General features: G+C 66.6%; 60 protein-coding genes, 1 pseudogene and 1 riboswitch. Of the genes and pseudogenes, 27 read left to right on the top strand and 34 right to left on the bottom strand.

What is annotated here, in order from left to right; translation table 11 throughout:
* Positions 1–298: 298 nt before the first annotated feature.
* From msrB to RI03_RS12320, 6 genes are all read right to left on the bottom strand, one after another.
* Positions 299–811, bottom strand: coding sequence for a peptide-methionine (R)-S-oxide reductase MsrB (gene msrB / locus RI03_RS12345; protein WP_010217745.1), 513 nt, complete (start codon positions 809–811; stop codon positions 299–301).
* A gap of 142 nt (positions 812–953) precedes the next feature.
* Positions 954–1,661, bottom strand: coding sequence for a glutathione S-transferase family protein (locus tag RI03_RS12340; RefSeq protein WP_238542354.1), 708 nt, complete (start codon positions 1,659–1,661; stop codon positions 954–956).
* A gap of 38 nt (positions 1,662–1,699) precedes the next feature.
* Positions 1,700–2,494: an HvfC/BufC N-terminal domain-containing protein gene (locus tag RI03_RS12335; protein ID WP_010217740.1), complete on the bottom strand. Its 795-nt coding sequence runs from the start codon at positions 2,492–2,494 to the stop codon at positions 1,700–1,702.
* A complete protein-coding gene (gene bufB, locus RI03_RS12330; protein WP_010217738.1) occupies positions 2,491–3,333 on the bottom strand; it encodes an MNIO family bufferin maturase in 843 nt (280 codons plus the stop codon). Before bufB (RI03_RS12330) ends, RI03_RS12335 begins: the two co-directional genes overlap by 4 nt.
* Positions 3,334–3,482: 149 nt before the next feature.
* The gene (locus RI03_RS12325) at positions 3,483–4,130 is read right to left on the bottom strand and encodes an NrsF family protein (protein ID WP_010217735.1); all 648 of its coding nucleotides are present in this window, start codon (positions 4,128–4,130) and stop codon (positions 3,483–3,485) included.
* 140 nt (positions 4,131–4,270) lie between these two features.
* Complete coding sequence (locus RI03_RS12320; protein WP_010217732.1) at positions 4,271–5,245, bottom strand: alpha/beta fold hydrolase; 975 nt, start codon at positions 5,243–5,245, stop codon at positions 4,271–4,273.
* A 131-nt stretch (positions 5,246–5,376) separates the two neighbouring features.
* Here RI03_RS12320 and RI03_RS12315 point away from each other — a divergent pair, with 131 nt between their 5' ends.
* The 4 genes from RI03_RS12315 to RI03_RS12305 all read left to right on the top strand — a co-directional run bounded on the left by RI03_RS12315 (position 5,377) and on the right by RI03_RS12305 (position 8,582).
* Entirely contained in the window at positions 5,377–6,279 is a 903-nt protein-coding gene (locus tag RI03_RS12315) for a LysR family transcriptional regulator (RefSeq protein ID WP_010217726.1), read from the top strand.
* Positions 6,280–6,477: 198 nt separating this feature from the next.
* Positions 6,478–6,615: a hypothetical protein gene (locus RI03_RS24085; RefSeq protein ID WP_170318375.1), complete on the top strand. Its 138-nt coding sequence runs from the start codon at positions 6,478–6,480 to the stop codon at positions 6,613–6,615.
* Between the two features lie 11 nt (positions 6,616–6,626).
* Positions 6,627–7,352: a DUF1223 domain-containing protein gene (locus RI03_RS12310; RefSeq protein ID WP_010217724.1), complete on the top strand. Its 726-nt coding sequence runs from the start codon at positions 6,627–6,629 to the stop codon at positions 7,350–7,352.
* Between the two features lie 234 nt (positions 7,353–7,586).
* A complete protein-coding gene (locus RI03_RS12305) occupies positions 7,587–8,582 on the top strand; it encodes a hypothetical protein (protein ID WP_010217722.1) in 996 nt (331 codons plus the stop codon).
* On the opposite strand, the gene RI03_RS12300 is transcribed toward RI03_RS12305, so the two are convergent.
* From RI03_RS12300 to RI03_RS12285, 4 genes are read right to left on the bottom strand one after another with little or no spacing between them, the layout of a single operon-like run.
* Positions 8,567–9,031, bottom strand: coding sequence for a DoxX family protein (locus RI03_RS12300; RefSeq protein ID WP_010217720.1), 465 nt, complete (start codon positions 9,029–9,031; stop codon positions 8,567–8,569). The two genes, RI03_RS12305 and RI03_RS12300, sit on opposite strands and share 16 nt — an antisense overlap.
* Before the next feature lies 1 nt (position 9,032).
* Positions 9,033–9,761, bottom strand: coding sequence for an HvfC/BufC N-terminal domain-containing protein (locus RI03_RS12295; protein WP_010217718.1), 729 nt, complete (start codon positions 9,759–9,761; stop codon positions 9,033–9,035).
* On the bottom strand, positions 9,754–10,593 hold the full coding sequence (gene bufB / locus RI03_RS12290) for an MNIO family bufferin maturase (protein ID WP_010217717.1): 840 nt from the start codon (positions 10,591–10,593) through the stop codon (positions 9,754–9,756). Before bufB (RI03_RS12290) ends, RI03_RS12295 begins: the two co-directional genes overlap by 8 nt.
* 11 nt (positions 10,594–10,604) lie before the next feature.
* Positions 10,605–10,883 (bottom strand): BufA1 family periplasmic bufferin-type metallophore, encoded by a 279-nt coding sequence (locus RI03_RS12285; RefSeq protein ID WP_010164508.1) that lies wholly within the window; start codon positions 10,881–10,883, stop codon positions 10,605–10,607.
* A gap of 229 nt (positions 10,884–11,112) precedes the next feature.
* On the opposite strand from RI03_RS12285, the gene bufA2 reads away from it, so the two are divergent.
* Positions 11,113–11,391 carry a BufA2 family periplasmic bufferin-type metallophore gene (gene bufA2, locus RI03_RS12280; protein WP_026046686.1) on the top strand — a complete coding sequence of 93 codons (279 nt, stop codon included), beginning with the start codon at positions 11,113–11,115 and terminating at the stop codon, positions 11,389–11,391.
* Between the two features lie 246 nt (positions 11,392–11,637).
* Here bufA2 and RI03_RS12275 read toward each other — a convergent pair whose 3' ends face one another.
* The 4 genes from RI03_RS12275 to RI03_RS12260 all read right to left on the bottom strand — a co-directional run bounded on the left by RI03_RS12275 (position 11,638) and on the right by RI03_RS12260 (position 15,553).
* Positions 11,638–12,996 carry a voltage-gated chloride channel family protein gene (locus tag RI03_RS12275; protein ID WP_026046685.1) on the bottom strand — a complete coding sequence of 453 codons (1,359 nt, stop codon included), beginning with the start codon at positions 12,994–12,996 and terminating at the stop codon, positions 11,638–11,640.
* 23 nt (positions 12,997–13,019) lie between these two features.
* Positions 13,020–13,096: riboswitch (Fluoride riboswitch) on the bottom strand.
* A 155-nt stretch (positions 13,097–13,251) separates the two neighbouring features.
* Positions 13,252–13,893, bottom strand: coding sequence for an NrsF family protein (locus tag RI03_RS12270; protein WP_010217706.1), 642 nt, complete (start codon positions 13,891–13,893; stop codon positions 13,252–13,254).
* The gene (locus RI03_RS12265; RefSeq protein WP_010217705.1) at positions 13,883–14,419 is read right to left on the bottom strand and encodes a sigma-70 family RNA polymerase sigma factor; all 537 of its coding nucleotides are present in this window, start codon (positions 14,417–14,419) and stop codon (positions 13,883–13,885) included. The genes RI03_RS12270 and RI03_RS12265 overlap by 11 nt, the downstream gene beginning before the upstream one ends.
* Before the next feature lie 189 nt (positions 14,420–14,608).
* Entirely contained in the window at positions 14,609–15,553 is a 945-nt protein-coding gene (locus RI03_RS12260) for a helix-turn-helix domain-containing protein (RefSeq protein ID WP_010217703.1), read from the bottom strand.
* 348 nt (positions 15,554–15,901) lie between these two features.
* Between RI03_RS12260 and RI03_RS25090 the strand changes: the two genes are divergently transcribed.
* The 4 genes from RI03_RS25090 (at position 15,902) to yghU (ending at position 17,926) form a co-directional block, all read left to right on the top strand.
* Positions 15,902–16,027 carry a hypothetical protein gene (locus RI03_RS25090; protein WP_274517558.1) on the top strand — a complete coding sequence of 42 codons (126 nt, stop codon included), beginning with the start codon at positions 15,902–15,904 and terminating at the stop codon, positions 16,025–16,027.
* A gap of 28 nt (positions 16,028–16,055) precedes the next feature.
* Positions 16,056–16,718 carry a peroxiredoxin-like family protein gene (locus RI03_RS12255; RefSeq protein WP_010217700.1) on the top strand — a complete coding sequence of 221 codons (663 nt, stop codon included), beginning with the start codon at positions 16,056–16,058 and terminating at the stop codon, positions 16,716–16,718.
* Positions 16,719–16,725: 7 nt separating this feature from the next.
* On the top strand, positions 16,726–16,983 hold the full coding sequence (locus RI03_RS12250; RefSeq protein ID WP_010217698.1) for a hypothetical protein: 258 nt from the start codon (positions 16,726–16,728) through the stop codon (positions 16,981–16,983).
* A 67-nt stretch (positions 16,984–17,050) separates the two neighbouring features.
* Positions 17,051–17,926: a glutathione-dependent disulfide-bond oxidoreductase gene (gene yghU / locus RI03_RS12245; protein WP_010217697.1), complete on the top strand. Its 876-nt coding sequence runs from the start codon at positions 17,051–17,053 to the stop codon at positions 17,924–17,926.
* Positions 17,927–18,058: 132 nt separating this feature from the next.
* On the opposite strand, the gene RI03_RS12240 is transcribed toward yghU, so the two are convergent.
* Genes RI03_RS12240 through cysD form a run of 3 tightly spaced genes read right to left on the bottom strand, consistent with a single transcriptional unit; the run spans position 18,059 to position 21,680 of the window.
* Complete coding sequence (locus tag RI03_RS12240) at positions 18,059–18,820, bottom strand: 3'(2'),5'-bisphosphate nucleotidase CysQ (RefSeq protein WP_010164496.1); 762 nt, start codon at positions 18,818–18,820, stop codon at positions 18,059–18,061.
* On the bottom strand, positions 18,817–20,736 hold the full coding sequence (gene cysN, locus RI03_RS12235; RefSeq protein WP_010217695.1) for a sulfate adenylyltransferase subunit CysN: 1,920 nt from the start codon (positions 20,734–20,736) through the stop codon (positions 18,817–18,819). The genes RI03_RS12240 and cysN overlap by 4 nt, the downstream gene beginning before the upstream one ends.
* Positions 20,736–21,680 carry a sulfate adenylyltransferase subunit CysD gene (cysD, locus tag RI03_RS12230; protein WP_081504220.1) on the bottom strand — a complete coding sequence of 315 codons (945 nt, stop codon included), beginning with the start codon at positions 21,678–21,680 and terminating at the stop codon, positions 20,736–20,738. The genes cysN and cysD overlap by 1 nt, the downstream gene beginning before the upstream one ends.
* A gap of 190 nt (positions 21,681–21,870) precedes the next feature.
* On the opposite strand from cysD, the gene RI03_RS12225 reads away from it, so the two are divergent.
* Positions 21,871–23,811, top strand: a complete 1,941-nt coding sequence (locus RI03_RS12225; RefSeq protein WP_010217692.1) for a glycoside hydrolase family 127 protein — start codon at positions 21,871–21,873, stop codon at positions 23,809–23,811.
* A gap of 100 nt (positions 23,812–23,911) precedes the next feature.
* Here RI03_RS12225 and RI03_RS12220 read toward each other — a convergent pair whose 3' ends face one another.
* From RI03_RS12220 to RI03_RS12210, 3 genes are all read right to left on the bottom strand, one after another.
* Positions 23,912–24,934, bottom strand: a complete 1,023-nt coding sequence (locus RI03_RS12220; protein WP_086011727.1) for an alpha/beta fold hydrolase — start codon at positions 24,932–24,934, stop codon at positions 23,912–23,914.
* A gap of 178 nt (positions 24,935–25,112) precedes the next feature.
* Complete coding sequence (locus RI03_RS12215) at positions 25,113–26,807, bottom strand: M28 family metallopeptidase (protein WP_010217690.1); 1,695 nt, start codon at positions 26,805–26,807, stop codon at positions 25,113–25,115.
* Positions 26,808–27,001: 194 nt separating this feature from the next.
* A complete protein-coding gene (locus RI03_RS12210) occupies positions 27,002–28,792 on the bottom strand; it encodes a sensor domain-containing diguanylate cyclase (RefSeq protein ID WP_010217688.1) in 1,791 nt (596 codons plus the stop codon).
* Positions 28,793–28,984: 192 nt separating this feature from the next.
* Between RI03_RS12210 and RI03_RS24080 the strand changes: the two genes are divergently transcribed.
* Entirely contained in the window at positions 28,985–29,152 is a 168-nt protein-coding gene (locus RI03_RS24080; RefSeq protein ID WP_010164482.1) for a hypothetical protein, read from the top strand.
* A 27-nt stretch (positions 29,153–29,179) separates the two neighbouring features.
* Here RI03_RS24080 and RI03_RS12205 read toward each other — a convergent pair whose 3' ends face one another.
* Positions 29,180–30,469 carry an MFS transporter gene (locus RI03_RS12205; protein WP_010164481.1) on the bottom strand — a complete coding sequence of 430 codons (1,290 nt, stop codon included), beginning with the start codon at positions 30,467–30,469 and terminating at the stop codon, positions 29,180–29,182.
* A 151-nt stretch (positions 30,470–30,620) separates the two neighbouring features.
* Between RI03_RS12205 and pgsA the strand changes: the two genes are divergently transcribed.
* From pgsA to RI03_RS12190, 3 genes are read left to right on the top strand one after another with little or no spacing between them, the layout of a single operon-like run.
* A complete protein-coding gene (gene pgsA, locus RI03_RS12200) occupies positions 30,621–31,187 on the top strand; it encodes a CDP-diacylglycerol--glycerol-3-phosphate 3-phosphatidyltransferase (RefSeq protein ID WP_010164479.1) in 567 nt (188 codons plus the stop codon).
* A 2-nt stretch (positions 31,188–31,189) separates the two neighbouring features.
* Entirely contained in the window at positions 31,190–31,447 is a 258-nt protein-coding gene (gene moaD, locus RI03_RS12195) for a molybdopterin converting factor subunit 1 (RefSeq protein ID WP_010217687.1), read from the top strand.
* Positions 31,444–31,884, top strand: coding sequence for a molybdenum cofactor biosynthesis protein MoaE (locus tag RI03_RS12190; protein ID WP_010217684.1), 441 nt, complete (start codon positions 31,444–31,446; stop codon positions 31,882–31,884). The genes moaD and RI03_RS12190 overlap by 4 nt, the downstream gene beginning before the upstream one ends.
* Here RI03_RS12190 and RI03_RS12185 read toward each other — a convergent pair.
* Entirely contained in the window at positions 31,881–32,543 is a 663-nt protein-coding gene (locus RI03_RS12185) for a fasciclin domain-containing protein (RefSeq protein ID WP_010217681.1), read from the bottom strand. The genes RI03_RS12190 and RI03_RS12185 overlap by 4 nt on opposite strands.
* Positions 32,544–32,619: 76 nt before the next feature.
* Entirely contained in the window at positions 32,620–33,519 is a 900-nt protein-coding gene (locus RI03_RS12180) for a hydrogen peroxide-inducible genes activator (protein ID WP_010164472.1), read from the bottom strand.
* 145 nt (positions 33,520–33,664) lie between these two features.
* On the opposite strand from RI03_RS12180, the gene RI03_RS12175 reads away from it, so the two are divergent.
* Together RI03_RS12175 and RI03_RS12170 are read left to right on the top strand one after the other, a co-directional pair.
* Positions 33,665–34,207 (top strand): peroxiredoxin, encoded by a 543-nt coding sequence (locus RI03_RS12175; protein WP_010164470.1) that lies wholly within the window; start codon positions 33,665–33,667, stop codon positions 34,205–34,207.
* Positions 34,208–34,415: 208 nt separating this feature from the next.
* Positions 34,416–34,937 carry a carboxymuconolactone decarboxylase family protein gene (locus RI03_RS12170; RefSeq protein WP_010164468.1) on the top strand — a complete coding sequence of 174 codons (522 nt, stop codon included), beginning with the start codon at positions 34,416–34,418 and terminating at the stop codon, positions 34,935–34,937.
* Positions 34,938–35,120: 183 nt separating this feature from the next.
* Here RI03_RS12170 and RI03_RS12165 read toward each other — a convergent pair whose 3' ends face one another.
* The gene (locus RI03_RS12165; RefSeq protein ID WP_010217679.1) at positions 35,121–35,900 is read right to left on the bottom strand and encodes a sulfite exporter TauE/SafE family protein; all 780 of its coding nucleotides are present in this window, start codon (positions 35,898–35,900) and stop codon (positions 35,121–35,123) included.
* 159 nt (positions 35,901–36,059) lie between these two features.
* Here RI03_RS12165 and epsC point away from each other — a divergent pair, with 159 nt between their 5' ends.
* The gene (epsC, locus tag RI03_RS12160; RefSeq protein WP_010164464.1) at positions 36,060–36,737 is read left to right on the top strand and encodes a serine O-acetyltransferase EpsC; all 678 of its coding nucleotides are present in this window, start codon (positions 36,060–36,062) and stop codon (positions 36,735–36,737) included.
* Positions 36,737–37,081 carry a DUF2794 domain-containing protein gene (locus RI03_RS12155; RefSeq protein ID WP_010164462.1) on the top strand — a complete coding sequence of 115 codons (345 nt, stop codon included), beginning with the start codon at positions 36,737–36,739 and terminating at the stop codon, positions 37,079–37,081. Before epsC ends, RI03_RS12155 begins: the two co-directional genes overlap by 1 nt.
* Positions 37,082–37,212: 131 nt before the next feature.
* On the opposite strand, the gene RI03_RS12150 is transcribed toward RI03_RS12155, so the two are convergent.
* From RI03_RS12150 to RI03_RS12110, 9 genes and pseudogenes are all read right to left on the bottom strand, one after another.
* On the bottom strand, positions 37,213–38,112 hold the full coding sequence (locus RI03_RS12150; protein ID WP_010217678.1) for an SDR family NAD(P)-dependent oxidoreductase: 900 nt from the start codon (positions 38,110–38,112) through the stop codon (positions 37,213–37,215).
* Positions 38,113–38,288: 176 nt separating this feature from the next.
* Positions 38,289–38,657, bottom strand: coding sequence for a hypothetical protein (locus RI03_RS12145; RefSeq protein ID WP_010217677.1), 369 nt, complete (start codon positions 38,655–38,657; stop codon positions 38,289–38,291).
* 82 nt (positions 38,658–38,739) lie between these two features.
* Positions 38,740–39,431 (bottom strand): annotated as a pseudogene (gene phoB, locus RI03_RS12140) (phosphate regulon transcriptional regulator PhoB).
* A 13-nt stretch (positions 39,432–39,444) separates the two neighbouring features.
* Positions 39,445–40,149 carry a phosphate signaling complex protein PhoU gene (gene phoU, locus RI03_RS12135; protein ID WP_010164455.1) on the bottom strand — a complete coding sequence of 235 codons (705 nt, stop codon included), beginning with the start codon at positions 40,147–40,149 and terminating at the stop codon, positions 39,445–39,447.
* Positions 40,150–40,160: 11 nt separating this feature from the next.
* Positions 40,161–40,931: a phosphate ABC transporter ATP-binding protein PstB gene (pstB, locus tag RI03_RS12130; protein ID WP_010217674.1), complete on the bottom strand. Its 771-nt coding sequence runs from the start codon at positions 40,929–40,931 to the stop codon at positions 40,161–40,163.
* Positions 40,928–42,226: a phosphate ABC transporter permease PstA gene (gene pstA / locus RI03_RS12125; RefSeq protein WP_010217672.1), complete on the bottom strand. Its 1,299-nt coding sequence runs from the start codon at positions 42,224–42,226 to the stop codon at positions 40,928–40,930. The genes pstB and pstA overlap by 4 nt, the downstream gene beginning before the upstream one ends.
* Positions 42,219–43,595: a phosphate ABC transporter permease subunit PstC gene (gene pstC / locus RI03_RS12120; RefSeq protein ID WP_010217671.1), complete on the bottom strand. Its 1,377-nt coding sequence runs from the start codon at positions 43,593–43,595 to the stop codon at positions 42,219–42,221. Before pstC ends, pstA begins: the two co-directional genes overlap by 8 nt.
* A 34-nt stretch (positions 43,596–43,629) precedes the next feature.
* Complete coding sequence (locus RI03_RS12115; protein ID WP_010217670.1) at positions 43,630–44,706, bottom strand: substrate-binding domain-containing protein; 1,077 nt, start codon at positions 44,704–44,706, stop codon at positions 43,630–43,632.
* 128 nt (positions 44,707–44,834) lie between these two features.
* Positions 44,835–46,076 carry an ATP-binding protein gene (locus RI03_RS12110; RefSeq protein ID WP_010217669.1) on the bottom strand — a complete coding sequence of 414 codons (1,242 nt, stop codon included), beginning with the start codon at positions 46,074–46,076 and terminating at the stop codon, positions 44,835–44,837.
* Between the two features lie 126 nt (positions 46,077–46,202).
* Here RI03_RS12110 and RI03_RS12105 point away from each other — a divergent pair, with 126 nt between their 5' ends.
* The 4 genes from RI03_RS12105 to RI03_RS12090 are packed head-to-tail and all read left to right on the top strand — an operon-like array spanning position 46,203 to position 48,755.
* Positions 46,203–46,595 (top strand): hypothetical protein, encoded by a 393-nt coding sequence (locus RI03_RS12105; RefSeq protein WP_010217667.1) that lies wholly within the window; start codon positions 46,203–46,205, stop codon positions 46,593–46,595.
* A 5-nt stretch (positions 46,596–46,600) separates the two neighbouring features.
* On the top strand, positions 46,601–46,897 hold the full coding sequence (locus RI03_RS12100) for an HPr-rel-A system PqqD family peptide chaperone (RefSeq protein ID WP_010217666.1): 297 nt from the start codon (positions 46,601–46,603) through the stop codon (positions 46,895–46,897).
* Between the two features lie 2 nt (positions 46,898–46,899).
* Positions 46,900–47,760 carry an HprK-related kinase A gene (locus RI03_RS12095; protein WP_010217665.1) on the top strand — a complete coding sequence of 287 codons (861 nt, stop codon included), beginning with the start codon at positions 46,900–46,902 and terminating at the stop codon, positions 47,758–47,760.
* Entirely contained in the window at positions 47,745–48,755 is a 1,011-nt protein-coding gene (locus RI03_RS12090) for a nucleotidyltransferase domain-containing protein (protein WP_010217664.1), read from the top strand. The genes RI03_RS12095 and RI03_RS12090 overlap by 16 nt, the downstream gene beginning before the upstream one ends.
* Here RI03_RS12090 and RI03_RS12085 read toward each other — a convergent pair.
* Entirely contained in the window at positions 48,747–49,421 is a 675-nt protein-coding gene (locus RI03_RS12085; protein ID WP_010217663.1) for an HAD-IA family hydrolase, read from the bottom strand. The genes RI03_RS12090 and RI03_RS12085 overlap by 9 nt on opposite strands.
* A gap of 62 nt (positions 49,422–49,483) precedes the next feature.
* Here RI03_RS12085 and glmU point away from each other — a divergent pair, with 62 nt between their 5' ends.
* From glmU to RI03_RS12060, 5 genes are read left to right on the top strand one after another with little or no spacing between them, the layout of a single operon-like run.
* Positions 49,484–50,833: a bifunctional UDP-N-acetylglucosamine diphosphorylase/glucosamine-1-phosphate N-acetyltransferase GlmU gene (gene glmU / locus RI03_RS12080; RefSeq protein WP_010217662.1), complete on the top strand. Its 1,350-nt coding sequence runs from the start codon at positions 49,484–49,486 to the stop codon at positions 50,831–50,833.
* Positions 50,834–50,863: 30 nt separating this feature from the next.
* Positions 50,864–51,229, top strand: a complete 366-nt coding sequence (locus RI03_RS12075; protein WP_010217661.1) for a ribbon-helix-helix protein, CopG family — start codon at positions 50,864–50,866, stop codon at positions 51,227–51,229.
* A complete protein-coding gene (locus RI03_RS12070; protein ID WP_010217659.1) occupies positions 51,226–51,606 on the top strand; it encodes a PIN domain-containing protein in 381 nt (126 codons plus the stop codon). The genes RI03_RS12075 and RI03_RS12070 overlap by 4 nt, the downstream gene beginning before the upstream one ends.
* Before the next feature lie 15 nt (positions 51,607–51,621).
* Positions 51,622–53,445, top strand: a complete 1,824-nt coding sequence (glmS, locus tag RI03_RS12065; RefSeq protein WP_010217657.1) for a glutamine--fructose-6-phosphate transaminase (isomerizing) — start codon at positions 51,622–51,624, stop codon at positions 53,443–53,445.
* On the top strand, positions 53,442–54,350 hold the full coding sequence (locus tag RI03_RS12060; RefSeq protein ID WP_010217655.1) for an ROK family protein: 909 nt from the start codon (positions 53,442–53,444) through the stop codon (positions 54,348–54,350). The genes glmS and RI03_RS12060 overlap by 4 nt, the downstream gene beginning before the upstream one ends.
* Positions 54,351–54,432: the final 82 nt, after the last annotated feature.

Genomic DNA, 54,432 nt, shown 5'->3' with positions numbered 1-54,432 from the left:
TCCGATAGACCGGGGGAGTCGCACGCACTTCTGACGCGACCGGCAAGACGGAAACGATCGCTTTTCGCCGAAACTTGCGATCTTTTCGATGAGCCCGGTCGAGCGGACGGCGCACTGCACCGAACCGTGCAGCGCGCTTTTCGCAGGCGTGCGGACGTAGCATTCCGGCCGATGGTCGAGAAGCTTCTGCCGGATCGCGGCCAATGGTGATCCGCCTGCCTACCGGCAAACCGCCGCCTGCGGCACCATGCGGCGATGATGCGGACGATGACGCTGATGTAGGGCCAGTCATCACGCGCTACGCCGGATGAAACGCCATCGCGACACCATTCATGCAATAGCGTAGCCCGGTCGGTTTCGGGCCGTCGTCGAAGACATGACCGAGGTGGCCGGCACACCGTTTGCAACGGGCTTCGGTGCGTTCCTCACCGCTGCTCGTATCCGCGCGCTCAAGGAGTGCGTGCGCGAGATGGTCGTAGAAGCTCGGCCAGCCAGTGCCACTGTCAAACTTGGTTGACGAGGAAAACAGCGGAAGCCCACACCCGACGCAGACGAAAATGCCGGTGCGATGTTCGGTGTTGAGCGGGCTGGTGAAAGGATATTCGGTCGAGGCCTGACGCAGGACTGCATAGGCCTGCGGTGACAAGCGCTTGCGCCACGCGGCGTCGGTAAGGCTGAACGGGGCGTTCGCGCCCCCGATCGTAGCGGCGTCGCTGCGACCGATCGATCGGTACGCCAGGGCACCGACCGCACCGGTGCCGCACAGGGCAAGGAACTTGCGGCGGGAGGAGGGGGAGCTGATCTGGACCATGACGATCGGTTCGTTCGGGCTCGCCGGAAGGTTACAGTCAGCACGCAGGATGCGCGCGCGAACAGGATCGGTCCGCCCCGGATCTGATCATGGCAATCCGTGCGCACGACATCCGCCTTGAAGCATCAGGCTCTCGAGACCCTCAACAGGGGCTGCGCGGCGAGGGCGTGTGCCATCGCCGCGCCGTTTCCTCATGCGTCCTTGGGATAATTCGACGGAAAAGCGCGCGTCTGGTTTCTTCGTCGTTGATCGCCTTGAACGGGTGATCACCACCCACCGTACGGGCGCGCTGCGCGGCCGGTCGTGCGTCGATGCCCGCGAACCACGCCTTGATGTTCGGATAGGCCGCAAGGGGATCATCCGAACCCGACAGGACGACCCGGGCGCGTTCGATCCAACCCCAGGCGGCCATGTCCGCGATCGTGTATTCGTCAGCGACGATGAAGCGCCGGCCAGCGAGATGGGAGTCGAGCACCTCGTAATGGCGCTCCGCCTCGCGGCGGTACCGGTTCACGGCATATTTCAGCTCAGGTGCCATCCGTTCGAAATGGACCGCCTGGCCGGAAAACGGGCCGAGACCCGACGCAACGAAGAACAGCCATGAAAGGAGTTCGGGGCGATACTCCGGATCGCCAAGAAATCGCCCGCTCTTTTCGGCGAGATACAGGAGGATGGCGTTGGAATCGAATACCCTGGTCGCTTTGCCGCCAGGCCCTTCGGGATCGACGATCGCCGGCACTTTTCCGTTGGGATTGATCGCGCGGAACGCCGGGAGATGCTGTTCGCCCTTGCTTGTATCCACTGGCACCAGCTCATACGCGATACCGGCTTTCTCGAGCAGCAGTGCCACCTTGGCGGGGTTGGGCGAGGGATGGAAATAGAAACGGATCATGCACGGTCTCCTGTTGCGGGTGCGGTTACGCCAAGCGGTCGACTTTGTCGGATGTCCGCGATCAGACCATCCTGCAGCCAGGACGACAGGCATCGGCCCGCGACCAGGACCGCCTCCTCCATGCCGATCGTTTCCGCGAGGTGATCGCACAGTCGGGCAAAGCTTTCTCCGGTAGCTGCAAGCCGGATCGCGTCCGTCTCGGTGGCTTCGATCGTCGCGAAATGGGGCTGCATGTCGACTCGCCAGACCCGCACCCAAGCCGGTTGGGGCAGTATCCGTGCGGCAGGCACATCCTCGCTCGCGGCGATCGCCGTCCAGATTGCGCCGCAGTTTGTCTTCACCGGCAGCAAGGCCAGCGTCGGGACGAAGTGAATGACCGCATCGTCCCAATCGATCTCGATCAGCCGAGCCGGAGCGAACGGCGCCGCATCGGCACCGTCGAAGGCGCGGCGTAGCGCCCAGTCAAGCGCAGCGATCTCGGCGACCTCCGGATCGTCGGGATAGAGCGCGTTGATCGTTTCGGCGAAACCGACCCCGTAATCGCTCAATGTCCAACTCGTCGGAGCGTGGCGGTCGATATGATGCCGCGCCGCAGATGCGAAAGCGTCGTCTCCGAGCCACGCCCAGAGCCGTTCGTAGCTGTCCTTCAGACAAGCGACGAGCTGCGCGCGATAGGCGTTGTGGTAGACCGCAAGGCCAGGTCCGGCGCTGCCGCTCACGGCAACGGGAAGATCGGTCGGTTGGTCGAGCAGGAAGTCCACGAACGTCCGCTGCAACGCGAGCAGGCTCATGCCGCGACCGCCATCGCTTCGGTGGCGATCCGGCGGGCGATATCGAGTTCGTCCAGCAACGCCGCGAGCGGCGGGATAGCGTCGTCGCGTTCGATCATCGTGGCAACCGGTCCCAGTCGCGGATAGATCCGGCTGAACAGGTTCCAGACCGGATCCGATACCGGCTGATCGTGTGTGTCGATCAGTCGTTCGCGCCCCTGGCTGTGGCCCGCGAGATGGATCTGGCGGACGCGATCGACGGGGACGCCCGCCAGATAGTCATAGGGGTCGAAGCCGTTGTTGGTGCCGCTCACATAGATATTGTTCACGTCGAGAAGGAGATGGCAGCCGGTGCGCCGGGTCATCTCGGTGAGAAACGCCCATTCGGTCATCTGATCGTCGGCGAAGGTCAGATAGGTCGATGGGTTCTCCAGCACGAGCGGGCGTTCGAGCACGTCCTGAACGTGGAGGATGTTGGCGCAAACCACGTCGAGTGCCTCTTCGGTGAATGGCAGCGGCAGAAGGTCGTGCGAATTGACATGTTCGACCCTCGACCAGCTGAGATGGTCGGACACCCAGAGCGGCTGGATACGATCCGCGAGCGCCTTGAGACGCTCGAGGTAATCCAGCCGGACCCCGTCGGCGGAGCCGATCGACATCGAAACACCGTGCATCGCGACCGGCCACCGCTCGCTGACCTGATCGAGCACATGGAGCGGGCGGCCGCCGGCGACCATGAAGTTCTCCGAAATGATCTCGAGGAAATCCACCGGGACCGGGTCGGTCAGGAAATCCTGGAAGTGCGGGATGCGCAGCCCAAGCCCGAACCCCTGAAACGGTGCGATCTCGACGTGCTGCACGGCTTGCCTCCAAATGGTGTGCCGGCTTGTTCCGGGGGGATACCAGACCAGCAAAGGGGACGTTCGAAGCCTGGGCGTGGAAGGTTACACGGGCGAAGGACAAATTCGGCGCGTCCGCTTCGCCAACCGCAGGGCTCGAGCAGCCGATCTCACCAGCGCAGGAGACGGGGCCCCGCAACCGCGCCAAGCACCGTCGCGGCGGCGAGGCCGAGCGAGTACCAGAGCAGGACGAACCCCGGCGAGCTTTCTGTGCAATGCAGCGCATAGGCGGTCGCCCCGGTGCCACCCGAGACGAGGCCCGCCGCCGCGCCTGCCGCCCTCAGTCGGGTCGGTGCCAGCCGCGTCATTGCCCCCATCAGCCCGACGAATACCGGCAGCGCAAGCGCGGCGACGTAGGTGGGGCATTGCCACCAGCTCGATCCCATCCAGAACGCCTCGGACTCGCTGGCCGGGGCCGCGGCCCACCGCATCGCGGCGATTGCCGCCAGCGCCGCGACCGGGGGCCAGAGCAGCCTCGACCAGTGCAGCGCCGCCGCGTCGGGCTTGCTCAGCCGGTCAAGCGCCACGAACCCGAGCGCGGCGATCGACGCGGTGTAAAGCATCTTGATCCAGAACGCCGCGGTCGTGACGGCCGACGCCATGTCCGGCCGTGGACCAAGGCTGGGCCAGAACAGCACCGCGATCCCGGCAGCGACCGCGCCGGCGATCAGGCCGTTGCGGAGCAGCGTCCGGGGCGCGCCCCGCGGTATCGGGCGTAGTCGGGTGGATAATTCAGCAATCAGCGCTTCGGTGTTCATCAAATGCTCCGGCGATCCCTCGGCCGACGGGCCTCCACGCCGCGAGTCTTGCCGGCATTCGCTCCGCGGGGGCGAACGGTTACGCTGAACGAAAATTGCGTGTCCGTTGCCCCGCATCGCCGCATCGCCGCATCGCCGCATCACCGCCTCGGCAGCGTACGTGCGAGGAAGTCGCGGATCAGCGGGACGATCTCGTCAGCCCGGTCCTCCAGCGCGAAGTGACCCGAGTCGATCAGGTGCAGCTCGGCCGCGGGGTTGTCGCGCAGATACGCCGTGGCACCCGCGGCCGGGAAGATTTCGTCATTGGCGCCCCATACGACGAGCGTCGGCGGTTTGCGCGTGCGGAAGAAGGTCTGAAATTCCGGATAAAGCGCCACGTTGGTGCGATAGTCGTAGAACAGATCGAGCTGGATCGCGTCGTTCCCCGGACGATCGAGCAAAGTCTGGTCATGCAGCCAGGTGTCGGGGTCGACCCGGCTCGGGTCCCTGACGCCGTTGACATACTGCCATCTGGTCAGCTCCGGGGTCAGCACCTTGCGCAGCGCGTTGCGATTGGCCGGCGTGGGATTGGCCCAGAGATCCTCGACCGGCTTCCAGAAACCCTGGATGCCGTCCTTATAGGCGTTCCCGTTCTGGACGATGAGACCGGCGATCCGGTCGGGGTGACGCAGCGCGAGCCGGAGACCGACCGGGGCGCCATAATCCTGGATATAGAGGGTATACCGCGTCGCGCCGAGCTGTCCGAGCAGGGCTTCGGTGACATCGGTCAGGTGCGCGAAGGTGTAGGCGAAGGTGGCGCGATCGGGCGCGCTGGAGCCGCCGAAACCGGGATAATCGGGCGCGATGACGTGGTAGCGGTCGGCGAGCGCGGGAATCAGGTTACGGTACTGGAAGGACGAACTGGGAAAGCCGTGCAGCAACACCACGACGGGGGCGTCCTTGGGACCGGCCTCCCGGTAGAAGATGTCGAGACCTTCGACCTTGGCGGTGCGATAGTGAATGACCGCGCTGGCGGGGAGGGGGGCGACTTCCCCGGCGGGGGTGGCGTCGGCGGTGCCGGGTGCTCCCAGCGCGAGCGATGCGGCGGCCAGCGTGCCGAGGGCGACGGTCTTCATGCTCTTCTCCTTGAGAGGAATGGCTTCGATGCCCTGTTCTGGCTCAACACGAACCGAACGATAATCGGATAAGATCGCACTTCATTATTGCGGTTTGCGATGATAATCGCGTGTCCTCATCTGGAGGGACCATGGACCGGCTGCGAACCCTGCGGATCTTCATCAGCGTCGCCGAGCATGCCAGTTTCGCGGAGGCCGCGCGGCGTCTCGGCCTGTCTCCGACGACCGTGACCCGTACGATCGCGGGGCTGGAAGAGAGCCTGGGCGTCCAGCTGTTGATGCGGACCACGCGAAGCGTCCGGCTGACCGAGGACGGCACGACGTTCCTGGAACGGGTCCGCGCGGGCATCGCCGAGATCGACGGTGCCTTCGACGCGGTTCGCGGGAGCAAGCAGGCGCCGAGAGGGCTGCTCACGGTGACGGCGCCCGTCATGTTCGGACGCCTTCACATCCTGCCGGTCGTGGCGGAGATGCTTGGGCTCTATCCCGACCTGCAGGTTCGATTATTGCTGCTCGACCGCGTCGTTCGCCTCGTGGAAGAAGGCGTCGACATCGCGGTCCGGATTGCCGACCTGCCGGACAGTGCGCTCCACCGGCGGGTCATTGGAGACGTGCGCGCCGTCTTGAGTGCCAGCCCCGCCTATCTGGAGGGCCGCGGTGTGCCGTCCACGCTGGCTGATCTGCGCCATCACGAGGTGATCGCAATCGAGGACGAGTTGGGGCCTCACCGGGGGCGGGCGGGGCAGTCGAGCCGGCGCGGGGAAATACCGCGCCTCTTGGTCAACAGTGTGGACGCAGCGATCGCCGCCGCGGTTTCGGGCTTCGGTATCGTCCGGACCCTGTCGTACCAGGTGGCCGATCACATCGCTGCGGGACGGCTCCGGACGATACTTGCCGGCGATCCTGCGCCGTCAGTGCCCGTATCGCTCCTGTTCCAAAGTGGCCGCAGCGATCGACCTAACATCCGCGCGTTCAGCGAGATCGCGCGCCGGCACCTCAGGGAAACCGTCCTGCAAACAAATATCGTCGGTTGAAGCCGCGCCACGCCGAGGGGCGATCGATGAGCCGGGAGGAATTTCGTATCGCCACGGTGTAAGGCGACATCCCGTCGACCGTGCGCGGTGCGCGGCCGCGCTGCCGAACCCGCCCCGGATGTTGGTTACCTTATTGTAACCGGACCGTTCGCGCTGGCGAAGTCCGTGGCATCGTTCCCGAGTTCAAGGGGTATCCCGATGAACCCGCAGTCCAGCCAACGGATGCTTTCCGCGGCGCTCCGCTGTGTCGGTTCGGATGCGACGCGCGATGCCGTGCTGGCGGTCGCGGTCGTTCCGTTCGCGGGAACGATGACCCCCGCGATGCCGGGACTCTGACCAAGGAATGTATGATGCGGACTCCCTACGTCATTTTCGCCCTTCTTGCCGTAACCGCCGGAAGCGTTGCTGCGGTCGAATCCAGCCGTGGCGCGACCCAGCCCGCTGCATTGCGCCACGGCGGCCCGGTGCTGGTGGAGTTGTACCAGAGCCAGGGCTGTTCGAGCTGCCCGCCCGCGGATACGAACGTCAACGCGCTCGCCGACCGGCCGGATGTCGTCGCGCTGTCGTTCGGCGTCACCTACTGGGATACGCTTGGCTGGCGCGACACCTTCGCGAAGCCGGAATTTACCGAGCGGCAATGGGACTTCGCCCGCTTCAATCACCGGGGTAATGTCGCCACGCCGCAAGTGTGGATCAACGGTAACAGGACGATCGTCGGCAATAACCGAAGCGAGCTGGAGGCCTCGATCCGTACCGCCTCGGCCGAAGGACCTGCATTGGCCATCCGCGGCGGCACCGTCGCCATCGCGGCGGGCCGGTCGCCCGCGCGGGGCGCTGATGTCTGGGTTGCGACGTTCGACCCGCGAACCGTGCAGGTCGCGATCAGGGCCGGCGAAAACGGTGGCCGCACGATCCCGCACCGGAACATCGTTCGCCAACTGACGATGGTGGGTCACTGGACCGGCCCCTCGGCGAAATATGCGCTTCCGCATGCGGCACCGGGTCTAGCGACGGCGGTGTTCCTGCAGGCCGGGCGCGGCGGACCGGTGATTGCAGCCGTCAAGGCGAGCTGAGGCGTAACGCTGACACCGTTGCGACCGGTCCACCAGTCGTTCCTCGATCCCGGAAGCCCGATCATGGCCCTCGCTCGTTTCTTGCCGTTGACCGCCCGGAGGTTCGTCGCCGCACCGCCTCAGGCGCAGCGAGCACGTCGGGTTAGCCTGGGCGCGCTCAGGCCCCCCTGCGTCGCTAGTGATATCGATTCCTTCCAGGGCAGGACGTTTGCTGCTCTTGTGGTGCGGTGAGGCATGGCCCGGATCGATCGACGCGCCGTCCTGCTTGGCCTGGGTGCGGTGGCCGCCAACGGCGCGTCGCTCGCCGGGGCGGGCACCGCGCCCATCTATGACGATCCCGATGCCGTGTACGCCGCGCTGCGCAGCCAACCCGGGCAGGACCTCAAGATCGGCGGCGGGACGATCACCATCGTCTTTGCCGATGGCGCTCCGGGGCTGGCGCGAGGACCCGTACTGTCCTGGATCCGCACCGCGGCGATGGCGCTGACGGCTTATTTCGGCAGGTTTCCCGTGCGCGATTATGGCTTGCTGATCATCGCCGAACCTGGCGATCGCGTCGGGCATGCCACGACCTACGGCTACGCGGGTTCGGCGACGCGGATCCACGTCGGCATGGACGCCGGCCGCGTGGCGTTCGACCGTGACTGGGTGCTGGTGCACGAGCTGGTCCATAGCGCCTTGCCCGATCTCCCCCGCCGCGCCCTTTGGCTGCAGGAAGGCAATGCCACCTATCTCGAGCCGATCGCCCGCGCGCGGATCGGCCAGCTTTCGCCGGAAACGGTATGGAGGGAAGCGGTCGCAGGCATGGCACAGGGAAATCCGCAGGCCGGCGACGCGGGCATGGACGGGACGCGAGCCTGGGGACGCCTGTATTGGGGCGGAGCGCTGTTCTGGCTGCTCGCCGAGATCAGCATCTATCGGGCCACGAATGGCACCCGTTCGCTCCGCGACGCGCTTCGGCGGATCAATTCCGTCAGCGGCGGCAACACGGCGAGCTGGTCGCCCGAGCATCTGATGACGGTCGGAGACGCGGCGATCGGGGCAACCACGCTGATCGACCTCTACACCCGCTTCGCGACAACCGCCGTGTCGACCAACCTGGTCGACCTATTTCAGGAGCTCGGGGTTTCACCCGGTGCCGATGGCGAGCCGGTATTCGACAACCGCGCTCCGTTGGCGAAACTGCGCGAACGGATCACGGCGCGTGACGGCGATCAGTCGGCGGCATAGTCCCGTGCCTTGTGCTCGCGCGCCGGGTCCAGGCCCAGCAGGTGATCGAGCGAAATCTTCCCGCCGCCACGAAAAATGATGGGAAGCAGCAGACCCGCCCAGCTCAGGTGCGTCGGCCACGCGTCCGGGTAGACGAACACCTCGATGACCGTGGTCATGCCGAGCAAGCCCAGGGCCGCAACCCGGTTGAACAGCCCGAGCACCAGCAGGATCGGGAAGAGATGCTCCTGATATGTCGCCAGATGCGCCGCGACGTGCGGCGGAATCAGCGGGATCCTGTAATCGGTCTCGAAGAGCGTGTACGTGCTGTCGGTGATGTGCAGCAGGCCGTCGACCTTGGTCCGCCCCGACAGGAAGAACACCGCCGCCACGCCGAAGCGTGCCACCAGCAACAGGAGCGAACCGGGAAGCCGGTCAAGCTGCGCGCAGAAACGGGCATAGCGATTCATGTCATTTTCCCCATCGAATGTCTTGGACGAATGCCCCGGCCGACAGCAGCAGCGCGAAGATCGCCGCAACGTCTCCGCCGTCGCGTGACGCACCGGTCGCGGCCTCGGCGAGCGTCTTGCCCGCAAGGAAGGCCTGGGTCGGCGCATCGATGACGCGAACCTCGACCGCGTCTCCCGGCCGCGTGACCAGCGCGATCTCCTGATCCCAGCGGATCGCGTCGAACGCGTCGGGTCCTGCGTCGGGCTGGTGCGCACGCCACAAGCTCGCAGCGGGTACGGATGCCTGCGCGATCCGCGTTGCAGGATGCCACAGCAGGGCGGCTTCCGGGTCGATGCCCCGCGCAAGTGCCGCTGCGTCCAGCGGCGGCTGGTCTGCTGCGAACAGCGCCTCGGTCACGAGACGCTCGAGCCCGGCGACTGCGCCGAGATACGGCGCCTCTGCGAACGGCGTCCAGACGTCGACGAAGGGGCCGAACCGCTCGCCATAAAGGCAAAGCCGGGGCTCGCGTGGCGGCGCGATCTCGACATAGGACGCGGCGCAGGCGGAGAACGCCTCGTCTCCCACCATCGCCGCCGTCACGGGATAATTGGCGAACAGCGCGTCGCTTGCCGCCTTGCGCGCGGTATTGCGGTGGATTGCGATCGCGCGCCGCATTGCCGGGTCGTTCGGCGGATCCGGGGCGGCAAGCATCGTGCCGAAGGCGTGTTGAAACTCGGCGGCGTCACGCATCGATCGACATCCTCTGCTCGAGCAGGCGGTGGGCGCGGTCGCGCTCCAGCATCAGCATCAGCGTCTGGAAGGGCGGAATTTCATCGTCGCGTTCGATCAGGGTCGGACGCGCGCCGATGCGGTCGATCAGGCGCTGATAGAGCAGCCAGACGGGGTCGGAGACCGGCGCATCGTGGCTGTCGATCAGCAACCCGCTCGCAGGGTCGGGGTCGGGTCGGTGGCCGGCCAGGTGAATTTCGCCGACGATCGCGGCCGGGATCGCGTCGATCCGGGCCTCCGGTGAAAAACGCAGGTTCGCGGCGCTGACGAAGATGTTGTTCACATCGACCAGCAGACCGCATCCCGTACGCGCCGCCAATTCCGCGAGGAAGGTCGCCTCGTCGAGGTCGTGACCAGGCAGATCGACATAGAGCGAGGGGTTTTCGACCAAGATCGAACGACCGAGCGCGTCCTGCACGCGCGCGACGTTGCCCGCGGTGATGTCGAGCGCCTGGCGCGTTCGCGGAAAGGGTAGGAAATCGGCGTGATGCGCACCCGCCCACTTCTGCCATGCGAGATGGTCGGAAATGGCGGTCGGGCGGATCAGGTCGGAGAGGGTGCGCAGCCTGCGGAGGTGATCTGCGGCAGGGGGTTCCACCGACGCCAGCGAGAGGCCGACGCCGTGGAGCGAGATCGCAAAGCGCTCCGCGAGCGCGGCAAGCGCGCGCAGCCGCGGCCCCCCATCGACCATATAATTCTCGGCATGCACCTCGAACCACAGGCCCGGGTTTCGCGCGGTCAACGCTTCATCGAGATGCTCGAGCTTGAAGCCCAGGCCTGCGGTCATGATCATCCGACCGCGCCTCAGGCGCCGGGGGTGAGCGAGCCGAAGCCGCCGGGAGTCTTGATCTTGGCGCAGGTGCCGGCTGGTACGAGCTTCCAGGCATCCTTCTGATAGTTGATCTTCGAAGTGCCCGCGCAGGTTGTGCCCGCGCCAGCCTTGCAGTCGTTCTTGCCGGCCTTGGCGACACCGTAGCATTTTTCCATCGGCTTGCTTGCCTGAGCGTGCGCTGCCGTGGTGGCACCCGCGGCAAGGGACGCAAGAAGCAGGGCGCTGATTGCGGTGGTGGAACGCGTGTTCATGTAAAGTCTCCAGTCCGCCTCACGTACGGCGCCCCAAGGACGGGACGCCGCACGATGGTCCGGGAGGCTGACGGGGTCGGACCATGCCGACGTCTCCGCCCGAACAGGCGTCGCGGTTACACGATGATCCAAGGAATAGATTTCATGCCCGGCCTGTAACCGGCCGTATTCGGGTGGCGAAATCTTGGGCGCCACTCGGCAAGACAACGTCTCAATCCAGGAGTTTGCTATGAAGACCTTCAAGACCGGCGCTGCCATCGCGTCTGCCGCCGCCATGCTCGCCTTCGCCGGTGTCGCTTCCGTAAGCCCGGCTCAGGCTGCTGGTGCGCACGCTTCGGGCAAGGTGCAGCCCTGTTACGGCGTCAATTCCTGCAAGGGCCAGTCGGACTGCAAGTCGGGCACTCATGACTGCAAGGGCCAGAACGACTGCAAGGGCCAGGGCTTCAAGGACATCTCCGCCAAGTCGTGCGCAAAGATGGGCGGTAGCCTCACCCCGACGGCGAGCTGAGCGCGCGGCCACCCCCTTACGCACGAAACCGTCCGGCACCGTAACGCTGCCGGGCGGTTTTGCGCGTCTTCAAACTCGCTGTCGCTGCACGGGGGGCGTTGCCTGAAGCTCCAGCCGGGATGGTTGTCCAACGCCCGGCCCCGTGTTGCGTTCGGAATCGTGCACAAGGAACCGGTCACATTCCGTCGCAAGATTGGCTCGCGCGTCATCGGCGCGATCGACGCCCGTGCCGGATAATCGCAACGGCTAACGCCCGACGGGATCGGATTTGGCGCGGCGCGCCCGCACGTCGCGCAGGGTTGCGTTCGGAGGAAGACCGGTCGCCGACACCTTCGGCACGGCGACCCGCTGCGACAGGTAGATGCCGCTGTGGCCCGAGCAGAGGTAGGAGACGAAACAGGCCACCGCGATCGGCACGGCATAGGCTGCACCGAACAGCTCGATGCCCATGAAGGTGCAGGCGAGGGGGGTGTTGGCGGCACCGGCGAAGAGCGCGACGAAGCCAAGCGCGGCGAACACGCCCGTCGGGACGCCGAACAGGGGGGCAAGCGCGTTGCCGAGTGCCGCGCCGATGAAGAACAGCGGCGTTACCTCGCCACCCTTGAAGCCGGTACCGAGCGTTACGACCGTGAACAGCAGTTTCAACGCCCAGCTCCACGGGTGGGTGTCAGGTCCAAAGAAGCTGGCGATGGTGAGGCCATCAGGCATCGCCGCCAGCGTGCCAAGGCCGAGATAGTCGCGCGTGCCGATCACGGAGACCAGCGCGATGACCGCAATTCCGCCGATGACCGGGCGCATCGGACCATAAGGCACGCGCCGCTTGAGCCATGCGCCGAGCGCATGGTTGGCTTCCGCAAAGGCAAGGCCGACCAGCCCAAACGCCACCCCGGCAACAGCGGCCTTCGCGACGAGCAACGCATCGACCGGCACCAGCGCGTCGATCCGGTAGACGCCGTGGTGGATGCCCCAGGCGAGACACGTCCAGTCACCGACGAGCGCCGCGACCAGGCATGGCACCAGCGCGCGATACTCGACGCGCCCGATTGCCAGCACCTCCAGCGCGAAGACCGCGCCGGCGATCGGCGTACCGAACACCGCGCCGAATCCGGCCGCGATGCCCGCCATCAGTAGGACACGGGTGCCGTCCGCATCGAGTTTGAGCGCGCGGCCAAAGCCACTGGCCACGCTTCCGCCCAGTTGGACAGCGGTGCCTTCACGCCCGGCCGAACCGCCGAACGCATGCGTCATCACCGTACCGAAGAGGATCAGCGGTGCCATCCGCAGTGGCACCCCGCCCCCCGGCTCATGGATCTGGTCGACGATCAGGTTGTTGCCGCCCTCCACCGATTGGCCGGTCAGGTGGTAGAGCAGCCCGACAACAAAGCCGCCCAGCGGCAGCAGGTAGAGCAGCCAGGGCCACGCAAAGCGCAGTCGGGTAACGGCGTCGAGGCTCCACAAGAAGGTCGCGCAGAGCGTCCCGACGAGAGCAGCCATCGGGACCAGGACCAGCGCCCAGCGCATGATGGAGATGGCATGACCGTGGCGGGTACGCGCGAACGCCGAGACGTTCAGCCGGCCAGTGAGAGTACGAAAGCGAGCGTACACGATTCCTCCTTGCTGCCTTGCGGCGCCAAGTAGGAATCATCAGCTCTTGCCAGAGCGGTTCGGCCCCATCGCCCGGCGGAAATCCATCGCCGTCGCGCGCCCTATGGAAGGCACGGCTTCAGTCGTCAACGCCGTCGGTCTGGAACCTGAACCGGCACTTCCCGACGTCGCGATGACATCTTCGTCCGTGATCCGCCAACGGTGCCTTGCGCGCCCGTCGCCCGAACAGGGGCGGCGCGCGCCCGTCGGCCGATCCTACCAGCGTGACAGCAAGGGGAGGAGGGCACGCGTCGGCAACGTAATGGCGAGGCAGCCCAGGGCGTACCAGAATACGATATAGAGGGGATCGTCGCTCGGGCAGTGGAACGCGAAAATGAAGGCGCCCCACGCCGCCGCGGCAACGCCGACGGCGGCTGCGCTTGCCGCATGATCGGTGGGTGCGCCGCGGCGCATCATATATCCGAGCGCAATCACGGGTGGAACCGAAAGGACCGTCATCACGGTCAGGCATTCGACACCCATCCGCCACATCAGTCGCCCCATCAGTCCCTCCAGGCCGAGGCCGGCAAAATTGAGCAAAGCGCCGGCAAGGACGATCCCCGCAAGCGCAAGCGCCCAGCGACGAAGCCCCTTTCGTGGTGAGGACACCGGGCTGAAGGACCGCAAGGCTACGCCGATGCCAAGGATCGCGAGAATGCCGAGCCCCGCCATCTTCCACCAGAAGGCGGCGCGACCGAGCGCTGCGCCGATATCGGTCCGCAACGTGCCGAGCGCGAGGAAAGCGACGAGTTCGATGATCGCCAGAGCGAGGAGGATGACAATCCTGGGGCCGAACTTCGGCCAGCGTACCGGACGAAGATCGTCTACCAGCGTATCGATCAGTGCATCATTCGACATCGGTTTGCTTCTGAACAATCGCGGCGAGCCGCGCCAGCCCGCGATGAATGTTCACCTTGATCAACGATCCGGACTGGCCGGTCCTCTCGGAAGCCTCCTCGACCGAAAAACCCTCGATCTTCACGAGCCGAATGGCTTCGGCCTGGGCGGGTTTCAACTCGGTCATCAAGCGTGCCAGGACGATCGAGCTGGTCACGCTGCTCTCGTGGTCGTCGACGGCAATCTCCTCGGGCAGCTCCTCCGTTCTCGAGCGGCTCATCGACCGCAGGCGATCGATCCACTTGTACCGGGCGACAGCCATCAGCCACGGCTTGAACGGCCTTCCGGGATCGTAGGTGTGGCGCTTTTCATGGATTGCGATCAGCGTTTCCTGAACGGCATCGTCCACCATCGCGGGGGGAAGGCGGCGCGCATAGAAGCCCTTAAGCCAATGCCGGACTTCGTCGAGAAGCCGGCGATAGGCGGCGGCATGCCCGTCCTGGGCCGCAGCCATCAACTGGCCCCACTGGTCAATGGTCTCGCTCATCGACGCGCTCCCCGGCGCCGGGGCCGCGGCACCGGCGAATGGTCGAGACGCGAGGCGGGGTCGGGGTTGCACGTCCCGTCGTTCGGCCAGACGAGCGTGCCGGTTACAGCCCCGGCAAAAACAAACCCCCGCGCAGAGCAGCGGCACCCCCGTCGGACGCATTCCGGTCGGAGGGGCGAGGGCTCTGGATTAGCTCGCATCCCGGGCCTCCCCGCTCTGGCGCATCCGGGTCGGATCGATGCCGAATGCGGTGCGAAAGCTGCGACTGAAATGGCTGCGGCTGGCGAAGCCAACATGATGGGCGATGTCGGCAATCGAAAGCTCGGTCGACAAAAGCAGGTTCCGCGCTTTGTCGAGGCGCGCATGGTTCACGAATGCCATCGGTGGCGATCCCAACGTCTCTGCAAAGACTTTTGCGAATTTGGACCTGCTCATGCCGGCGGCGCGAGCGAGGTCGGTCAGGCTATGGCTGGAAGCTGGGTCTTCGACGACGAGCGCCACCGCCCGGGCCAGAGACGGCCGCTCGAACAGGCCGGGGAGGACGTTGCGTGCGCCGAGCTCCTGGACGGAGCGACGCAGCGCCAGAATCAGGCACGCCTTCATCAGCGCGCCGATCAGCGCCTTGCTTCCCAGGGACGCGACACCCGTTTCACGAAGGATCGTCGAGAAGGCGACGCCGACGACCGGCTCGTCGGCGATATGCGAATGGATCGGCGCTTTCAGTCCTTCAAACGGCCCGAACGATCCGCCGATGTCGGCCTTGATCTGACCGCAGGCGACGAGAACGCTGCTCGCGCTTCCCGTCGTGGCGTCATACTGCATCAAGCCATCGCGCCGCTTGCTGCACGTCTCTTCAGGGCTGAAGATATCTGAGGGGCTTGCCGACCCCCCGATCACCTGGCTGACATGCGCCGGCACCAGGACCATGCTGCCAGTCGGCGCGGTGATGAAGGTACCGTCCTCCAGACCGAGATAGAGTGTCCCTGCGAGCACGAAATGAACTTCTATCTTGTCGAGCGGCTCGATCGCGATCGCCGAAGTCGTGGTGAAGGCACAGACCGCGAACTCTTTCACGTTCACCGCGAGCGCTGCGAGAATCTGGTCGATCGCTGTAGTGTTCATGATTGTCATCATGTGCGGTTTTGTCGCGATGATCCCAGACGTTTCGCAACGAAATGATAAATTCGGATGATGCGGCACGTCACTGGATGATCCGGCACGCTGGGCACTGGAACGGCGGCGATTGAGAACGGGGGCAGGCCCTTGCGCCGTTCTCAGGCAGCGGGGCGGGCATCGACTGCGCATTCACGACCTTGGCGGAGGCTTCGAGCGGGTGCGATCACTCGGTCCGTCGGCCCCTGTATATTCCAATTCTGCATAGATCATATCGCCTCAGCCCGCCTTCTGGTTGAGCGGTGAAGGGATCATTCAGGTGGCAGGCGAGCAGTCCGGCTGGCCCCGAACCCCTCAGGGAGACCGACCATGACGATCACCGGTTTCGATGCTCGCGATGCTGCAACCGCCATCCGCAAGTTCGCCCCGACGCTGGCTGGCCTCTCCAGCTTCATGCTCACCGCGCTGGTGCTGCTCGTTTCGCACCACGCCTGAACGGCTCGGTTCGCCGAAGGAATCCACGATGTCACTCCAATCCGAACTTCGCGCCCTCGACGCCGATCTGTTGACGACGATGCCAGCCTGGATCGCGGCGGCAATGTTCCAGGCCGATCTCGCCCTGAGTGGGTCGGGTATCTTCGAGACCGCGGTGAAGGCGGGCGACCAGGCACCGGACTTCGTGCTGACCGAGGCACGGGGGGGTGTCGTGCAGCTATCCCATGCGCATGCCGCTGGCCCGGTGGTGCTGAGCTTCTACCGCGGCGGCTGGTGCCGTTATTGCAACCTCGAGCTGCGCGCCCTTCAGGCGATATTGCCCGAATTCGAGGCGGCGGGGGCGACGCTGATCGCCGTCTCGCCGCAGACGCCGGATGAATCGCGGAAGACGGTCGAGACGAACGACCTCGCGTTCCCGGTGCTGAGCGATAAGGGGTCGCGCGTCGCCCGATCCTTCGGGATCGCGTTCGACCTCCCCGTCGCGTTGCGGCCGATCTTCACCAGCCTTGGCCACGCGCTGCCGGACCGCAACGGTGACGAAAGCTGGGTGCTTCCCCTGCCAGCAACCTTCGTCATCGACCGGGGCGGGAGCATCGCCTTCGCGCACACGGATGTCGATCATCGCAACCGGCTCGAGCCCGCCGCGATCACGGCCACGCTGTCGGCGCTCGCCCGCAGCAAAGCGGCATAGGTGTCGCATGGGACACGCCGCCCTCAGCCAGGCCCATCGGCTTTACAGCTTTTCGGAGACGATTCTTGTTTCGTTCGCGCAGGCGAATATCCCATATGCGATAGAGATTCTCCTGCTGCTTCAATTTGCCGACCTTCTGATCGCGCGGGCCCTGGCTAGTTTCGCGACCGCCTTGCCCGGTCTCTCGCGCTGCTTTGCCGGGCTCGACGCGCGCCCAGCGGACCGGACCCCGGCCGCAAAGACCAGCGCCCTCAAGGTCGGCTAGAGCAGCGCGAGGTCTACCGGCGACTCAATCTCGACACCATATCGTGACCCATCATCAGGAGTACATCATGTCTGATCAGCCGGAATATAGCCCCCCCAAGGTGTGGACCTGGGACAAACCGAACGGCGGGCAGTTCGCCGCCATCAACCGCCCCATCGCCGGGGCCACGCTCGACAAGGACCTTCCGGTCGGCCGGCACCCCTTGCAACTCTATTCCCTGGCCACGCCCAACGGCCAGAAAGTGACCATCCTCCTCGAGGAGCTGCTCGCACTGGGGCACGAGGGGGCCGAATATGACGCCTGGCCGATCCGCATCGACCAAGGGGATCAGTTCGGCAGCGGCTTCGTCGCGGTCAATCCCAACTCCAAGATTCCGGCGTTGCTCGACCGTTCGGAGCCCACGCCGATCCGTGTGTTCGAATCCGGGGCGATCCTGACCTATCTGGCCGAAAAGTTCGGGGCATTCCTGCCGACCGATCGGGCCGGTCGCGCGGAGACGCTGTCGTGGCTCTTCTGGCAGATGGGCAGCGCGCCCTATCTCGGCGGGGGCTTCGGCCACTTCTACGCCTACGCGCCGACCAAGATCGAATATGCGATCGACCGCTTCGCGATGGAGACCAAGCGTCAGTACGACGTGCTCGACCGGCGACTGGCGGAAACGCCCTATCTGGCGGGTGACGACTATACGATCGCCGACATCGCGGTGTGGTGCTGGTATGGCAACGTCGCGCTGGGCCAGTTCTACGGGGATGCGGCGGAGTTCCTGGCGCTGCACGAATATACCAACGTCCAGCGCTGGGTGGCCGCCATCGCCGCGCGCCCGGCGGTGCAGCGCGGAAGGATCGTGAACCGCTTCACCGGCGCGCCGTCCGAGCAACTGCATGAGCGGCACGACTCGAGCGATTTCGACCTGCGCACCCAGGACAAGATCGATATCGCCTGATCGGCATGCGACCTGACGGGGCGTGACCGCCGCGCTTCGATCCAGCAATGTCGGGGCGCGGCGGACATGTCCGCCGTGACGTCTGGCGTCTGGCGGGAGCCGAGGTCTGGCGGAAACGGCCGGGGAGGGACGTCAGCCGACGGGGTTGTCAGCCGGACGCCCGCGCAACGCCGCAAACACTGCGGGCACCAGTTCGGCGCGACAGATCAGCAGGTCGGGCATGTAGACGTCGCGCCGGTTGTAGACGAGCGGGGAGCCGTCGACCCGGCTGACATGCAGCCCCGCCGCCGCGGCGACCGCGACCGGCGCGCAACTGTCCCATTCATATTGCCCGCCGGTGTGGAGGTAGATTTCCGCTTCCCCGCGCACGACCGCCATGGCCTTCGCACCGGCAGACCCCATCGGCACGAGCACCGCGCCCAGCGCGGTCGCCACCGAGATCGCCTCGGCCGCGGGGCGGGAGCGGCTGACGACCATGCGCAGCGGCGTCTGCATTGGCAGCAGCGGGGGGGGCGCGTCGCTTCTCACCGTCACGCCGAGACCCGGCAACGCGACCGCGCCGACCGTCGCGACGCCGTCGATCGCGAGCCCGACGTGCACCGCCCAGTCGGACCGCCCCTCGCCATATTCGCGCGTCCCGTCGACCGGATCGACGATCCACACCCGCTCGCGGGAAAGCCGGTCGGGCGAGTCCTTTTCTTCTTCCGATAGCAGGCCGTCGTCGGGTCGTTGCTCACGCAGCGCGTGGATGAGGAATTGGTTCGCGGTCTGGTCGCCAGCCTTGCCGAGCGTGTGCGCCGAACACATCCGCGACTCCCGGACCGTCAGCAGCAACGCGCCGGTTACCTGTGCGAGATGCGCCGCAAGCGCGCCATCGGTCATCGCTTCGCTCATTTGAGCGGCAGGATCTGGCGGACGATGAACTCGGCGGCTTCGACCGGGGTCATCTCCACCGTGTTGACGCGGATGTCGGGGTGGAGCGGTTGCTCATACGGACTGTCGATCCCGGTGAAGTTCTTGAGCGCGCCCGCGCGCGCCTTCTTGTACAGGCCCTTGACGTCGCGCTGCTCGGCGACTTCGAGCGGGGTGTCGACGAAGATCTCGACGAACTCTGCTTCGGGGAGCATCGCGCGGACCATGTCGCGGTCCGCCCGGAACGGCGAGATGAATGCGGTCAGCACGATCAGCCCGGCATCGGTCATCAGCTTGGCAACCTCCCCGACGCGGCGGATATTCTCGATCCGGTCCGCCTCGGTAAAGCCGAGATCCTTGTTTAGCCCGTGCCGCACATTGTCGCCGTCGAGCAGGAAGGTGTGCCGGTTCATCAGGTTGAGCAGCTTCTCGACCTCGTTCGCGATGGTCGATTTGCCCGCGCCCGACAGGCCGGTGAACCACAAAACGCGCGGCGTCTGGTTCTTGAGCCGGGCATGCGCGTCGCGGCCGATGTCGGTCGCCTGCCAGTGGACGTTCTGCGCGCGCCGCAGAGAGAAGTGCAGCATCCCCGCCGCGACCGTCGCGTTGGTGAGCTTGTCGATCAGGATCAGCCCGCCGAGCGTGCGGTCGTGCGCATAGGGTTCGAACACGATCGCGCGATCGGTCTGGAGTTCCGCCACGCCGATCGCGTTCAATTCGAGCGTCTTGGCGGCGAGATGCTCCATCGTGTTGACGTTGACCTGATATTTCGGCTCGCGCACCGTCGCGGACACCGTTTGCGTGCCGAGCTTGAGCCAGTAGGAGCGGCCGACGACGAGCGGCGTGTCATCCATCCACACGATCGTCGCCTCGAACTGGTCGGCGGTTTCGGGCGGCGCGTCGGCGGCTGCGATGACCTGCCCGCGCGAACAGTCGATCTCGTCGGCGAGGCAGAGCGTGACCGACTGGCCCGCGACGGCTTGGTCGAGATCGCCGTCGAGCGTGACGATCCGGGTGACGGTCGACGTCTTGCCGCCCGGAACGACGCGGATCGCATCGCCCGGCCGCACCGTGCCGCGCGCGATCTGGCCCGAGAAGCCGCGGAAATCGAGGTTGGGCCGGTTGACCCATTGCACCGCCATCCGGAAATCGCCCGCGCGGTCCTCGTCCACGCCGAGCTCGACGGTTTCGAGGTGCTCCATCAGGGTCGGGCCGGTGTACCACGGCATGTTCCCGGACGGGTTCGAGATATTGTCGCCCTTGAATCCCGAGATCGGCATCGGCGTAAACGCCGTGATCCCGATGCTGTCGGCGAAGCTGCGATAGTCCGCGAGGATCGCGTCGTAGCGTGCCTGGTCGTAGCCGATCAGGTCCATCTTGTTGATCGCCACCACAAGGTTCTTGATGCCGATCAGATGCGCCAGATAGGAATGCCGCCGGGTCTGCGTCAGCACGCCCTTGCGCGCGTCGATCAGGATTACCGCGAGGTCCGCGGTCGACGCCCCGGTGATCATGTTGCGGGTGTACTGCTCGTGCCCGGGCGTGTCGGCGACGATGAACTTGCGTTTCTCGGTCGAAAAGAAGCGATAGGCGACGTCGATCGTGATGCCCTGTTCGCGCTCGGCGGCGAGGCCATCGACGAGCAAAGCGAAGTCGATCTCCTGCCCCTGCGTGCCGACCCGCTTCGAATCCGACTCGAGCGCGGCGAGCTGATCCTCGAAGATCATCTTCGAATCATAGAGCAGCCGCCCGATCAGCGTCGACTTGCCGTCGTCGACCGAGCCGCAGGTGATGAAGCGCAGCATCGTCTTGTGCTGGTGCCGGTCGAGATAGGCGTCGATATCCTCGGCGATCAGCGCTTCGGCCTGGTAGACCTGCTCCACAGCGGTGGTGGCCATCAGAAATACCCTTCCTGCTTCTTCTTCTCCATCCCAGCGCCGCCCGCATCCTTGTCGATCGCGCGGCCCTGTCGTTCGGACGTGGTGGTGAGCAGCGTTTCCTGGATGATCTCGGGGAGCGTGGCGGCCTTGCTCTCGACCGCGCCGGTCAGCGGATAGCAGCCGAGCGTGCGGAAACGGATCGAGCGCAGCACGGGCGTCTCGCCGGGGAGCAGCCGGAAGCGGTCGTCGTCCACCATCAGCAGCATCCCGTCGCGCTCGACCGTGGGGCGGGGGGCGGCGAAATACAGCGGGACGATCGGGATCGCGTTGCGCTGGATATATTGCCAGACGTCAAGCTCGGTCCAGTTGGAGATCGGGAAGACGCGGATGCTTTCGCCCCGGGCCTTGCGGGCGTTGTAGAGGTTCCACAGCTCGGGGCGCTGGTTCTTGGGGTCCCAGCCCTGGCTGGCGGTGCGGAACGAGAAGATCCGTTCCTTCGCGCGCGATTTCTCCTCGTCGCGGCGCGCGCCGCCGAACGCCGCGTCGAAGCCGTAGTGGGTGAGCGCCTGCTTGAGCCCCTCGGTCTTCCACAGGTCGGTGTGGAGCGCACCGTGATCGAACGGGTTGATCCCGCGCTCGATCGCGTCCGGGTTGCGGTGGACCAGCAGATCCATTCCGCTTTCAGCCGCCATGCGGTCGCGCAGCTTGTACATTTCCTGGAATTTCCAGGTCGTGTCGACATGCAGCAACGGGAAGGGCGGGGGCGACGGGTAGAACGCCTTGCGCGCGAGGTGGAGCATCACCGCGCTGTCCTTGCCGACCGAATAGAGCATCACCGGCTTGTCGGCCTCCGCAACGACTTCGCGCAGGATGTGGATCGCCTCGGCTTCGAGCCGTTCCAGATGGGTCAGCGTTGCCACCGATGCTGCGGCCGCCGTCTCATCCCTAACCTGTGTCGCCATGTCCGAGCTTTCAAAGCAGATCATCCCGGGCTTTCGAGCCCGAACCCCTCCTAGCGTCGTGCAGCGAAACTCCCGCTAAAGAAAATCTTCGGGTTCCACAGCCCTGGGTGAGGCCGGCCGTAGGGGGGGGCTGACACAAGATCTGATATCGCTATAGTCAGACTATAAGAAGCCTGACGGGAGAGATGCGGTGTCGGACGGTGGTTGCTGCGCAGGACCTTCGCGCAGAGCGTTCCTTGCGAGCGCGGGGGTCGGCGCGCTGATCGCCGGCGCACCCGGTGTCGCCGCACAACCGCTTACGCCGCGTGCGCTCGGCACGACGGGGTTGCAGCCGTTCGATCTGGCGGACGTCGATCTTGGCGAGGGGCCTTTCCTCCACGCGCAGCGCAAGACCGAGGCGTATCTGCTCAGCCTCGATCCCGACCGGATGCTCCACGCCTTCCGAGTCAACGCCGGGCTGAAACCGAAGGCCGCGGTCTATGGCGGGTGGGAATCCGATCCGATCTGGGCGGACATCAATTGTCAGGGGCATACGCTCGGCCATTATCTGTCGGCGTGCGCGCTCGCCTATCGCTCTACGCGCAAGCCGGCGTTCCGGCAACGGATCGACCATATCGCGCGCGAGCTTGCCGCGTGTCAGGATGCGGCCAAGTCCGGCCTCGTCTGTGCGTTTCCCAAGGGGCCGGCGCTGGTCGCTGCGCATCTGCGCGGGGACGCGATCACCGGCGTGCCGTGGTACACACTGCACAAGGTCTTCGCTGGCCTGCGCGACGCCACACTGCTGGCGGACAGCGCGGAATCGCGCGCGGTGCTGCTGCGACTGGCGGACTGGGCGGTCGTCGCGACTCGCCCGCTGAGCGACGCGCAGTTCGAGACGATGCTCGAGACCGAACATGGCGGAATGAACGAGGTCTTCGCCGACCTGTATCTGATGACGGGAAACCCCGACTACCGGACGATGGCCGAGCGTTTCTCGCACAAGGCGCTGCTGACGCCGCTCGCCGCCGGGCGTGACCAGCTCGACGGGCTTCACGCCAATACGCAGCTCCCCAAGATCGTCGGTTTCCAGCGCGTTTTCGAGGCGACCGGCACGCCGCACTATCACGAGGCGGCGGCATTCTTCTGGCGGACGGTCGCGCTGACGCGTTCGTTCGCGACCGGCGGGCACGGCGACAACGAGCATTTCTTCCCGATGGCGGAGTTCGACAAGCACGTCTTCTCGGCCAAGGGCTCGGAGACGTGCGGCCAGCACAACATGCTCAAGCTGACCCGCGCGCTGTTCCTGCAGGATCCGCAGGCCGAGTATGCGGATTATTACGAGCGCACGCTCTACAATGGGATCCTCGCGTCGCAGGACCCCGACACCGGGATGGTGACCTATTTCCAAGGCGCACGGCCGGGGTACATGAAGCTGTACCACACGCCCGAGCATTCCTTCTGGTGCTGCACCGGCACGGGGATGGAAAACCACGTGAAGTACCGCGATTCGATCTACTTCCACGATGACAAGGCGCTGTACGTGAACCTGTTCGTTCCGTCCGCGGTGCGGTGGCGCGAGAAGGGCGTCGCGCTGCGGCAGGAAACGCGCTTCCCCGATGCACCGACGACGACGCTGCACTGGACCGTCGAGCGCCCGACCGACGTGACGCTCCAGTTACGCCATCCGCGCTGGAGCCGAAGCGCGATCGTGCTGGTCAACGGGGTCGAGGCGGCGCGTTCGGATACTCCCGGCAGCTATGTGAAGCTCGCGCGGACGTGGCACAGTGGCGACACCGTCGAGTTGCGACTGGCGATGGAGGTCGTTCCCGATCAGGCCCCGGCCGCGCCCGATATCGTCGCGTTCAGCTATGGGCCGATGGTGCTGGCCGGGGTGCTCGGGCGGGAAGGTCTCGCGCCCGGCGCGGACGTGATCGTCAACGAACGGAAATACGGCGAGTATAACGCCGGGCTCGTCACCGTGCCGACGCTGGTGGGGAACCCGGCGACGCTCGCCGCGCAGGTGCGCAAGGCGGACGGTCCGCTCGAATTCACGATCCCGGCGGCGGACCGGACGGTGGTTCGGCTGGTCCCGTATCACCGCGTCGCGCATGATCGCTACGCGACCTACTGGCGGATCAGCCCGGCAGTGTGACGTACTCGCCCCATCCGTTCGCTTCGAGCGAAGTCGAGAAGCCAGCGCTGTGCCGGGTTTCTCGACTTCGCTCGAAACGAACGGTGGGGATTGTGAGGCTTTACCGCGTCGGCGGGCTGCGCAGTTCCGCCAGCAACGTCGCGTTGAAGCCGGCTGGATCTTCCACCTGCGGCGCATGGCCCGAACCCGCGATCCGGACGAGATGCGCGCCGGGGATACGTTTCGCCGCATCTTCCGCAGCTTGCGGGACGGTCTGGACACGCTCGCGCATCGCCGTGGGGGCACTGTTCGCGCGGAACGCGGTGCGGTCACGCTGGCCGATGATCAGCGAGACCGGGGGCGCGAGCCGGGCGAGTTCGGCGGCGACCGGCTGCGTCTCGATCATGTCCGACAGCCGTGCCTGCGCATCGCGGACGATCGCCCCGTCGGGACTGGCATATTGCCCGGCGAGCATCGCGACCCAGCGGTCGTATTCGGGGCGCCACGCACCGTGATAGTAATTGCGCAACTGATACGCCTTGATCGACGCCGCGTCGGTCTTGGCTTCCTCCTGCCGGAGCGCGCCGAGCTCGGTATAGGGCACGCCTTGCGCCAACGTATCGTTGAGACCCAGCGGGTTGATGAGCACGAGCTGCTCGACCCGGTCGGGATATTGCAGCGCGAACCGCGCGCCGAGAATCCCGCCGGTCGAATGGCCGACCAGCGTGATCTTGCCGACCCCCGCCTGGTCGAGCAGCCCCCGCGTCAGCGCGCCAAGCGCCTGGAAACTGTACTGATAGCCTTCGGGCTTGGAGGATTTGCAGAAGCCGATCTGGTCGGGCGCGATGACGCGATAGCCCGCGGTTACCAGCGCGGCGATCGTGTCCTGCCACGTCGCCGCACAGAAATTCTTGCCGTGGAGCAGGACGACGGTGCGGCCGTTGGCTTTGCCTGACGGCGGCACGTCGAGATACGCCATGCGGACCGGCGCGCCCTGCGATTGCACTTCATACCAGTGGACCGGGTAGGGATAGTCGAACTGTTCAAGGTTCGCGCCGAGCGGTTTGGTCGGGGTGGGCGCCTGTGCGGCGGCACCTGATGTGCCGAGGGTCGCGAGCAAGAGTAGGGCGGAGGCACGGCGCATAAACGGGATCCTTGGCATTGGGGACGCCGAACCATCCCAATCCGTTCGTTTCGAGCGTAGTCGAGAAACCTGAGGTGGTGCCGGGTTTCTCGACTACGCTCGAAACGAACGGGAGGGGGAGTGCCCAAGCGCTACCCCTCCAATGCTACCGGGGGCAGGACGTTCCTGCCCCACCACATCACCGCGACGGTCGGCTTTTGTCGCGGATCGCCTTGAATTCGGACCCTGCCTTCCACTCGGGCCAGACGCTCGAATTGGCGAGCTGTGCGCCGATCGTCCCGATCAGGTCGATGTCCTGCACCGCGCCGTCCAGCTTCCAGTCCTTGCTCCACGCGTCGCAGGCCTGGTGGTAGCATTGCCCGGTATAGGCATCGATCCAGGCCTGCCCCGCGGCAGTCCCGCCCTGCTTGAGGTCGGACGCGCCCGCGATCCCCATCAGCAGCAGCGTCGGCACGCCCTGCTTGGCAAAGGAGAAATGGTCCGCGCGGTAGAACAGCCCGCGCTCGGGCAGGCCCTCGGGCGTCAGGTGCCGCCCCTGCGTCGCCGCGACACGCGCCATGTCACCCTCGAGGCTGTTCTGGCCTGCGCCGACGAGCACGACGTCCTTCGCCAGCCCGGCGGTCTGGAGGATGTCGATCGTCAGGTTGGCGACGGTCTTCGCCATCGGCACGGTCGGATGCGTCGCATAATATTCGGACCCGAGCAGCCCGCGCTCCTCGGCGGTCCAGGCGGCGAACACTACCGATCGCTTGGGGGCAGGCGCGGCCTTCAGATTGCGCGCGATCTCGAACAGGCCCGCGATCCCGAGCGCATCGTCGTTCGCGCCCGCGCGGTAGATGCGGCCCTGCGCGTCGGGCTTGCCCGCGCCATAGGCGTCCCAATGCGCGCCGAACATCACCGCTTCGTCGGGGCGTTCGCTCCCGGGGATACGCGCGAGGACGTTGTAGCTCGCGACCTGTTCCTGCGCGACCGGCACGTCGGCGGTGAAGGTCACGCCCTTGAGCGTCACCGGGCGGAAGTCCGCCTTGCGCGCCGCGACGCGAAGCTGCGCGAGGTCGAGCCCGGCGGCGGCGAACACGCGCGTCGCTGAATCGTTCGCCATCCAGCCCTGGAGTGCGACGCTGGTCAGCTTGGACGGATCGCGGACGATATCGTAATTCTCGCCGCCGCTGCTGACGACGACGTTCCAGCCATAGCCCGCGCCCGCGGTATCATGGATGATCAGCGCGCCGATCGCGCCGCGCCGCGCGGCTTCCTCGAACTTGTAGGTCCAGCGGCCGTAATAGGTCATCGTGCGCCCGCCGAATTTCCCGGCGACGGGTTCGCCCTTGGCCGCCGCGAAGTCGGGATCGTTGACCAGGAACACCGCGACCTTGCCCTTGAGGTCGGCACCCTTGAAGTCGTCCCACTGGCGCTCGGGCGCAGTAACGCCATAGCCGACGAAGACGAGCGGGGCGGCGGCCATCTTCGCGACGTCATCAGGGCGGATCGTCGAGACGTAGATGTCCTTCGCCTGTTCGGCGGGAAGCGCGCCCTTGGGGGAATCGAACCGCAACGTCTTCGGCGTGCCCAACCGCGTGTGGATCAGCGGGACCTTCTGGACCCATCCGCCGTCAGGCCCGGCGGGCTCGAGCCCGAGCGCCTGGAAGCGCGCGACGAGATAGCCGATCGTCCGGTCCTCGCCGCGCGTGCCCGGCGCGCGCCCCTCGAACAGGTCCGAGGCGAGCGTGCGGACGCTCTGCTCGATCCGTACCGGGTCGGTCGCGACCTGCGCCGAGACGGGGAGCGCGATGCCCGCGGCAAGCAGCGTGGCAAGGCGGGTGGCGTGGCGTGTGGCGGGGCGTGAGGCGGGGCGGGGTGGCGATGTGGTCATGGGGCGAGCTTAGGTCGTCTTTTCCGCGCCGCCAACGCAAAGTCCGGTTTTTCGCGCGCCTTTTGCGAACCTTCCGCGAAGGCGGGGTCCAGGCGTGTCGAATCGGGGAGACATCGCCTTCCGTGGCTGTGGAGCCGAGCGCCGGGAACGATCGGGACCGCCGGTCCGGTGCGGCATCAGCGCCCGGGGCTAGATCATGCCGCGATCCGGAGGCGGTTGCGGCCATGGCGCTTGGCTTCATACAAAGCAGTGTCGGCGCGCTTCAGGATCGACAGCGCCGTGCCGCCGGGCACGATCTCGGCCAGACCGATGCTGGCGGTGACGCTGATCGACTGCCCGCTGTCGAGCGGAATTCGCAGCGCGCGGATCGCCTCGCGCAGCCGGTCTGCCGCCGCCTCCGCATCCGCCATCGACGCCCCGCCGAAGATCACACAGAACTCCTCGCCCCCGATCCGCGCCACCAGGTCGCGGCTGCGGCAGAAGCGCATCGCCTCGCTGGCGACCGCCTGCAGCACGATGTCGCCGACCGCGTGGCCATAGTCGTCGTTGATCCGCTTGAAATGATCGAGGTCGAGGATCGCGAGGCTTCCGGCGCGCGCGCTGGACCGCGCCGCCAGCGTCGCGTCGCAGCGCTGCTCGAGCTGCTCGAGGAACGCGCGGCGGTTGGCAAGGCCGGTCAGCGGATCGAGCCGGGCCTCGCGCGTCAGCGACAGTTCGAGACGCTTGCGCTCCGAGATATCGCGGATCGACCCGACGATCCCGAGCGACTCCCCCTGCGCGGTGACGGCGCGCAGCGACGCCTCGAACCAGCGGCGGCCCTCGGGTTCTTCGCGGGGGCCGCGATACTGGACGATGACCGGCTTCCCGGGGGCTTGAAGTGCCTGTCGGTTCGCAGCCGCCACCACCGCCAGGTCATCCTCGAATACGAAGCCGCTCGCATGGCTGCCGACCACCGCGTCGGACGGCAGTCCGGTCATGTCCGCGATCGCGGAGGAGGCGTAGCGGACGGTTCCGTCGGCGGCGACGTCGATGATCGCGTCGCCCAGCGCGTCGGCGATCGTGCGATAGCGCGCCTCGCTTTCGCGCCAGCGGTCGGCGATGATGCGCAATTGCGTCAGCAGCGACGCGACCGGCAGCACCAGCAATCCCGCGCAGGCGATATAGCCTTGCAGCAGCAACGCCTTTTCTCCCGGTGACCCCGGCACCAGGTTGATCGGTCCGCGCCCGTAAGCGGTCAGCACCGCGCCGCTCACTCCGACGATGACCATGCTGGCAATCGCCGCGAACCGGCCCCCGCGGACGGTGGCGAGCACCATCGGCAGCAATGGCAGGAACAGGATCGGGGCCGTCTTCTGATAGAAGACGATCAGCGCGGTCACTCCGACGGTGAGCAGCAACGCGGCGTTGGCGAGCCAGTCGGCTCGGCACCAGCGCAGGCTGCGCAGGCTGGTCGTCCGGGTAAAGAGGATCGCGGCAACCGGCGTGATCATTACCGCACCGAGACCGTGCGCTGCCACCCAATGCAGGAAGTTGCTCCAGAAGGGCGCGCGAACGAACACCGCGACGACCGCACCGGCAAACAATCCCGAGACGGCGGGCGCGACGATCCCGGCAAGCGCGATGAACCACACCATGCCGCGCACGGTGTTGATATCGAATCCGCGCCCGAGCACGCGGCGCAGCAGTAACGCGGCGAGGACGGGCTCCAGCAGGAGGACCGGGGTCAGGAACGGGACGCTTCGCCAGCCGATCCCGACGGTTACGATCTCAAGGACGCATGCCACGCCGCACCACAGCAAGGACAGTCCCCAACGGCGCGGCGGCAGCGTTACCAGCCGCGCGAGCAACAGCCCGGCCGCGCCCCAGACATAGGCCACGCCGCCATCGAACCGCGCGAAGCTGACCGACGCTGCGGCCGCCAGGAAGAAGATGAAGCCAAGCAGGAACGCCTGCGCATGATCGGAAAGACGGATACGCGTCAACATGCGTCAGGTTAACGGCCGATTTGGTCAACGTCTGGTTAACGACGCCAGCCCCGACGAAACTTTCGAGGCGTCGTGGCTCCCGCGACACGTGGATCGAAGGTCCGGGGATGCCAATACGAGTCCCATTATGGCGCGCTCGTTAACCGCGACTGGCTCTGGCCGAAATCGTAAACAAAGCGTTAATTGGCTGCCATGCAACGCACTCTCCCGCTCCGCGCGCAAACCGCCCGTCATCCCTTCCGGCAGACCGTCGCCGCCGCGCGCAGCGCACGCGTCCGCGCGCGCGACGATTCGGACGTGCGGCTGTTCGTCCTCAGCTTCTCGGCGTTCTTCGTGTGCTTCTACACGTTCATTTTCTGACCGGGGATTGACCGGGAACCCGCCCGGTCAGTCGCAGGCGACGTGGAGCTTCCACGCGATCCACGCCGATACCGGGCACATCGCGGCGACCACGAGCAACAGATTGTCCGGGGAGACGCCCAGCAGCGTCAGGCCCTGCACCCCGATCGCGCCGACCGTCATCGCGCCGGCGTTGACGACATTGTTCGCCGCCACGGTCCGCGCGGTCTCGTCCTTCGAGACGGTGGTGGTGAGGAAGGCGTAAAGCGGGACGACGAACATGCCGCCGGTGACCGCGATTCCCATCAGCACGAGCACGAGCAGGATGGCCCGCGGGAGCGCAATGAAGCTCGCCAGGTCGTACAACGTCCCGACCGGCGCTTCCGGCCAGCCGCGCACCAGCAACGAGAACAGCACGACAAACCCGCCCATCGCGAGCACCGACGCAGGCGCATATTTGGCCGACGTATGCCCCTTGAGCAGCGAGTTGATCAGCACCGAGCCGACCGCCACGCCGATCGAGAACAGCGCGGTCATCAGCGTAAAGACATGCTTGTCCGCGGTCAGCACGTTCTTGGCGAGCGGAAGGAACACGATGATGAGGATCGACCCCATCGTCCAGAAGAAGCTGATCGCACAGATTGCGAGGAACAGCCGCCGGATGTGCATCGTCCCCGAAATCAGCCGCCAGGACGACGTGAACGGGTTGAAGTTGACGACCAGTTCCTTGCCCTCGCGCGCGGCGGGGGGAACCTTGAGCGACACCGCCCAGCCGACGATCGCGACCGCGAGCACCGCGATGGCCGCGTGCTGCACCGCCATGAAACCACCGAGGATTGTCCCCAGCAGGATCGCGAGGTAGGTCGCCGATTCGACCAGTCCGGTCCCGCCGAGCACTTCGTCCTCATGCAGATGCTGTGGCAGGATCGCATATTTGATCGGACCGAAGAACGCCGAATGGACGCCCAGGCACAGCGTCGCGAACAGCATCAGCACCAGGCCGAACGTCGCAAAGCCGGTCCACGCGAGCATCAATCCGCCAGCGCCGATCACCATGATCAGGATCTCCGCGGTCTTGACGATCCGGATGATCTTGGCCTTGTCGTTCGTATCCGCCAACTGCCCGGCCAGCGCCGAGAAGAGGAAGAAGGGCAGAATGCCAAGGGCGGTGGCCAAAGCCGTAAAATTCTGTTCCAGTTTGGGATCCGCGAAGATCTTGTAGATCGCGAATTGCACCATCACCGTCTTGAACAGATTGTCGTTGAACGCACCGAGGAACTGGGTGACGAACAACGGCAGAAAACGGCGCTCCTTCAGCAAGCCGAGCGCGTTGAGCATGATGGGATCGTTGCCTCGATATGGCCGGAATAAGCCCCGTCCATAGCGCAGGCTTGCCGCAAGCGGCAACCCGCCATTCGGTAAACCCTTTGGGGCAGGCGAATTATCGCACGGGCTTTCGCCGGAGGCGGTGCGCCGCTAGAGCAGCAGGGTGTTGACGCTCCCCAACCTCCTCACCCTGTCGCGGATCGTCGCGATACCCCTGCTCGCGTGGTTCCTGTGGTGGCCGGACTGGATCGACGGCTATGCCGCCGGGTTCGTGCTCTACTGCCTGATGGGGATCACCGACTATTTCGACGGCTATCTCGCGCGGACGCAGGGGACGGTCTCGAAGCTCGGGGTATTCCTCGATCCGATCGCGGACAAGATCATGGTCGCGGCGGTCATCCTGCTGCTGGTGGGCACACGCGGGGCGCAACCCGCGATCATCCCGGGCATCCACCAGATCGCGGCGCTCGTGATCCTGCTGCGCGAGATCGCGGTATCGGGGCTGCGTGAGTTCCTTGCGCAATTGCAGGTGTCGGTGCCCGTCTCGAAACTCGCGAAATGGAAGACGACGTTGCAGCTCGTGTCGCTCGGCGCGCTGATCCTCGGCGGCGCGCTGCCGGCCGCGCCGTGGGTCGATCAGGTCGGCCTGTGGACCCTTTGGGGCGCCGCGGCGCTTACGCTGGTGACGGGCTGGGATTACCTGCGCGTCGGCCTCAAGCATATGGACTGACCGTGACGATCGAACTGCTGTATTTTGCCTGGGTGCGCGAACGGATCGGGAAAGCGAGCGAGACGGTTTCCCCGCCCGCCGACGTGGCCACCGTTGCCGACCTGATCGACTGGCTCGCGCGGGACAGTGCGGTCCATGCGGCGGCGTTCGTCGACCGGGGGCGGTTGCGCGCGGCGGTCGACCAGACGTTCGTGCCGCTCGATGCGCCGCTCGGCAGTGCCCGCGAAGTCGCGATCTTTCCGCCGGTGACGGGCGGATGATCGCGGTCACGGTAAGCCCTGCGGTGATCGACGCGGGCGTCGAATTCGCGGCCATCTCCATGACCGGGGCAGGGGGGATTGCAACGTTCGTCGGGCTAGTGCGCGGCGACGACGGCGTGGCGACCCTGGCGCTAGAACATTATCCCGGCGCGACCGAAGCCGCGCTCGAGGCGCTCGCCGAACAGTCAGTCGCGCGGTGGGAGCTGATCGGCGCGCGCATCACGCACCGGGTCGGGGACATGCATCCCGGGGAGATCGTCGTGTTCGTCGGCACGGCCGCGCGGCATCGGGGCGCGGCGCTCGAGGCGTGTGCGTTCCTGATCGATCGGTTGAAGACCGAAGCGCCGTTCTGGAAAAAGGAAACGCGCGGCGACCAGACGAGCTGGGTAGAACCGCGCGGCAGCGACGATGCCGCCGCCGCGCGGTGGAAGGCTTAGTTCAGCTTCGGCAGGACGACGCCGTTGACGACATGGACGACGCCGTTCGACTGGCGGACGTCCGGGGTCTCGACATAGCTCTTGTTGCCGTTGACGTCGGTCAGCTGGACCGCGCCATTGGTGATCTCGACCGTCAGCGGCTCGCCTTCGACCGTCGTCAGCACGGCCTTGCCGCCACCGGCGGTTGCCTTCTGCTGCAGGTCGGCCAGCGTGATCGTGCCGGGGACGACGTGATACGTCAGGACCTTGGCCAGCGTCGCCTTGTTGGCGGGCTTCATCAGCGTGTCGACGGTGCCGGGTGCAAGGCGCGTGAACGCGTCATTGGTCGGCGCGAACACGGTGAACGGGCCGGGGCCTGCGAGCGTCGTCGCAAGGCCTGCTGCCTTCACTGCCGATACCAGCGTCGACAGGTTGGGTGCGGCCGAGGCGTTGGCGACGATCGTCTTGCTCGTGTCCATCGCGGCACCACCGACCGTCGGGTTGGTCGTTGCGGTCGGTGCGACCGGGGCGGTCTGGCCGGCGGGAGCCACCGGGGCAGCCTGGCCTGCGGGTGCTGCTGCGGTCGGAGCGGCGGCAGGTGCGGTCTGCGCGGTTGCGGCGGTACCGATCGCGAGTACGCCGGCCATCGCGGTCAGGTACAGGGGGGTCTTGAGGGTCATGAGGCTCTCCAATAAAACAGGCGCGACCCCGAAGGGCTGCGTCCGATAAATACGGTTGAGGGGCGAAATGGTTTCGTCAGGCGGCTTCGGCGAGTGCAGCGGCGAGCAGCTGGAAGTCCTTTTCACGCGGCGATCCGCGCCGCCAGACCAGCGCGATCCGCCGCGACGGGCTCGCCGCATCGAGCGGGCGGGCGATCAGCCCGGTATGGTCGAGGATCCCCGCCTTGATCGCCATTTCGGGGAGCATCGTGAGGCCGAGCCCGTTGTCGATCATCTGCACGATCGTATGGAGCGACGTCCCTAGCATCGTCGCCTCGGCGCGCAATTCGGGGCGCGCACAGGCCGACAGCGCATGGTCCTTGAGGCAGTGCCCGTCCTCGAGCAGCAGCAGCCGCGTCTCGTCGATCTCGGCGGCGGGCATGGCGCGGGTCGCGTCCCCCATCTCGTCGGGCGCACCCGCGATGAACAGGCGATCGTCGAACAGCACCTGCGAATCCACCTCGCCGCAGGCGAACGGGAGCGCCAGCAACACGCAATCGGCACGACCGTGGTGCAGCCCCTCGCACGCCGGGCCGCTCGGCTCCTCGCGCAGGAACAGCTTGAGGTCGGGATAGTCGCGGCGCAAGCGCGGCAGGATCCGCGGCAGCATGAACGGCGCGATCGTCGGGATGACGCTCATCCGCATCTCGCCCGACAACGGGCGCCCCGCAGCGCGCGCCATGTCGCCGAGCTCGTCCGCCTCGCGCAACACCCTGCGCGCTTTCTCGGCGATCCGTTCGCCCAGCGGCGTGAAGCGCACGACTCGCCGGGTACGTTCGACCAGCGTTACGCCGATCAGCGTTTCGAGCTCGCGCAGCCCCGCCGACAGCGTCGATTGGGTCACGAAACACGATTCGGCGGCGCGCCCGAAATGACCGTGATCCTGCAGGGCGACCAGATATTGCAGTTGTTTCAACGTCGGTAGGTAGGTTGCCACTCATTGCTCCAATCGATCACTGGGGGATAAATAACCACTTGGATCGATAAGACTAGGGCCTATATGAGGCTCCCAACGAGATGGCGCGCCAAGCGCCACGTTTGAGGATGTCGACGAGGCCCCAATTCAACCAGGAGGCCCCATCATGTTGACCATCGGCGACAAGCTCCCCGACTTCACCGTTCCTGTCCAGCAGGGCACCAGCGCGCTTCCGGCGGGCGAGACGCTCAGCCAGGATGCCTTCCCCGGCAAGTGGAAGGTGCTGTTCTACTGGCCGAAGGACTTCACCTTCGTCTGCCCGACAGAGATCGTCGGCTATGCCGGCCTGAAGGGCGACTTCGAGGACCGCGATGCGGTGCTCATCGGCGCATCGACCGACACCGCGCACGTCCACCTCGCCTGGCGCAAGTCGGACCCCGATCTCGCGGCGGCGGATTTCCCGTGGCTCGCGGATAACGGCGGCGTGCTCGCCGCGCAGCTCGGCATTCTCGACAAGAACGAGCATGTCGCATTCCGCGCGACCTTCATCATCGATCCGGACAACGTCATCCAGGCGGTCCAGGTCAACGGCCTCAACGTCGGTCGCAACCCCGCCGAGACGCTCCGCGTGCTCGACGCGCTGCAGACCGACGAGCTGTGCCCGTGCAACTGGAACAAGGGCGACGACGTCCTCCAGCTCGCAGCTTAAGTGAAGTCCCCCCTCCCGCTCGCGGGAGGGATCGGCCGTCATGCCGGGGTAAGTCATGCCCCGCATGATTTAGAGATGCGCGGGACGCATCTCGATGCCGGCATGCCGGTCGATGGGAGGGCGTGTCAGCAGACGCGCCCTCCTTTTTCATGTCAGACCCACCCCCAACCCTTTCCGCAAGCGGGAGGGGCGTTAGAAAGTAGAACCCATGTCGCTCAAGGAATTTGCCGGGACGCTCCCGGATTTCGCCAAGGATATCCGCCTCAATGTCGGCTCGCTGCTCAACGAGGCGCATCTGCCAGACCAGCAGAAGTTCGGCCTGTTCCTCTCGTGCGCGCATGCGACGGGCTACAAGCCGCTGGTCGATGCCGCCGAAGCCGAAGTCGCTGGCAAGCTGACCCCCGAGGCGGCCAACGCAGCGCGCGCGGCGGCGGCGGTGATGGCGATGAACAACGTCTATTATCGCTTCACGCATCTCGCGGGGAATGCCGAGTACCAGACCATGCCCGCCAAGCTGCGGATGAACGTGATCGGCCAGCCGGGGATCGACAAGGTCGATTTCGAGCTGTTCAGCCTCGCGGTCAGCGCGATCAACGGCTGCGGCATGTGCATCGATTCGCACGAGCAGATCCTAAAGAAGGCCGGCGCCACCGCCGAGGCGATCCAGACCGCGGTCCGGATCGGCGCGGTTATGAAGGCGGTCGCCACGGTCCACGCCGCGATCAACTAAGCGGTCGCGCTTTTACCCCGCTCCGTCACCCGCGCGAAGGCGGGGATCCATACTGGCTGGCGTCACTGTCGCAAGCAAACCGGCCAGACAATGGATTCCCGCTTTCACGGGAATGACGGACGTGAACAGAGCGACCGCGCGCATCACGGACGTGGGGAGGACAGGCGCGCGAAGCGCAGTCCGTCAGGCGAGCGCCGCCCATACCGAATAGACGCTCGTCACGGTCAGCAACCCGCCGACCATTCCCATCAGCGGCCGCGCCGGAACGCGTTTTGCGAGGACCGCGCCGAACGGAGCCGCGGCCACCCCGCCGATCAGGATTCCGACCGCCTGCAGCGTGAACGCCGAAAAGCCGATCGTGAAGATAAACGTCGCCGAGATCGTCGTCGTCAGGAAAAACTCGGACGTGTTGACCGTCCCGATCGTCTTGCGCGGCTGCGCGCCCTGGACGAGCAGGTTGGAGGTCACCACCGGCCCCCAGCCGCCGCCACCCGCCGCATCGAGGAACCCGCCGATCAGCCCCAGTGGCTCGACGATCTTCGGCTCGCGCGGCTCGACCCGGCCACGCCAGGCGCGGTACAGTAGGTACACGCCGATCGCGGCGAGATACGCCATCACGAACGGCTTTGCGACCTTGGCGTCCACGTTGCTCAGCACATAGGCTCCGAGCACGCCCCCGATCATGCCCGGAATCACCAGCCGGACGAACAGCTTCCAGTCGACGTTGCGATGGAGGACATGGCTGATCCCGGAGGCGGCTGTGGTGAAGCTCTCCACCGCATGGACCGTCGCCGACGCAAGCCGGGGCGGCAGCCCCAGGAACACCACCAGTGCGGTGTTGGTAATGACGCCGAACGCCATGCCGAGCGCCCCGTCGATCATCTGCGCGGCAAAACCGACCGCGACAAATGGCAGCATCGTCCAGACGATCGTGCTCCAGTCGAGCGCAGCGAAATCGGGCATAATCGTCTGTTCTCCGCAGGATATCGGTCGGTTATTGCCGCTAATCCAATATCCTACAAGACCGCTGGAGTATCGATGCCGGCGATCAAGGCGCGCTCGGTCCTTTAATTTTGTCATCCAAACGCCTAGATAGCCCGTCGATACAAGGGGAATAAGCGGATGATGGGACGACTGGTCTCCTATCTCGACTCGATCAAGGCGCGCGATCCGTCGCCCCGCTCGCGGTGGGAGATCCTCACCTATCCGGGCGTGTGGGCGATGGCCTATCACCGGATCGCGAACCGGTTGTTCCGGGCGCGGCTGTTCTTCCTGGCGCGCGCCGTGAACCACATGAGCCGCTTCCTGACGGCGATCGACATCCATCCGGGCGCGAAGATCGGGCGGAATTTTTTCATCGACCACGGCTTCGTCGTGATCGGCGAGACTGCCGAGATCGGTGACAACGTCACGATCTACCAGTGCGTCACGCTCGGCGGGACGAACCCGGACAATGGCGTTCCTGGCAAGCGGCACCCGACGCTGCTCGACGGCGTGATCGTCGGGTCGGGCGCGCAGGTGCTCGGGCCGATCACGGTCGGGGAGGGCGCGCGTGTCGGCGCGAACGCGGTCGTCACGCGGGATGTCCCGCAGGGCGCGACGATGGTCGGCATCCCCGCGCGCGCGACAATGGTCGAGGGCGGGAAGCAGCCTGCGCAGTTCCTCGCCTATGGCACGCCGTGTACCGATGCGTTCGACCCGCAGACGCAGAAGGTCGAGCTGCTGCGCTGTGAATTGGAAACGATGCGCAAGCGGCTCGACGCGCTGCTCGCCGATCAGGACATCCGCGACCGCGCCTGATGGGAACGGTGACTCCCTTTCCGGTCGTCCGGGGCAAGCCGAGCCAGATCGGTTTCGAGCGGCTCGAACTCAACCGCATCCTCGACCTGTACGGGCGGATGGTCGCGGCCGGGATCTGGCGCGATTATGCGGTCGAGTTCGGGCAGGACGTCGCGGTGTTCGCCGCATTCCGGCGCTCGGCCGAACGGCCCGAGGTGCGGATCGAGAAGCGGCCCGAGCTGCGCAACCGGCAGGGGATGTGGGCGCTGGTCAACGAACAGGGCGTCGTGCTCAAGCGCGGGCATGAGCTCGGACCGGTGCTGGCACCGGTCGAGCGGCGGCTGATGAAGGTGGTCGAGGACTAACAGGGGTCAGCGCCGGCCCTTCGACTTCGCTCAGGGCGAACGGAGGGCGGAAGCGTCCCCGGCTCCAACCACCGTTCGGGCTGCGCGAGGTCGAAGCCGGCGCCGGACGCCAGCTTCGACCCCAAGGCGAATCAGCCGCCCTGCAACTTCTTCAGGATGCTCATCGACTGCTCCGCACCATTTTGCGGGGTCAGTTCGCCGGTCCGATCGGTGATCTCGGCCCAATGCGCCGCGATGCCTTCTGGCGACAGATCGTCCCCGGTCAGCAGCTTGCCCTGCGTGAGCGTCACGTACGCCGCCTGGAACACGCCTGCGCCAGCGCCGACGATCATGTTGGTCGGCGCCTCTTCCGACACGAGATACAGCGCGGCGGGCGCCACCTTCTCGGGCGCGAAGGCGGCGAATGCCTCGGCCGGGAACAGGTCCTCGGTCATCCGCGTGCCCGCGGTCGGCGCGATCGTGTTGACCTTGATGTTGTTCTTGGCGCCCTCGATCGCGAGCGTCTTGGTCAGCCCGGCAAGCCCGAGCTTGGCCGCGCCGTAATTGGCCTGGCCGAAATTGCCGTACAGCCCGGTCGACGACGCGGTCATCAGCAGGCGCCCGTAATTCTGTTCGCGCATCGTGTCCCACACTGCCTTCGTGACGTTGGCGGAACCGTTGAGGTGGACGTCGATCACGAACTTGAAATCGGCGGGCTCCATCTTGGCGAAGCTCTTGTCGCGCAGCACGCCGGCGTTGTTGATGACGATATGGACGCCGCCCCAGGCTTCCTTGGCCTTGGCGACCATCTCGACCATCTGCTCATATTCGGTGACGCTGCCGCCGTTCGACATGGCAATGCCGCCGGCCGCCTCGATCTCCTCGACCACCTTGAGCGCGGCATCGCTGTGCCCGGTCCCGTCGCGCGAGCCGCCGAGATCGTTGACGACGACCTTCGCGCCCCGCTTCGCGAGTTCCAGCGCATAGGCACGGCCCAGACCGCCGCCGGCGCCGGTGACGATCGCGATCTTATCATCGAAACGGATGGACATAATGGCTGCTCCTCTAGCTGCTTTGCCCCGCGTCCTATTCGATTGCACAGGCGGTGCAAGGGGCGGACTCGTCCCGATTCCGACCGATCCCGAACACGAAAAAGCCGACGCAGGGGCTTTCCCCTACGTCGGCCTCGTTCGCTAGCGGCGGCGACGCTTGCGCGCCGCCGTCAGCATTATTTGCGCTTGCGATGCATCGCCTTCTTCGCGCCGCCATTGCTGCGCTTGTCGATGCACTGATCCTTCACGGTGCGCGAGCAGGCCGGATATTCGGCGGTCGCCGGCATCGGTGCGGCGGCGGCCGGTGCTGCCATCGGCGGCTGGCCACCCTGGGGTGCCATTGCGGGGGCACCGGCGGGTGCGCCCATTGCGGGGTCGGCAGCGGGGGCTGCGGGGGCCGCAGGCGCCTGCTGCATCGCCGGGTCGGCGGCGGGCTGCGCCGGGGCAGGCTGCTGCATCGACGTGTCGGGGGTTGCAGGGGCGGTCTGCGCGAGGGCAGGCATCGAAACTGCTGCGGCGAGGGCCGCGAACATCATGATCTTCATATAGGATCTCCTACGAACGGGCAGCATTGTGTGCTGCACGGGCGGATGAACGCGCATCCGCCCGCATGGCTCCCAAAAATTCTTACGCTCCCGAATCGAGTGCGTACCCCGCCGATCGAACGGTGCGGATGATATCGGGCCGATCGCCGCGATTGATCGCCTTGCGCAGCCGCCGGATATGGACGTCGACGGTGCGGCTTTCGATGTCGCTGTCATGCCCCCACACTGCGTCGAGCAGCCGCTCGCGCGAGAAGACCCAGCCGGGATGCTCGAGGAAGTGCTTGAGAAGGCGGAATTCGGTCGGCCCGAGCGGAATGACCTCGCCCGACCGGCGGACCTTGTGGCCGACCGTGTCCATCTCGATGTCCGAATAGGTCAGTTGCTCGCCCGCGAGCGCCGGGCGCACGCGGCGCAGCACCGCGCCGACCCGCGCGACGAGTTCGCGCGGCGAGAAGGGCTTGGTGACATAATCGTCCGCGCCGGTCTCGAGCCCGCGAACGCGATCCTCTTCCTCGCCGCGCGCGGTGAGCATGATGATCGGGACGTTCGCGGTCTCGGGCATGCGGCGCAGGCGGCGGCAGACCTCTATCCCCGACAGGCCCTCGACCATCCAGTCGAGCAGCACGATGTCGGGGGTATTCTCCTTGGCGAGCAGCAGCGCCTCTTCCCGTCGGGCGTCTGCGCGATCTCGAAGTCCTCGCGCTTGAAGTGCCACACGAGCAATTCGGCCAATGCCGCGTCGTCTTCCACCAGCAACATTTTAGCGCGTGCCATGGCGATCACTCCTTCAAGCGGTCGGCGTTAAATAGGACATTGGCCCACGGTCGCGTTCGACCATGTGGGTGCCGGTCGCCGCGAAATACACCATTTCGGCAACGTTCGTCGCATGATCCCCGACACGTTCGAGGTTCTTGGCGATGAAGAGCAACTGCGCGACCTGACCGATCGTCTTGGGATTTTCCATCATGTGCGTCACGAGCACGCGGAACAGGCTGTTGTAGAAGTCGTCGACCTGCCGGTCGCGCGCGCAGACCTCGACCGCGGCGGCGGCATCGCGCGCCGCGAAGGCGTCGAGCGCGTCGTGGACCATCTGCACCGCGAGCACCGACATGGCGGGGAGCACCGACAGCGGTTCGATCTCGCCGTGGCTTTCGATCGTGGGCACGCGCTTGGCGATGTTCTTGGCGTAATCGCCGATCCGCTCGACCACGCCAGCAATCTTGAGCGCGGCGACGACCTCGCGCAGGTCGTCCGCGAGCGGCGCGCGCAGCGCGATGATCCGCACCGCGAGCTGCTCGACCTCGATCTCGAGCGCGTCGATCCGCTTGTCGCCGTCGATGATCGCGCGCGCACCTTCGAGGTCGTGGAGGCGCAGCGCTTCCATTGCGGCGCCGATCGCCTGCTCGGCGAGCCCGCCCATCTGCGCGATGAGACCGCGCAGCTGCCCGATTTCGGCATCGAAGGCTTTGATCGTATGTTCGTTGGTGGGCATAATGTCTCGCCTCAGCCGTAGCGGCCGGTGATGTAATCCTTGGTGCGTTCCTGCCGCGGATTGGTGAAGATGTCCGAGGTCGCGCCATATTCGACGAGCGTCCCCAGATGGAAGAAGGCGGTCCGCTGCGACACGCGCGCGGCCTGCTGCATGTTGTGCGTGACGATCACGATCGCATAGCGGCCCTTGAGCTCGTGGATCAGCTCCTCGATCTTGGCGGTCGCGATCGGATCGAGCGCGGAGCACGGCTCGTCCATCAGGATCACCTCGGGGTCGACCGCGATCGCGCGCGCGATGCACAACCGCTGCTGCTGCCCGCCCGACAAAGCGGTGCCGCTGTCGCTGAGCCGGTCCTTGACCTCGTCCCACAAACCCGCGCGGCGGAGCGACTGCTCGACGACCTCGCCAAGCTGCGCCTTGTTCGAGGCGAGGCCGTGGATCCGCGGGCCGTAGGCGACGTTCTCGAAGATCGATTTGGGGAACGGGTTGGGCTTCTGGAACACCATCCCGACGCGCGCGCGGAGCTGCACGACGTCCATCGACGGCGCGTAGATGTCCTCGCCGTCGAGCGTGATGTCGCCCTCGACACGCGCACTCGGGATCGTGTCGTTCATCCGGTTGAGCGTGCGCAGGAACGTCGACTTGCCGCAGCCGGACGGACCGATCAGCGAGGTGACGTAGCGCTGGTCGAAGTTGAGCGACACGTCGTCGATCGCCTTCTTCGCGCCGTAGAAGACGTTGACCCGTTTCGCGCAGATCTTGTGTTGGTTGGGAATGCTCACCAGCGGGTCTCAAATTTGTTGCGGAGGTAGATCGCGAAGCCGTTCATCGCGAGCAGGAAGACGAGCAGCACGATGATCGCCGCGCTGGTCTTTTCGACGAAGCCGCGGTCGATCTGGTCGGACCACAGGAAAATCTGGACCGGCAGCACGGTCGACGGGTCACTGAGGCGCGCAGGCGGCGCGGAGATGAACGCGCGCATCCCGATCATCAGCAGCGGCGCGGTCTCGCCGAGCGCGCGCGCCATGCCGATGATCGTGCCGGTGAGGATGCCCGGCAGCGCGAGCGGCAGGACGTGGTGGAACACCACCTGCACCGGACTCGCGCCGACACCGAACGCGGCATCGCGGATCGACGGGGGGACGCCCTTGATCGCATTGCGCCCGGCGATGACGATCACCGGCATCGTCATCAGCGCGAGCGTCAGCCCGCCGACGATCGACGCCGAGCGCGGCAGCCCGAACGTGCCGAGGAACACCGCGAGCCCGAGCAGCCCGAAGATGATCGACGGGACCGCCGCGAGGTTGTTGATCGAGACCTCGATCAGGTCGGTCCAGCGGTTCCGCGGCGCATATTCCTCGAGATAGAGCGCGGACAGCACGCCGACCGGGAAGGCGATCAGCAACGTCACCACCATCGTGAAGATCGAGCCCTTGAGCGCGCCCCAGATCCCCGCGCGGGTCGGGTCGGTCGAGTCCGACGAGGTTAGGAAGGGAAGGTTGAACCCGGTCGAGATCGCGGTCTTCGCCTTCAGCCGCGCGACGGTCGCCTCGTCCTCGGGCGTGCCGGTGCGCTTGGCCGCGATGTCGATCGAATCCGCTGCAGGAACCCAGACGATGCTGCGGCCCTTCAGGATCGCAGGATCGTGCTTGATCGCCGCGCGGACCGAAAGCCATGCGCCATCGGACAGCAGTTTGTCGCCATCCTTGCCATAAGCGGCGATCGCGGCGGCGCGGGTCGCCGGCTCGACGCCGGCCCCCGCCAGCGCGAGATCCGCGCCCGGTCCCTCGAGTTGCGCCGGGTCGAGCATCAGCCCGGCGCGCGCGAAATCGACCGGCAGCGCGACCTGCGTCTGCAGGAAGCCGCTCGCGCCGTTATAGACCATCGTGACGAGGAGCACCGCGAGGAACCCCGCCGACATCACCACGGCGGCAAGCCCGAGCAACCGGAAGCGCCGCTCGGCGGCATAGCGCTGGCGGATCCGGCGCTGCATCGACTGCGTCCGCCAGTCGGTCGGCGCACGCTCCTGCGGCTCGGCTGTGCCGACCGGCACCTGGGCGACGAGGGATTCACTCATAAGCTTCACGGTACCGTTTGACGACCGTCAACGCGACGATGTTGAGCAGCAGGGTGATGACGAACAGCGTGAGCCCGAGCGCGAAGGCGGCGAGCGTCTTTGGGCTGTCGAACTCGGCCTCGCCGGTCAGCAGGTCGACGATCTGCTTGGTCACGGTGGTCGCGCTGGCGAAGGGGTTGAGCGTCAGCGTGGCGACGCCCGACGCGGCCATGACGACGATCATCGTCTCGCCGATCGCGCGCGATACCGCGAGCAGCACACCGCCGACCACGCCCGGGAGCGCGGCGGGCAGTAGCACGCGGCGGATCGTCTCGGACGAGGTCGCGCCCATCGCAAGGCTGCCGTCGCGCATCGCGCCGGGCACCGCGGCGAGCGAATCGTCCGCCATCGAGGAGACGAACGGGATGATCATCACCCCCATCACCAGCCCCGCGGCCAGCGCGCTTTCGGAACTCGCCAAGGTAATCCCGATCGACACCGCGAAATCGCGGACCGCAGGTGCCACCGTCAGCGCCGCGAAATAGCCGTAGACCACGGTCGGCACGCCCGCGAGCACCTCGAGGATCGGCTTCATCCAGCGCCGGGCGGACGCGGTTGCATATTGCGTGAGATACACCGCGCTCATCAGACCGAACGGGATCGCCACGATCATCGCGATCACCGCGCCGATCAGGAACGTGCCCCAGAACAAGGGCACAGCGCCGAGCGTCGCGCCGGGGTGCGCCGGGTCGATCACCTGCGGGCTCCAGTGCGTGCCGAACAGGAAATCGGTGATCGGGACCACTTCGAAGAAGCGCCACGATTCGAACAGCAGCGACGCCACGATCCCAAGCGTCGTCAGGATCGCGATCAGCGAGGCGCAGAGCAACGCGCCCATCACGACGAACTCGATCTTGGTCCGCGCGCGGAAATCGGGGCGGACGCGGGTGAAGGCGAAGCCACCGGTGGCGAACGCCAGCAGCAGCGCGACCGCGGTCCCGATCCAGTCGATCCGCGTCTGCGCGGCGGCGTAAGCGGGCGCGAGCTTCTGCGACAACGGGTTGAACGCGCCGAAACTGCGACCCGCAGCCAGACTGCGCGCCTCGGACAGGATCGCCGCGCGGTCGAACCCCTGCGGCGGCAGCAGCGCGGCGGCGGGATCGTGGAGCACGCTGTTGGTGACAAGCGCGGGCGAGGTCGCCGCCCAGACCGCGAGGAACAAGGCGGCAGGCACGATCGTCCACAGGGCGACATAGCCGCCGAAGTGCGAGGGCAGCGAACTGAAGCGCGCGGTGCTGCCGCGCCGGAAGGCGACCGCGCGCATCCGCGCGGTCAGCCAGCCGATCAGCCCAAGCCCGGCCATGACCAGGAAAAGTGCGAGGAAGGACACTAAATCAGGCTCGTTCTAGGATAAGAGGAACGGGTCAGAGCAGTTTCGACGGGTCGAGCAGCGTCTCGTTCTTGACGATCTCCGCGCTGCGCTTGCGCACGTCCTCGGGTGCGGCGATCAGGCCCTTGGCGACGAGCGGCCCGTTCGGATCCCACGACTTGGCGTACAGCGCGAGGAATTCACGCAAGCCCTTGATCGCGGTGAGATGCGCCGCCTTGACGTAGAGATACAGCGGGCGCGAGCCCGGATAGGCGCCGCGCGCGATCGTCTCATAGGTCGGCTCGACCCCGTTGAGCGGGACGCCGTTGAGCTTGTCCTTGTTCTGCTCGAGATAGGAATAGCCGAAGATGCCGATCGCATTGGGGTTCGATTGCAGCTTCTGGACGATCAGATTGTCGTTCTCGCCCGCATCGACATAGGCACCATCCTCGCGGATCGCGGTACAGCCCTTCGCATAGGCTGCGTGATCCTTGTCCTTGAGGTCCGCCATCCTGGGGTTGATCGCGTCGCACCCGCGCGCGAGGATCAGCTCGGCGAGCGCGTCGCGCGTTCCGCTGGTCGAGGGCGGGCCATAGACCTGGATCGGCACCGCCGGGAGTGACGCGTTCACGTCCTTCCAGGTCTTGGCGGTGTTGGGCTGCCCGTTCGGCGTCGCGGCGAGCGCGCGATACAGGTCGACCGCGGTCAGCTGGAGCTTGGGTCCGGCCTTGGACTCGGCGAACGCGATCCCGTCGAGCCCGACCTGGATCTCGAGGATCTTCGATACGCCATTGTCGAGGCAGGTCTTGTACTCGCTCGCCTTGATCCGGCGCGACGCGTCCTCGATGTCGGGGTGCGCTGCGCCGACGCCGGCGCAGAACAGCTTCATCCCGCCGCCGGTCCCGGTCGATTCGATCGCGGGGGCCTTCATCCCCGGGGTCTGGTTGACGAGCTGCTCGGCGACGATGGTGGTGAAGGGAAACACGGTGGACGAGCCGACGACCGTGATGTGATCGCGCGAGCCGGCGCCGCCGCCATTCGCCTGATCCTGACAAGCAGCCAATGGCAGAATCGCGGTTGCCGCGCACAACAGGCTGAAGGTCTTGGCGATTGTCGCGTGTGTGCGGTTCATGGAATCTCCCCTCGGGCCGTGGACTCGGATGTCGAAACTGTGGCCCCCGGAGTCGCGTACCACCCTCACGCAAATGCCTGTGTGACGTTGTCGTTACCGTTTGATGACAGTCGGCGGGGAAATGCGGGCTACGAAAGCGCGACGGGGAAGGGCATTGCAGCCTTGCCGTGCGGCGGCAGCATGAGCGTGACGGTCGTGCCCTTGCCCACGGTGCTGGCAATGTCGAAGCGCCCGCGGTGCCGTTCGATGATGTGCTTGACGATCGCGAGGCCGAGTCCCGTGCCGCCCGCCGCACGGCTGCGGCCGGGATCGACGCGATAGAAACGCTCGGTCAGCCGCGGGATATGTTCGGGCGCGATTCCCTCGCCTTCGTCGGCGACGCTGATCCGCACCATCCCGACCCGGTCGCTCCACAGCTTGACCGTCACCGGCGTTCCGGCGCGCCCGTATTTCATCGCGTTGCCGATGAGATTGTGGAGCACCTGGCTGAGCTGCGCGCGGTCGCCCGCCACCGCGGCGACCCCGAGGTCGAGGTCCGCGACGATATCGTTGCTCCGCGCATTCTGGGCGTCGAGCAGCTCGGACCGGACTTCGCCGATCAGTTCGCCGAGATCGACCGCACGGTCGGGCAGGCGGTATTTCTCCGCCTCGATCCGGCTGAGCGAGATCAGGTCCTCGACCAGCCGCTGCATCCGCCGCGCCTCGTCGAACATGATCTTGAGGAAACGCCCGCGCACCTGCGCATCCTCGCCCGCCTTGTCGTCCCCCAGCGTCTCGATATAGCCGAGGATCGACGCAAGCGGCGTGCGCAGCTCGTGGCTTGCGTTAGCGACGAAATCGACCCGCATCCGCTCGGCGGCATAATTGCCGGTGCGGTCGATCAGGTGGACGATCCGCTGCCCCCCGGCGGCCCGGCTGACGTGCATTTCCCAATGCTGGTCGAGCGCGCCCAGCCCGACCAGGTTGGTCGGCCCCTGCGGCATTCCGGCGAGCGGGCTGGCGAGCCGTTCGGCGGCACCGGGATGGCGGATCGCAACGCGCACGTCCTCCCCGACGATATGCTTGCCGAGCAGTTCGAGCGCGGCGGCATTGGCGTGCGTGACGCGACCTTCCGCGACGATCAGCACCGGGCCCAGGACGGCCTCGATCACTTCCTGCAACTCGGGCAGGGGCGGGGGCGGGGTGACTTCGATCGGGCGCGGTGTCTCGATCGGCTGGTCGCCGGTCCCGGTCGCGGCGAGCGCCGCGGCGACCCCGCCGACCAGCGTGATGATCGCGGCCTGCAAATTCCATTCGAGCAAAAACACCGCGATCGCCGCGATGACGACGAGCCCGATGGCGATGACCGTGCGAGACCCGAACCCCTGCAACTGCCAGCGCCTTAGCCGCAGTTGCGCGGCGGCGGAAGCGCCCCTGTGCCGTCGCGAGACGCGAAAGGGGGTTAACGCCGCGGCCGTGCTTGCCAGCGAATCGCGAATGTGAAAGGGCTTGATGCGATGAACGACGATACGCCCGATGTCCCCGCACCCGCGCGACGGCGCGCGCTGATGCTCGGCGCAGCCTCGGCGGCGGCGGTGGTGTCGATCCGCCCCGCGCTCGCCGCGACGACCGCGTCGATCGCGACCTGCGAGATCCCGGTCCCCGACGCGGGGCGCGCGGGGAGCTACATCGCCGCCGATGGCAGCACGGTTCCGGCAGGCACCGCGGGGGCGTTCGCGCCGCCGGGCCGTTCGTTCAAGGGCGAGGACGTCCGCACCGCGCTGGCCGGCGGGCAGTTGCCCGGCACCAACGCGACCCAGAGCCGCGCCTACACCAACTATATCCGGCGTCTGCAATCGGGAACGAGTGGCTTCACCTGCTTTGCGTCGTTGCAGATGCCGCGCGGCTGAGCCGCATGCCGTCGCGCGCCGCAGCGCCGCTGTACCGCATGGCGCGGCCCGAGACGCTCGACATCCTCCATATCGACAGCTTCACCGCACTCTATCATCGCGCGTCGGGCATCACCCATCTGCTCGCGGCGCCCGCGCCCGAGATCCTCGCTGCGCTGGGCGAGGCCGGGCTGACCCGCGCCGCGCTGCTGGCCAAACTGCGCGCTGACTATGCGCTCGAGGATGCCGACGAACACGCGCTCGGCGCGCGACTGGACGAGCTCGTCGCGACCGGGCTGGTCGCGTGCGAGCGGGTGGGCTGACGATGCGGCACGTCTTTTCGGTGCGGGTCGGCCCTGTCGGGTTCCGGATCGGCTCGGACTGGCGCGCGCCCATCGCCGAGCTGGAACGGCTCTATGCGGACTATCCCGCGCCGCATGGCGGGGTCGCCGATTTTTCGGTGCGGCTGTTCGCGGCGCGGCCGTGGCGGCGGGTAATCCGCCCGGCGGTGATGATCGGCGGCGATTACGTCCTGCCCGAAGCCGCGCCGCTGCCGCTCGCGCAGGGGTTGCTCGCCGCCGAAATGGGGATGAACCTGCAGATGGCGCTCGGGCAGCGGCGGTATCTGCTGCTCCATGCCGCGGTGGTCGCGCGCGACGGGCAGGCGGTGGTGCTGACGGGCGCGTCAGGGTCGGGGAAGTCGACGCTGGCGGCGCTGCTGTCGCTGCGCGGCTGGCGATTGATGGGGGACGAGTTCGCGCTGCTCGATCCGGTCACGGGGCTGCTCCACGCCTTTCCCCGGCTGGTGAGCCTGAAGAACGACGGGATCGCCGCGGTCGCCGCCGAAGTTCCCGCACGACGGCTCGGGCCGATGCTGCCGGGGACGCCGAAGGGCGCGATCCGCCACCTCATTCCCGACGCCACGACCGTTGCGGCGATGGATACGCCCGCGATGCCCGCGCTGATCCTGTTCCCGAGCTTCGGCTACGCGCGCGCCGAGCGTGACGTCGCGCAAAGCGAGGTGTTCGTCCGGCTGACCCAGGCATCGACCAATTATGTCGCGCTGGGCGAACGCGGGTTCGCGGCACTCGGTGGCCTCGTCAAGGCGGTGCCCGCGCGCGCGATCGATTATCCCGATACCGAAAGCGCGATCGATCAGGTGGAGGCGGCATGGGCCGCGCTGTGACCGGCTGGCGGCTCGCGCGCGCGCTGCGGGTGCCGGAAAGCGTCGTCACGCTCGATCCGGACGGGTGGAACGCGCTGATCGCGATGGCGCGGGCGGAACAGATGATCGGCACGCTCGCGTGGCGGCTCGACGGCATTGCCGTCCCCGTCTCGGTCGCGCGGATCCTCGACGACGCGCGCGCGTCGGCGGCGCAGGGGCAGGTCGTGGCCTTGTGGGAGGCGGAGGTCGCGCGCCGGGTTCTCGCGCCGCTGGACGCGCGGTTGGTCCTGCTCAAGGGCACCGCCTTCGCGGTCGGCGGGATGCGCGCCGGGATGGGCCGGTCGATCGGCGATCTCGACATTCTGGTCCCGCGCGACCGGATCGACGCGGTCGAGGCGGCGCTGCTCGCGGCGGGGTGGGAATGGGTCAAGCCAGACCCGTATGACGACGCGTATTACCGCACCTGGATGCATGAGCTTCCCCCGCTGATCCACCGCGATCGCGACCGGATGATCGACGTCCACCACACGATCCTCCCGCCGACCGCGCGCATCACGCCCGATCCCGCCGCGCTGCTCGCGGACGTCGTGCAGCTTGCGCCGGGCATGTTCGCGCTGTCGCCGAACGACCGGCTGGTCCACGCGGCGGCGCATCTGTTCGCGGATGGCGATCTCGCCGGGGGGATGCGCAACCTGTGGGACGTGCAGTGTCTGGTCGCGGAATTTGGCACCGAGGGGCTGGCGGTGCGCGCACGGCACCATGGCCTGGAGCGCGAGACGGCGCGGGCGCTGCGGCTGGCGGAGGCGCTATATGGCGACGCGAAACGCGTGACGCTCGCCGACCGGCTCTATCTCTACCGTATCACCGCGCGCGACGGCTGGGGCCGCCCGACGCGGCCGGCCACGCGAATGGCGTTCTACGTCCGCTCGCACTGGTTGCGGATGCCGCCGGGGCTGCTTGCGCGGCATCTGTGGACCAAGTGGCGCAAGGGCGGCGCGGGGCCCTCCTCAGGCTGACAGTCGCTCCAGCGTCGGGATCAGCTCGTCGAACGAATCGATCACCGCATCCGCACCCATCTGCTCGACGGGTTCGAGCAGGAAGCCGAAACTTACCGCAATTCCGGGGATCTCGGCATTCTGCGCGGCCATGATGTCGTAGATCGAATCCCCGACGAACGCCGCGCGCCCGCCGCCCGACCGACGAATCATTTCGTCGATCGGCGCGCGATTGGGCTTGGACAGACCGGGGCCGAGTGTATCGCCGCCGATCAGGCAGGCGAACCGGTCGATCAGCCCCAGATCGGTGAGCAGGCGGGTCGCGAACGATTCGAACTTGTTGGTGCAGACCGCGACCTTGATGCCACGCTCGGTAAGCGCGTCGAGCGCCGCCACTGCGCCGGGGAAGGGGCGGGTGTGAACCGACAGATGCTCCCCGTAATAACCGAGCATCCGCTTGTAGAGCGCGCGGAATTCATCCGCCTCGACCCCGCCTGTCGCCTCCAGCCCCTGCGTCAGCATGTGCTTCGCGCCGCCCCCGACCATCGTCTTGACCTGATCGACCGTCAGCGGCGCACGGCCGACCGAAGCAAGGGTGTCGTTGACCGCGGCGGTGAGGTCGCCGCTGCTGTCGACCAGCGTGCCGTCCAGGTCGAACCCGACGATATCGAATGAAATTTTCGCCATGTGGTCCTGTGTGACAGCGTTGCTCTGGAATTGGCAAGACGCGCGTGGCAGGGCATGGATCCATGAACCGTCCCGTAGCCGCAATCGTCCTTGCCGCCGGCAAAGGCACCCGCATGAAGAGCGACCTGCACAAGGTGCTCCATCCGATCGCGGGGCGCGCGATGCTGCTCCATCTGGTCGACAGCATCGCGCAGCTCGACCCCGCGATGACCGTCGTCGTGACCGGCGCTGGGCGCGAACAGGTCGAGGCGGCGGTTGCCCCGCTCGGCATTGCGACGGCGCTGCAGGCCGAACAGCTCGGCACCGGCCATGCGGTCGCGCAGGCCGAGGCCGCGCTTGCCGGCTTCGATGGCGATGTGCTGATCCTCTACGGCGACGTGCCACTGGTGACGACCGCGACGATGCGCGCGATGCTCGACCGGCTGAATGCACCCGACCAGCCCGCGACGGTGGTGCTCGGCTTCCGTCCCGCGGATGCGGGCGCCTACGGTCGGATCGTCGCGCACGACGGCGTGATCGCGAAGATGGTCGAATATAAGGACGCAACCGACGCCGAACGCGCGGTCGACCTGTGCAATTCGGGCCTGATGGCGGTGCGCAGCGCGGACCTGTTCGCGTTGCTCGGGCGGGTCGGCAACGACAATGCGGCGGGGGAATATTACCTGCCCGATATCGTCATGCTCGCCACCGGCGATGGCCGGGCATCCGCGGTGATCGAGACCGGCGCGGGCGAAGTCGCCGGCGTCAACAGCCGCGCCGAACTCGCCGCGGTCGAGGCCGACTGGCAGGCGCAGCGTCGCCTCCGCGCGATGGCGGACGGCGCGACGCTGATCGCGCCCGAAACCGTCTGGTTCGCGCACGACACGCAGATCGGCCGCGACGTGGTGATCGAGCCGAACGTGGTATTCGGCCCGGGCGTGACGGTGGCGGACGGCGTCATGATCCACGCGTTCAGCCATATCGAGGGCGCGACCATCGGCGCGAACGCCGAGGTCGGTCCGTTCGCCCGCCTCCGCCCCGGCGCGGTAATGGGAGAAAAGTCCAAGGTCGGCAATTTCGTCGAGATGAAGAAGGCGACCCTCGGCGCTGGCGCGAAGGCAAGCCATCTGACCTATCTCGGCGATGCCGAGGTCGGCGAAGGCGCAAACATCGGCGCGGGCACGATCACCTGCAATTACGACGGCTTCTTCAAGTACAAGACGGTGATCGGCGCGGGCGCGTTCATCGGGTCCAACTCCGCGCTGGTCGCGCCGGTGACGATCGGCGCGGGCGCGACGGTCGGCGCGGGATCGGTAATTACCGCCGATGTCGACGCCGATGCGCTCGCGCTGGCGCGCGCGCGACAGGAAACGCGGCCCGGCTGGGGCAAGCGCTTCCGCACGGCGATGGCGGCGCGGAAGGGCACGTCTTGACGTGATATACCGTCGTGATATCAACATGGCATGACCCGCATTCTCGCCGATCTTCCCGACGATGATATCCGGTGGCTCGACGCCCGTGCCGCCGAGCAGGGCAAGTCGCGCGCGTCGGTCCTGCGCGAGGCCGTGTCCTCTTATCGCGCCGAGGCACCCAAGGACTGGCTCGAGGCTGGGTTCGGTGCCTGGAAAGATCGTGTCGACATCGGGGATTCGGTCGACTGGCAGCGTCGGGAGCGTGCCTCCTGGACCCGCCCGTGGGACGACGATTATGAGGATGTGAAAGCCGACTTTCCCGATCTGTTCGATGCCGAAGACGATCGGCAACGGCAAATTTATCTCGATATGCTCGCCGGGAAATATCCCGAACCGAAATACCCCCAGTCCAAGTGAGCGGCTTCACCTTCGATTCGAACATCGTCATCGATGCGCTCGCCGGGTTCGAGCCCGCGCTTACCGAAATACGGCGCGCATCGAATGACGGTGGTCGCGCTTGGCTCAGCCGAATGGTCTGGATCGAGGTAATGTCTAAGGGAATCGGCAATCGTCTCAAGAGCGCCGAGCACTTCATGACGGGTTTCGGGATCGACGATATCGACGCGGAGATCGCGGCGCGCGCGGCGGCATTGCGGCGCGAGCGACCGCGCCTGAAGTCGCCGGACGCCGTCATCCTTGCTTCAGCGCAAATTCACGGTCGCGTGTTAGTGACCCGCAATATAAAGGATTTCCCGGTGAACATGCCGGGGGTCCGCGTACCCTATCTCCTCTAATCCGGACGACATTCCATGTGTGGCATCGTTGGCATCCTGAGCACCGAAGACGTGGCCGATCGTCTGCTCGACGGGCTCAAGCGGCTCGAATATCGCGGCTATGACTCGGCGGGCATCGCGACCGACTTCGACGGCGCGATCGAGCGGCGGCGTGCGTCGGGCAAGCTGATCAATCTCGCAAACGAACTCGCCGCGCACCCGCTGCCGGGCAAGACCGGGATCGCGCACACCCGCTGGGCGACGCATGGCGGGCCGACCACCAACAACGCGCACCCGCATGCGACGGGCGAGGTCGCGGTCGTCCACAACGGGATCATCGAGAATTTCAAGCCGCTGCGCGACGAACTGATCGCGCGCGGGCGCACCTTCACCAGCGAGACCGATACCGAAGTCGTCGCGCATCTGATCAGCGAGAAGGTCGAGGCCGGGCTCGGCCCGATCGAGGCGGTCCGCGAAATCCTTCCGCGGCTCCACGGCGCGTTCGCGCTCGCGATCCTGTTCCGCCAGCATCCCGACCTGCTGATCGGCGCGCGGCTCGGCTCGCCGCTGGTCGTCGGGCATGGCGAAGGCGAGATGTACCTCGGCTCGGACGCGCTCGCGCTCGCGCCGCTGACGCAGCGGATTGCCTATCTCGACGAGGGCGACTGGGTCGTGCTGACGCGCGACGGCGCGCAGGTCTATGACCGCGACAACACCCCCGTAGACCGCGCGATCACGATCTCGGGCGTGACCGGCGATCTCGTGTCCAAGGGCAACCATAAGCATTACATGCTCAAGGAGATTTACGAGCAACCGATCGTCGTCGCGCAGACGCTGCGCTCGTATCTCCAGCGGATGGAGGAACGCGTCACGCTGCCGATCCCCGAGTTCGACCTCTCGACGATCAAGCGCGTGACGATCGTCGCGTGCGGAACGAGCTTCTATGCGGGCATGGTCGCCAAATACTGGTTCGAACAGTTCGCGCGCGTGCCGGTCGACCTCGATGTCGCGTCCGAGTTCCGCTACCGCGCGCCGGTGATGGAGGAGGGCGGTCTCGCGCTCTTCATCAGCCAGTCGGGCGAGACCGCCGATACGCTCGCAGCACTCCGCCACGCCAAGGCCGAAGGGCAGACGATCGCGGTCGTCGTCAACGTGCCGACCAGCTCGATGGCGCGCGAGGCCGACATCTTGCTGCCGACCCACGCTGGTCCCGAAATCGGCGTCGCCTCGACCAAGGCGTTCACCTGCCAGCTCGCGGTGCTCGCCGCGCTTGCCGCCAACCTCGCGCGTGCGAAAGGCAAGCTCAGCCCGGCGGAGGAGAAGATGATCGTCAGGCATCTCGCCGAAGCGCCCGCCGCGCTCAACGGCGCGCTGGCGTATGACGAGGCAATCGAGGCGATGGCGCATCATATCGCGGTGGCGCGCGACGTGCTCTACCTGGGGCGCGGGACCGACTATCCGCTGGCGCTGGAAGGCGCGCTGAAACTGAAGGAAATCAGCTACATCCACGCGGAAGGTTATGCCGCGGGCGAGATGAAGCACGGGCCGATCGCGCTGATCGACGAGAATGTGCCGGTCATCGTCATCGCGCCGTCGGGGCCGCTGTTCGACAAGACCGTGAGCAACATGCAGGAAGTCCAGGCGCGCGGCGGAAAGGTCGTGCTGATCTCGGATTATGACGGGATCCAGGCGGCCGGCGACGGCTGTCTCGCGACGATCACCATGCCCAAGGTCCACCCGTTGATCGCGCCGCTCGTTTATGCGGTGCCGGTGCAGTTGCTCGCGTACCACGTCGCGGTGATCAAGGGCACCGATGTCGACCAGCCGCGCAACCTCGCCAAGTCGGTGACGGTCGAATGAGCTCGCCGCTTGTTGCAGGGGTCGAGCTTGGCGGGACCAAGGTCATCTGCGTGCTCGGCAGCGGGCCGGACGACGTTCGGGACACGGTGACGATCCCGACGACGACGCCCGCCGAAACGCTCGACGCGGTCGAGGCCGTGCTCGGCCGCTGGGCGGGGTATGAGGCGCTCGGCATCGCGAGCTTCGGGCCGGTGTCGCTCGATCCGCTGGATCCGACGCACGGCTTCATCACCGCCACCCCCAAGCCGGACTGGTCGCACACCGATGTCGGCGCGCGGCTGGCGCGCGTGACGGGGGTGCCGACCGGGTTCGACAGCGACGTTGCGGGCGCGGCACTGGGCGAGGGCCGCTGGGGTGCCGCGCGCACCGTCGCGGATCATGCCTATGTCACCGTCGGGACCGGGCTTGGCGTCGGTCTGGTGCTCGGCGGGATGCCGGTATCCGGGCTGACGCATTCCGAACTGGGGCACATTCGCCCCGTCCGGCTGGCGGGGGACCACTGGGCGGGGGCGTGCCCGTTCCATGGCGATTGCCTCGAGGGGCTCGCCTCGGGCACCGCAATCCGCGCGCGCACCGGAACCGCGGCGCAGGATATCGCGGCGGACGATCCGGTGTGGGACGGGGTCGCGCATGCGCTCGCGCAATTGTGCCACATGCTCGTGCTGACCGGGATCCCGCGTCGGATCGTGATGGGTGGCGGGGTGATGGTCGGGACACCGCATCTGTTCTCGCGGATCCAGGAGAAGCTCGTCCATAGCCTCGCAGGCTATGTCAGCGCGCGCGGACTCCTGCCGATCGAGGCGTTCGTCGTTCCGGCCGAACTCGGCGGGATGGCCGGGCCGCTGGGTGCGATCGAGCTCGGCGTCCGCGCCTTGAGCCGGGGAAGTGTGTTCGGCCGGTCGTAAGCCCGGTTGCGGGAAACGGTCGGTTCCATCGGCGTTTCCCGCGGGGGTGATGCCTGCGGCGGGCGCCAGAGCCCCCCCCGTT

Origin of the sequence: Sphingomonas sp. PAMC 26621, assembly GCF_000251145.1 — a bacterium.
Lineage (GTDB): Bacteria > Pseudomonadota > Alphaproteobacteria > Sphingomonadales > Sphingomonadaceae > Sphingomonas.
The sequence above is the reverse complement of the archived record's forward strand: the minus strand, read 5'-3'. Positions and strand labels throughout refer to the sequence as shown.

Coding starts and splice junctions, on each gene's coding strand:
- RI03_RS12240 (WP_010164496.1), bottom strand. CDS start 18,820: ATGAGCGAAGCGATGACCGATGGCGCGCTTGCGGCGCATCTCGCACAG.
- RI03_RS12285 (WP_010164508.1), bottom strand. CDS start 10,883: ATGAACACGCGTTCCACCACCGCAATCAGCGCCCTGCTTCTTGCGTCC.
- RI03_RS12085 (WP_010217663.1), bottom strand. CDS start 49,421: ATGGCGAAAATTTCATTCGATATCGTCGGGTTCGACCTGGACGGCACG.
- glmU (WP_010217662.1), top strand. CDS start 49,484: ATGAACCGTCCCGTAGCCGCAATCGTCCTTGCCGCCGGCAAAGGCACC.
- cysD (WP_081504220.1), bottom strand. CDS start 21,680: ATGGCGACACAGGTTAGGGATGAGACGGCGGCCGCAGCATCGGTGGCA.
- RI03_RS12115 (WP_010217670.1), bottom strand. CDS start 44,706: ATGAACCGCACACACGCGACAATCGCCAAGACCTTCAGCCTGTTGTGC.
- RI03_RS25090 (WP_274517558.1), top strand. CDS start 15,902: ATGACGATCACCGGTTTCGATGCTCGCGATGCTGCAACCGCCATCCGC.
- glmS (WP_010217657.1), top strand. CDS start 51,622: ATGTGTGGCATCGTTGGCATCCTGAGCACCGAAGACGTGGCCGATCGT.
- RI03_RS12170 (WP_010164468.1), top strand. CDS start 34,416: ATGTCGCTCAAGGAATTTGCCGGGACGCTCCCGGATTTCGCCAAGGAT.
- RI03_RS12165 (WP_010217679.1), bottom strand. CDS start 35,900: ATGCCCGATTTCGCTGCGCTCGACTGGAGCACGATCGTCTGGACGATG.
- RI03_RS12215 (WP_010217690.1), bottom strand. CDS start 26,807: ATGACCACATCGCCACCCCGCCCCGCCTCACGCCCCGCCACACGCCAC.
- cysN (WP_010217695.1), bottom strand. CDS start 20,736: ATGGCCACCACCGCTGTGGAGCAGGTCTACCAGGCCGAAGCGCTGATC.
- pstA (WP_010217672.1), bottom strand. CDS start 42,226: ATGAGTGAATCCCTCGTCGCCCAGGTGCCGGTCGGCACAGCCGAGCCG.
- RI03_RS12210 (WP_010217688.1), bottom strand. CDS start 28,792: ATGTTGACGCGTATCCGTCTTTCCGATCATGCGCAGGCGTTCCTGCTT.
- RI03_RS12155 (WP_010164462.1), top strand. CDS start 36,737: ATGGGAACGGTGACTCCCTTTCCGGTCGTCCGGGGCAAGCCGAGCCAG.
- RI03_RS12325 (WP_010217735.1), bottom strand. CDS start 4,130: ATGAACACCGAAGCGCTGATTGCTGAATTATCCACCCGACTACGCCCG.
- RI03_RS12190 (WP_010217684.1), top strand. CDS start 31,444: ATGATCGCGGTCACGGTAAGCCCTGCGGTGATCGACGCGGGCGTCGAA.
- RI03_RS12220 (WP_086011727.1), bottom strand. CDS start 24,934: ATGCGCCGTGCCTCCGCCCTACTCTTGCTCGCGACCCTCGGCACATCA.
- RI03_RS12090 (WP_010217664.1), top strand. CDS start 47,745: ATGGGCCGCGCTGTGACCGGCTGGCGGCTCGCGCGCGCGCTGCGGGTG.
- RI03_RS24085 (WP_170318375.1), top strand. CDS start 6,478: ATGAACCCGCAGTCCAGCCAACGGATGCTTTCCGCGGCGCTCCGCTGT.
- RI03_RS12250 (WP_010217698.1), top strand. CDS start 16,726: ATGGGACACGCCGCCCTCAGCCAGGCCCATCGGCTTTACAGCTTTTCG.
- RI03_RS12300 (WP_010217720.1), bottom strand. CDS start 9,031: ATGAATCGCTATGCCCGTTTCTGCGCGCAGCTTGACCGGCTTCCCGGT.
- RI03_RS12260 (WP_010217703.1), bottom strand. CDS start 15,553: ATGATGACAATCATGAACACTACAGCGATCGACCAGATTCTCGCAGCG.
- RI03_RS12265 (WP_010217705.1), bottom strand. CDS start 14,419: ATGAGCGAGACCATTGACCAGTGGGGCCAGTTGATGGCTGCGGCCCAG.
- RI03_RS12185 (WP_010217681.1), bottom strand. CDS start 32,543: ATGACCCTCAAGACCCCCCTGTACCTGACCGCGATGGCCGGCGTACTC.
- RI03_RS12100 (WP_010217666.1), top strand. CDS start 46,601: ATGCCGTCGCGCGCCGCAGCGCCGCTGTACCGCATGGCGCGGCCCGAG.
- RI03_RS12175 (WP_010164470.1), top strand. CDS start 33,665: ATGTTGACCATCGGCGACAAGCTCCCCGACTTCACCGTTCCTGTCCAG.
- RI03_RS12310 (WP_010217724.1), top strand. CDS start 6,627: ATGATGCGGACTCCCTACGTCATTTTCGCCCTTCTTGCCGTAACCGCC.
- RI03_RS12335 (WP_010217740.1), bottom strand. CDS start 2,494: ATGAGCCTGCTCGCGTTGCAGCGGACGTTCGTGGACTTCCTGCTCGAC.
- RI03_RS24080 (WP_010164482.1), top strand. CDS start 28,985: ATGCAACGCACTCTCCCGCTCCGCGCGCAAACCGCCCGTCATCCCTTC.
- RI03_RS12315 (WP_010217726.1), top strand. CDS start 5,377: ATGGACCGGCTGCGAACCCTGCGGATCTTCATCAGCGTCGCCGAGCAT.
- RI03_RS12060 (WP_010217655.1), top strand. CDS start 53,442: ATGAGCTCGCCGCTTGTTGCAGGGGTCGAGCTTGGCGGGACCAAGGTC.
- RI03_RS12305 (WP_010217722.1), top strand. CDS start 7,587: ATGGCCCGGATCGATCGACGCGCCGTCCTGCTTGGCCTGGGTGCGGTG.
- phoU (WP_010164455.1), bottom strand. CDS start 40,149: ATGCCCACCAACGAACATACGATCAAAGCCTTCGATGCCGAAATCGGG.
- RI03_RS12320 (WP_010217732.1), bottom strand. CDS start 5,245: ATGAAGACCGTCGCCCTCGGCACGCTGGCCGCCGCATCGCTCGCGCTG.
- epsC (WP_010164464.1), top strand. CDS start 36,060: ATGATGGGACGACTGGTCTCCTATCTCGACTCGATCAAGGCGCGCGAT.
- msrB (WP_010217745.1), bottom strand. CDS start 811: ATGGTCCAGATCAGCTCCCCCTCCTCCCGCCGCAAGTTCCTTGCCCTG.
- RI03_RS12145 (WP_010217677.1), bottom strand. CDS start 38,657: ATGAAGATCATGATGTTCGCGGCCCTCGCCGCAGCAGTTTCGATGCCT.
- bufA2 (WP_026046686.1), top strand. CDS start 11,113: ATGAAGACCTTCAAGACCGGCGCTGCCATCGCGTCTGCCGCCGCCATG.
- yghU (WP_010217697.1), top strand. CDS start 17,051: ATGTCTGATCAGCCGGAATATAGCCCCCCCAAGGTGTGGACCTGGGAC.
- RI03_RS12270 (WP_010217706.1), bottom strand. CDS start 13,893: ATGTCGAATGATGCACTGATCGATACGCTGGTAGACGATCTTCGTCCG.
- bufB (WP_010217717.1), bottom strand. CDS start 10,593: ATGATCATGACCGCAGGCCTGGGCTTCAAGCTCGAGCATCTCGATGAA.
- RI03_RS12255 (WP_010217700.1), top strand. CDS start 16,056: ATGTCACTCCAATCCGAACTTCGCGCCCTCGACGCCGATCTGTTGACG.
- RI03_RS12095 (WP_010217665.1), top strand. CDS start 46,900: ATGCGGCACGTCTTTTCGGTGCGGGTCGGCCCTGTCGGGTTCCGGATC.
- RI03_RS12205 (WP_010164481.1), bottom strand. CDS start 30,469: ATGCTCAACGCGCTCGGCTTGCTGAAGGAGCGCCGTTTTCTGCCGTTG.
- RI03_RS12150 (WP_010217678.1), bottom strand. CDS start 38,112: ATGTCCATCCGTTTCGATGATAAGATCGCGATCGTCACCGGCGCCGGC.
- RI03_RS12075 (WP_010217661.1), top strand. CDS start 50,864: ATGACCCGCATTCTCGCCGATCTTCCCGACGATGATATCCGGTGGCTC.
- RI03_RS12295 (WP_010217718.1), bottom strand. CDS start 9,761: ATGCGTGACGCCGCCGAGTTTCAACACGCCTTCGGCACGATGCTTGCC.
- RI03_RS12105 (WP_010217667.1), top strand. CDS start 46,203: ATGAACGACGATACGCCCGATGTCCCCGCACCCGCGCGACGGCGCGCG.